Below are 53,387 nucleotides of genomic sequence, written 5' to 3'. Positions count from 1 at the left end.
GATGCGGTCACCCTCTCTCCCCTGGCGGGTCAGGACATCGCCGCTCCGTTTTTGCTGTATCGGGACAAGGCAGTCGTCATCACCTGCCGCAGCTCCAACCCGGCTGCCAAACGAATCCAGTACCACCCCAACGACAGCGATCCCCTATTCCTGCAGATCGTGCGGGAGAGCCAACTTTGGGGCACCCCTGACCAGGTCCTATTGGAGGTGGGAACCAGTGACCCCAAGGTCCTCTCTCGGGTCAGACAGGCCGCACCCGAGCGCGTGCTGATGCTGCGTTCGATCTGGAGCGAAGAAGAACGGGTCGATGGACTGCTGGAGGCCGGCCTGAGCAACTCAGCGGATGGCCTACTGATTCCCATGCCCCAAAACCTGCTGGTTGAAGACGACTTAGCGGAGCAGGCCGAAGCACTCAAAGGTCGCATCAACCGCAGGCGAACCAGCTGGATGGAGCAGCACCGCTCCGAACAAGCCGAGACCTGCGAGCTCTGGCTGGCCAATCAAGCGTCCGAGCAAACCAGCTCGGATCCCATGGCGGTGCTCATCGTTGAGCTCTTTGACATCGGCTGCCTGTTGTTTGGGGAATACGTCCAGGCCTCAGGAGCCGTCTTCAACTACTACATCGACCTGCGGCAGATCATCTCCGATCCGAACCTGTTCCATCGCGTCCTCCATGGCTACGCGCAACTGATGGAGGGCCTGGAGTTCGATCGCATCGCGGGCATTCCCTATGGAGCCTTACCCACGGCAACCGGGCTGGCTTTGCAGTTGCACAAGCCCCTGATCTACCCAAGAAAGGAAGTCAAGGCCCATGGGGCCAGGCGCCTGATCGAAGGGGATTTCCAGGAGGGAGACCGCGTGATCGTGATCGATGACATCTTGATCAGTGGCGGCAGTGTGCTCGAGGGCATTGCCAAGCTGGAGCGCTCCGGTTTGCAGGTCAACGACGTCGTGGTCTTTATCGATCACGGCGGTCAGCGCGATCAAAGTGCCCGCGAGCGACTGAAGGCCAAGGGCTATGACTTCCATGCTGTGCTGGACATCCAGCGCATCACCAAGGCCCTGCTGGATGCTGGTCGTCTCACGGCCGAGCAAGCCAAGGTGCTGGGATAGGGGGAGATGCGATGAGGCGGGTGACCAGGCTCCTGAGGACAACGGCCGGTCTGATCGCCCTGGGAGCTCTGTTGGTGAGTTGTGGCCCCGCAGCCCGTCAATCGCCACCAAAGAACCAACCTCAACCAGCGGCTTCGGACGAACAGCAGCGTCAACGCCAGGAGCAAGAGCTGCAGCTGCAGACGCTCACGGATGAGGCAGAGGATCTGTTCAACCGCGGCGAAAACGATCTGGCCTGTGAACGGGTGCGCCAGGCCCAGGAGCTCCAGTCGACGCTCGATGTCGAATTCATTGACCCCCTGGGGGAGCAGGCCAAGGCCTGCATCGAGCTCTGACGTTGCGCAGCTCCACCAACGCCATGGTCCTGGCGCGGGGCCTCAGCAAGACCTACCGGATTGCCGAGAAACAACCGGGACTGCAGGGCACCATTCGTCACCTGCTGCGACGCCGCTACCGGGACCTTGATGCCGTTAAGGCCATCAGCTTTGGGATCCAGGAAGGAGAGATGGTGGGGTTCCTTGGTCCGAATGGGGCGGGGAAAACAACGACCTTAAAAATGCTCAGCGGGCTGATTCACCCCAGTGCTGGTGAGCTGCGGGTCGCCGGAGCCATCCCGCAACGGCGGCAGCCTGGCTTCCTGCAGGACATCACCCTGGTGATGGGGAACAAGCAACAGCTGATCTGGGACCTGCCTCCTTGGGATTCGATCCGGGTCAATGCTGCGGTCTATGGCATCCCCGAACGGGAGATGAAGCGCCGGGTCAGTGAACTGGCGGATCTCTTGGAGTTGGGGGAGGAACTGCATCGCCCCGTGCGAAAGCTGTCGCTCGGTCAGCGCATGAAAGCCGAACTGCTGACGTCATTGCTGCACGAGCCCCGGGTGCTGTTTTTGGATGAACCCACCTTGGGTTTGGATGTCACGGCCCAGGGGAGGGTTCGCGACTTCCTCGCCACCTACAACCAGCGCACTGGGGCAACCATCCTGCTGACGAGCCATTACATGGGGGACATCACGGCCCTCTGCGAGCGAGTCCTGCTGATCCATGAGGGGGCGTTGTTCCATGACGGCCCCTTGGATGCCCTGACCAGCAAACTCAGCCCCCATCGCCAGGTCCGACTGGAGCTGCATCAGCCCCAGCCGCGCGAGGCCTTTGAAGCGTTCGGAACCGTCGAGTCCCATCAGGACCATCAGGTTCAACTGCTGGTGCCACGGGATCAGCTGACGGATTGCGTAGCCGCGCTTCTGAGTCGCTTTGAGGTCCTGGACCTTGAAGTGAATGATCCGCCGATCGAGGAGCTGATGCGCAGCCTCTTCCAACAGGCAGGACGGAACTAAGCGTGCGCTCGCCCCGTGCGTCACTACGGATCGCCCGGACGCTGCTGAGCACCCAATACGCCTACATGCTGGAGTACCGCGCCGAGATCGCTCTCTGGGCCCTCTCCGGTGTTCTGCCACTGATCATGCTTGGGGTCTGGCAAAACAGCGGTGCGGCCAGTCAGGCGGGCTGGAGTCCCGCACAACTGCGGCATTACTTCGTGGCGGCGTTCATCGTCCGCCAGTTCAGCGTGGTCTGGCTGATCCATGTCTTTGAAGAGGACGTGGTCAGCGGCAAGTTGTCGCCATTTCTGCTGCAACCGCTCCAACCCCTGTGGCGTTACTTCGCGGCACACCTTGCGGAACAGGCCACACGCATCCCCTTTGTGGCCCTCATGCTCCTGGCGTTGAGTGCGGTCGATCCAGGGTTGCTCTGGAGGCCGAGTCTTCAGGAACTGCTACTTGGCCTCATGGCCCTGTGGGGCGCGTTCGTCCTGCGGTTTTTGCTGCAAACCCTCAGCAGCATGCTCTGTTTTTGGAGTGAGCGCGCTGCGGCTTTGGATCGCCTCCTGGTGATTCCCTATCTCTTCCTCTCGGGACTGGTGGCACCACTCGACACCTTTCCGCCTGCCGTGCAGCGCTTCGCCCTCGCAACACCCTTTCCAGCGATGGTCGACTTCCCGGCACGGCTGCTTTCAGGGCTACCGGTGGACCTGGGCGCTGGGTACTTGAGCCTGCTGATCTGGTGTCTGATCCTCAGCCCCCTCTGTTACTGGGGCTGGCAGAGGGGGCTGAGGCGCTACGGAGCCATGGGCGCATGAGACGCTCCAAAACCCTGGCGATGCTGCTGCAGTTCTGGCGCAGCTCATTGGAGTCCGAGAGCGAGTACCAGCTCAACCTTGTTCTGGAGTGCCTCTCTGTTTTCGGAAATCTGGCCGGAAGCCTCTTTGTGCTGTCACTGCTGTTTTCTGGGCAGTCCACCCTTGGGGGCTGGACCTGGAATGAAGCGCTCATCGTCCTTGGGCTTTACACGCTGCTCGATGGCTTCACGAGCTGCCTGCTCCAGCCGAACCTCAGCAAGATCGTGAACCACGTTCAGCAGGGCACCCTGGATTTCGTGCTGCTGAAACCAGTGGACTCGCAGCTCTGGCTGTCCCTGCGCTGCTTCTCCCCCTGGGGCGCTCCAGGTTTGCTGGCTGGTTGCGTCCTGGTGGTCCTGGGCTTACCAGAAATCCACCCTCAGTCCTTGCTCCTGGGTGGACTCTTGCTGGCCAGTGGTGCTGCGATTCTCTACAGCCTCTGGTTCTCACTCGCAGCCCTCTCGATTTGGTTCGTGAAGGTCTGGAATGCCACTGAAGTTCTCCGCTACACGCTCGTGGCGGGGCGCTATCCGGTGAGTGCCTACCCACCGGCTCTGCGGCTGGTGTTTGTTTTTGTGTTGCCGGTGGCCTTCATGACCACCGTTCCCTCCCAGGCCCTTTTGGGTCAGGGGTCCTGGCACTGGGCCCTGGGATCAGTGCTGATGGCCGCGGGGAGCCTGATCGCCAGTCGCCGCTTCTGGCAATTCGCGCTGCGTCACTACACGTCAGCCAGCAGCTGAGTCCAGACCCAGCCTTGCGCTGGATACACAGTCTGTGTAGGATTGCCGGGAGGTCCAGGTCAGAGATTGGCCAGCGAACGCCACCAAGTCATCCTGAGCGAGGCCGCGGCGCACTGGGTTCGCGACTTCTCAAAGGAGCAGCGCCACTCGATCTCAAAGGCCATCGCCATCCTTGTCGATGAGGCGATCGAGCGTCGTGCAGGCCCCGGCCTCGATGAGACCCCAGACACGGACTTCCGCCAGTTCCTTCGCGAAAAGTTCTCGATGGACTTCGAGATTTGGTCCCATTCCAAGCGCGGGTAGGACGTACACAGATGCCCCCATCCATAACTCCCTTCTTCCAGTCTGGAATCAGCCTTGAAACCTCAATCCAGCTCAGCACCTGGCTGGATGCTCGCTTTGGGGCGACGACGGATGAGCAGACGGCGAGCGATCGCCTGGGACGACAGGCCGGGTTGCTTGTCGCCCATGACCTGGTCACGGCTCAATACGCAACCAATGGGATGGCCGATGTCTTTGCGGCGATGCATAGCTGTATCGACGACTGGCTGGAGACGTCTCCCGTTCCGCCAGGGGAACGCCGGCCGATCAAGCGCCGTGCGGTTCGCGCAGGGGTGATCCAGTGCTGGACATCACTGGCCGAGATGCGGCCGGATGAGCCCTGCTACCAGGAGCTGATGGAACAAACCTGTGCAGCGGTCATGGTGGCTGAATTGGCGGAGGATCAACCGAGCGCCTGAGACTTAGTCCACGAAGCGTTTGTAGAGCCAGCGCACAAAACCACCGATCAAGGGGACAGGGGCAAACGTTGGGCCGACAAAGTCGAAATAGTCGCGGTGATCAACGATCAGACCATGGTCATTGAGCCGCAGTCGCGTCGCGCCCGGATACACGAACTCAATGCCCTTGATCTTCAGCCCCATCGTCCATTCGACAAAAGCGGTTTGGCCGCTCAGGGCGACGGCGTGCGGAGCCAGGTAGACATCATCGCAACGGTTCACCAGGCCATCCTGGGCATCGAGGTAGGCCTGAAGTCCGTCGCGGGACTGGGTGGGATCCTCAAAATGCACATCCGGTGCATACACCGCTTTCCATTGCCCATGGCTGGGGGCCGGTGCGCCATAGGGCTTGGTGAACAGCTGACGCAGGGACTGCTCCGTCAGTGGGAGCTGGAATCCGGAGGAAGAAGCAGTCACAGCTCAAGGAGCGGGTGCGCTCATCCTGGCTTCCTGGGAGGAGCGCTGCGGGGATGCAACTGCAGGTAGCGATCAACAGGCAGGGGCTGGAGTTGTTCGTAGCCAACCGGAAGCCAAAGATCCCCCTGCTGGGCGTTGTAGTGAATCTCCCAGTGATACAGGCCCACCAATGCCTGGGGGTCCTCCTTAATCAAGGAGACATAGAGGAGAACAGCCTCGCCGTAGAGATCGCTGTTGTTGTAGCCCCAGAGACCACGGCGAATGTTCTTGAGACCGCCGCGGCGCACGAGATAACGGGCCGCTGCCTGAATCGCATCATGGGGATTACGAATGTCCCCTCGGCCGATGCCTGGCTCCGCCCAGGTGGTTGGCAAGAACTGCATCGGTCCCTGGGCATTGGCAATGGAGACGCCGTCAATGCGTCCCATCCCGGTCTCCACCAAGTTGACCGCCGCGAGCACCTCCCACTCGATCCCTGTCGCGGCTTCGGCCTTGCGGTAGTGGGCGAGCAACTGGGGCAAGGGTTCGGGGGGAATAATCCGCCAGGCCGGCACCTGGGTAGGGCGGCGTTTGCTCATCGCCAGAAACGCACGTCTCGCCGCCAGGTGCCGTTCGGCCACGGAACGCCAACGGGTTGGGAGTTGATCCAGGACCGCCTGACTGCGCTGTCGATCAAGCGAGAGAACCCGATAGATCACCTGCTGTTGATGGGCCAAATCCGGGAGTTGGTCCGCTGGCGTCTGCGGATCGCGCAACTGGCTCTCAAGCGCAGCCAGTCGACGCGCGGTCTCGCTTGCAGCACGCGGAACCGTTGGGTAACTGCGGGGTTGCCGCCGCGACGCGGCGGCGGGAGCAGCATTGCTTTGGGCCTCGTTGGGGGAGGCACAGGCCACCAGTCCTGCCAGGGCTGCAGCAAGAACCAAGCCAACGGATCGGGTCATGGATTCAGGGCCGCTGCGCCCATGCCTACAGCAGACTGCAGCGACCGATCAATCAGCCATGACCGTTCTGGTGCTGGAGGAGTCCCAGAGGCGCAAGTGGGACGGATCCGATGACGTCCTGTTTTATGCCGAGCCGCGGCTGGTGCATCACCTGGACCAGGCCTTCCGCACACGGCTCACCGCGCTCTACACAGAGCGGATTCCAAAGAACGCCGTAGTGCTGGATTTGATGTCCAGCTGGGTCTCACACCTTCCTGAGGACAAGCCCCTCGAGCGGGTGATCGGGCACGGCTTAAACGAGAAAGAACTCGCGGCCAACCCCCGCCTGGATAGCTACTGGCTGCAAAACCTCAACCAAAACCAGGAACTACCACTACCCAGCAGCAGCGTGGACGCCACCTTGATCGTCGCCGGCTGGCAGTACCTCCAATATCCCGAGGCCATCGCCAGTGAACTGCTGCGGGTGACGCGGCCTGGCGGTCAGGTGATCGTTGCCTTCTCCAACCGGATGTTCTTCACCAAAGCACCCCTGATCTGGACCGATAGCAGCGATCAGGACCATCTCGATTACGTCGCAGAGGTCCTGGAGGCCCAAGGCTGGCAGTCAACCGAGCGAATCGCAGAAACCACAAAGGCCGCTGGCGTGATGGGGCTGCTCGGTCAGCCGGGTGACCCGTTCCTTGCCGTGATCAGCCACAAACCAAACCAGCTGCCTTAAGCGGCCCAATCGCGGTCGCGCCCCAAGGGAGCTGGAGCGTTCGTTGGTTCGTCCGCGGAGTAGGCCAACTCGAGGATCAAGCGCTTGGCCTTCTGGCGCAGACGGCGCCGATGGCTCAGAAAGGCCCGCACCAGTTGAAGACCCACCACTCCGTAGAGCAGCAAGAGCGCGGCGTTGGCAACGGCAGCAAGCATGCGGCAGCCCCAAAGGTGGGTCCATGAGAGCCGCTTCATGGAGCGCGGGCAATCAATCGAGAGAAAGTTTTTTGATTTGGCTCTGCAACGCTGTCGCCCAGGGCACCCGGTCACTCGCGTAGGTTGAAGGCTGGTACAGGGCCTTCAGATGACAGCGAGTTCAGAAGGTCTAACGATTGGTGAGCTGGAGTCCAAATACTTCCTCTACCGCAAGGCCCTGAAACAGCTGCTGCTCGAAGGACGTTCGACCGCCGGCATCGAAAAAACCCTGGTCTGGAGCAGGCTCGAGACCCTGCACAACTGCCTTCCCCGTCAGTACAAGGCACCGGACCAGATCCGCTACCAGCTCCAGAGGGAGATTCAACGGGAGACCACGGCCAGCTAGGCCTGTCCTCTCGAACAGCTGACCCCGAGTCCTCAGGACAAGGCTGTTTCCGTGACAGCGTCATCCAATGGACGCCGCTCTCCTGGAGGCCGCTGAGGTCTTTCATCCCCCAGGGACCGTGTTGCAGGTCAGCCCCCTGGGCAGCGGCAATGTCAACGACACTTATCTCGTCGAGACCGCTCGCGGAGCGTATGTCTTGCAGCGGATCAACACCGCTGTTTTTGGCTCACCGGAGCAGGTGATGCGCAACCTGCTCACTCTGCAGGCGCACATCGCAGGGAAGGAGCAGCCACCGCAAAGCTCCCGCTGGGAGCACCCGCAGTTGCTGGCGCCAAGGGGCTCAGCCGATCCCTGGCATCGCTGCCAAGAGGGCAAGGTCTGGCGCTGCATGAGCTTCATCGGCCAGGCCCGCAGCGTTGATGCGATTGAGGATGAGCGGCAGGCCTACGAACTGGGCCGGGGGCTCGGTCGCTTTCATCAACTGATCCACGACCTCCCCACCGAGACTCTCCACGACACCCTCGAGGGGTTCCACATCACCCCTCGCTACCTCGATCAGTACCGGCAGGCGCTGGTGCGCACACAAGCCGAGCCCTGCGAGGACACCGACTTCTGCATTGCCTTTATTCGCGAGCGCGAAGGCTTCTGCTCCGTCCTCGAGCAGGCCAAGGAGCGCGGCGAACTGCAGGAGCGGCCGATTCACGGTGATCCCAAGATCAACAACGTGATGCTGGACACAGAGACGGGCGAGGCCGTCGCCCTGATCGATCTCGACACGGTGAAACCAGGACTGGTGCAGTACGACATCGGAGATTGCCTGCGCTCCTGCTGCAACCGGGCTGGCGAGGAGGCCAGCAGCCCCGATCAAGTCAGTTTTGATCTTGGATTAGCCGAAGCCATCCTGCGGGGCTACCTCGAGGCGGCCGGTTCGATGCTGACGGCATCGGATCGTCGCTTCATCCCCGAAGCCGCTCGACTGATCAGCTTCGAACTAGGTCTTCGCTTCTTCACGGATCACCTCAATGGCGATGCCTATTTCAAGGTGAAGACGCCCGGACAAAACCTCAAACGCGCCCGCGTGCAATTTGCACTGACCCAGAGCATCGAAGAGCAGTGGGAGTTGCTGCAAACGCTGCTGGTGGGCCTGAGCAACCAGGCCCCTGCTGCCCTGTAACCGTGCTTCGCCTGCAGCCCTTTCAACACGAAGCGTTCCTCCAGGACTGCAGTGTTGAAGCGAATCTCGTTCTGTGCGATTCCGAGCTGCAACTGCAGTTCAGGTTGCAGGGCCCAAGCGATCAACTGGTTTGCCCGGAAGCAACAGCCGAGCCCAAGCGTGTAGACGGTCTTTGGCAGAGCACCTGCCTCGAAGCTTTTTTTGGCGTTCCGGGCCAGCATCCCTACTGGGAGTTCAACCTCAGTCCCAGTGGTGATTGGAACCTCTACAGGCTGGAGGACTACAGGCAGGGGTTGGCCATCGAAACGGGAATCCAGGTCAAAGGAATCAACAGCCGCCGGCAGGAACTGGATTCGGCCTTGATCCTGGAGTCCGAGGTTTGCCTGGATTTGAAAAAACCCTTTGAGCAACTGGAATGCTCTCTGACGGCCGTTGTCGCGTTACACCAGCAGGGATGCAGCTTTTGGGCGTTGAAGCACTGCGCCAGTGAAGCCGATTTTCACCGGCGCGAAAGCTTCAGCATCACGGCAAAACAATCCGCTCAAGACTGATTACAAAACCGAAGAAATTCACACGCTTTGAAAGCGAAACGTTCTTTTCAGTAGCGTGCGCTACATCAACGCCTGTCCGGTTTGAATGTCACCCACTGCGGAGAAGAGCACCTGGTCAGCATGACCACGGCTGAAGCCTCCCAGCTGGTCGATGCCTGCGCCTTGCTTCTTCTGGCATCGAAAACGACCCCGGATTGCCAACTCAAGCCCGAGATGGCTGCGGTGTTGCAGACCGTCTTCGAGCACCTCAGCACCCACGTCGTCTAAGCGGCCGCTAGAAACGGCCCATGCACGCACTTTCCCTACCCACCTGGTGGATCCATGTGGCCTCAGTGTTGGAGTGGGGACTGGCCATGCTGGCCATTCAACGGTGGGGCCAACGGCGCGGAGAGCCGGAGTGGAACTGGCTAGCGCTGGCCATGGTTCCAGCGTTGATCAGTGCCATGGCCGCCTGCACCTGGCACCTCTTCGATAACGCCCAGGAGCTCTACGGACTGGTCGTCCTGCAGGCCGGCTGCACCGTCCTTGGCAACGCTGCCATGGCTCTGGCGGCCTGGAATCTCCAGCGCAAGCGGGCAACCCTGGGATGAACGGGCTGATCCAAGCTCTCAGCGCTGGTCTGAGCCAACTCGGGAGTGTTGATCCCTCGCCCCTGTTCGCGGCCTCACTGTTCCCTTACCTGGCCTTTCTCTGGTGGGCCTGGAAGTCCAAACGCGTTCCACCCCTGGCCCTCTGGGGCTTTGGCTTCACCTTGATCTTTGTCTTGATCACGATTGCAGCGGCCCTGCTGGCCGAAGGGCTCTACGGCCGTCAGTTGGCCGATGTGGATCCACTGCATGGGGGCGCAGAGCTGTTCTTGACCGTCAGCAACGTGATGATCCTGCTGGGATTCATGCCCAAGGGGGTGAACAAGTCTTAAGCGAAGGGGGCCATTGGCCTGCGCCGCTCGGAAGATGAGGTGTCACCCAAAGATTTCGATGCTCGCTCCTCTGCTGGCTATCGCCCCCGCCTCCGTGGCCTGGTCTCCCAAGGTGGGCCTGGTGATGATCATCGCCAACGTGATCGCCATCGGCATCGGCAAGGCCACCATCAAGTACCCCAACGAGGGTGCACAGCTTCCCAACGCAGCCATGTTTGGCGGCATGAGCCACGCCGCTCTGCTGGCCACGACCTCCTTCGGTCACATCCTCGGCATGGGCGCGATCCTCGGCCTGGCCGCCCGCGGCGTGGTCTGATCCACGCTCCTTCGTTCAGTCGTCTGAAGCCCCCCTCCTGCAGGGGGGCTTTTTTGTGGCCATGGATGCCCAGCCCAGCAGGTACGGCAGGGCCCGCACTCCATAGCGCTCGAAGCGGTAATCAAACAACAACCGCGAGAGTGCCTCGGCACTGGCCGTTGTCTGCAACCCCTCGAGTAGACGCTCCAAACGACGATCGGCCGGTTCACCGGAGAGGCCGAGCCAGGTGCGTTGGGCCAGACGGCCGCTCAGGGACCAGCGCCACCCCAGCTTTTGGCGCAAACGGTTGGGATAGCTCGCAAGGGGCCGGCCTCGCCCAGCCAGAGCCCCCAGCAGGAGGGGTGCAAGAACATCGGCACTGGTGAGGGCATGGCGAATGCCTTCGCCACCGAGCAGGTTTCCGGTGCTGACCGCGTCGCCCAATCCCACCAGAGCACCACGTTGATGCGCTTCACGGCGACGAATCGTGCTGCGGATGAGCCCCCCATGGCGATCCACCACGGTGTCGCCAGTCAGCCCCAGGCGATCGAGCAGCTGCAGCTGCAATTGATGGAGCGGCGGTTGCGAGCGCCCGCTGTCGTGCAGGCGGCAGACGCCCACCTTTAAGCGCCCGGGCTCCATGGGAAAGACCCAGCCATAGCCCTGGGGAACCCAACGACTGCCGAGCATGAAACTCAGGCGCCCGGCCCAGTCCTGCCAGCGCTCGACGGGAACCTGGAGCACCCACTCCACCCCTGAGCCACTGACCAGGGGGTGGTGGCGTGGTTCACCCATGAGCACACGTTTTTCTCCGGTGGCATCGACCACGAAACGGCTGGTGATCACTGCTTCACGGCCCCCCGGGCCCCGCAGCTGCGTCTGGGCGAGACCGGAGCTCAGGGTCTCGGTGGCGCAGACCCTCCAACCCAGCTGGAGTTGCGTACCGCTAGCCAGGGCCTGATCTGCCAACCAGCGCCGCAGGGCCGCAAAGTCCAAAACAACGCCGAGTGGTGCATCGGCCGCCCAGCAACGGCGACTCTCCCCCGGCCCAAAGAGCTGCCACTGGTCCCAGCGAGAGGCGATCACCGACTCGGACAGCTGCCAACGCTCGACGGCGCTGAGCGGCAGGGCGGCACTGCTGAAGGCGTTCTTCGAGAAGTCCTCCAGGGCCTCCACCAGCAGCACCGTGGCGCCAGCTGCACTCAACTGCTGTGCCAAGCGAGAGCCGGAAGGACCGGCGCCCGCAATCAGCACATCCCAGGTTCTCTGATCGCGAGGCGCTTCAGACACCCACAGCCTGGCGCTTCAAGGTGCCGAAGCGATCCAGGATGGACTCGGTCATCTGGACCGGGGTCAGGCCCAGGGCTTCCTTGCTTTGGGCCGGTGTGGCGTGGTCCACCAGCACATCCGGGATACCAATCCGGTGCACCGGCACCAGCACGTCCTTGTCGTTGAGGATCTCGACCACAGCGGCGCCGAAGCCACCGGCGAGGCAGCCCTCTTCCATGGTCACCACCTTGCCGATCCGGCGAGCCATCGGCAGGATCAACGCCTCATCCAGCGGGCGTAGGAAGCGGGCGTTGATCACCGCCGCGCGGACGCCCTGTTCCTGCAGCAGACCAGCTGTGGCCATGGCCGGAGCCACCATCGAGCCATAGGCCAGGATCAGCAGATCATCGCCATCGGTGAGCAGTTCACCGCGTCCGATCTCCAGGGGCTCCCATCCCTCTTCCATCAAGGGGGCTCCTTCCCCTTCACCCCGCGGAATGCGGAGGGCGGTCGGACCGCTGTGGTTCAAGCAGGTCACCATCATCCGTTGCAGCTCGGCCTCGTCCTTCGGCGCCATGACCGTGAAATTCGGAACACAGCGCAGGTAGCTGATGTCGTACTGGCCTTGGTGCGTGGGGCCATCGGCACCGACGATGCCGGCGCGATCCAAAACAAAAGTGACCGGCAGGTTCTGGATGCCGACGTCATGGATGAGTTGGTCGTAGGCGCGCTGCAGGAAGGTGCTGTAGATCGCACAAACGGGGCGCAGTCCTTCACAGGCCATGCCAGCCGCCATGGTCACGGCATGCTGCTCAGCGATGCCGACATCGAAATACTGCTGGGGGCGCGCCTTCTCAAGGAGATCCAGACCCGTGCCCGTGGCCATGGCGGCCGTGATGCCCACCACCCTGGGATCCTGCTCACAGAGTTTGACCAGGGTCTGGCCGAAGACCTTGCTGTAGCTAGGGGGCTTGGGCTTGCTGGAGGGGTAGGCCTTGCCGGTCGCCAGATCGAATGCACTCTGGGCGTGGTAGCCCACCTGATCCGCCTCAGCGAAGGCGTAGCCCTTGCCTTTGGTGGTGGCCACATGCACCAGCACCGGACCCTCATGGGCGTGGGCCTGCTCGAAGACGTCGATCAGACCTGCGATGTCATGGCCGTCGACCGGGCCCATATAGGTGAAGCCCAGTTCCTCAAAGACCGCGCCCAGCTTGGGGACGGCGAGCCGCTTCATGCTCTCTTTGAGGTTCTTGAGCTCCGGCGGCAGCTCACCGTGCATGAACGGCAAGTGCTTGATCGCCTCTTCCGCATTGTCCTGAAGGAACTGCAGCGGACGGCTATGCCGCATCCGGTTCAGGTGGGTCGAGAGCGCCCCGACGGGGGGGCTAATCGACATGTCGTTGTCGTTGAGGACAACCAAAAGGCGGGTCTTGGGGAGGTGGCCTGCGTGGTTGATGGCCTCCAGGGCCATGCCCCCGGTTAGAGAGCCGTCACCAATGACGGCAACACTCTTGAAATCCTCACCGCGTTGATCCCGGGCCAGGGCCATGCCCAGGGCGGCAGAAATCGAAGTGCTGGCGTGGCCTGCACCGAAATGGTCAAAGGAGCTTTCGCAGCGCTTGAGGTAGCCCGCAACCCCGTCTTTTTGACGCAGGGTGTGGAAATCCTTGTAGCGACCAGTGATCAGCTTGTGGGGATAGGCCTGGTGGCCCACATCCCAGACCACGCGGTCCTTGTCGAGGTCGAGGGTCTGATAGAGGGCGAGGGTCAGTTCCACAACGCCCAGCCCAGGACCGAGGTGTCCGCCGCTGGTGCTCACCACCTCCAGGTGGCGTTCTCGGATCTGACGGGCAATGCCCTCTAACTCAGTGACGCTCAGGCCATGCAGCTGATTCGGATGCGTCAGCTCGCTGAGATGCATGCCTGCGGCCAAGATTGGGGTTCAGCCTACGCGGAGCCGGACGTCCTCTGGGGTTGATTTGGCTACCCCTAGACCGATCCCAGGAGCTTGCGAGACTGGTGTGATCGTCCAGTCGCAATGACAGCCACCGGCCCCAACCAGAACTCCGGCTCCGGCATGGAGATGCTGCAACGAATCCTGCGGGCCAGGGTCTACGACGTGGCCATCGAGTCGCCCCTCGATGCAGCGCCGAACCTCTCCAGGCGGCTGAAGAACACCGTTCTGCTGAAGCGGGAAGACCTGCAGCCGGTCTTCAGTTTCAAGTTGCGCGGCGCCTACAACAAGATGGCGAGCCTCAGCCCATCGGAGCTGGAGCGGGGCGTGATCGCTGCGAGCGCCGGAAACCATGCCCAGGGCGTGGCCCTGGGCGCCCAGCGCTTGGGCTGTCGAGCGGTGATCGTCATGCCCGTGACTACCCCAGAGATGAAGGTCAGGGCCGTGGCGGCCCGGGGAGCTGAGGTGGTGCTGGAGGGCGACACCTATGACGCCGCCTGCGCGGAGGCCTACCGACTGGCCGATGAGCGAGGGCTGACCTTTATTCATCCCTTTGATGACCCTGAGGTGATCGCAGGCCAGGGGACCATTGGGCTGGAGATCCTCAGACAGTGCTCTGAGCCCCCCGATGCGATCTACATCGCCGTCGGCGGAGGTGGCCTGATCGCTGGCATTGGCGCCTACGTCAAAAGCCTCTGGCCCAGCGTTGAGGTCATCGGGGTGGAACCGGTTGATGCCGATGCCATGACCCGCTCCCTGGCCCTGGGGGAGAGGGTGAAGCTCGAGCAGGTCGGACTGTTCGCCGATGGTGTCGCCGTACGAGAGGTCGGTGTTCAGACCTTTGAGCTGGCAAAAACTGTCGTCGACGCCATGGTCACGGTCGACAACGACGCCATCTGCGCCGCCATCAAGGACGTCTTTGAAGACACCCGCTCGATTCTTGAGCCGGCCGGTGCCCTTGCGGTGGCGGGAATGAAGGCTGACATCAGCCGCCGTCAGCGCGAGGGACAGACCCTGGTGGCCGTGGCCTGCGGGGCCAACATGAACTTCGATCGCCTTCGCTTTGTGGCGGAGCGCACCGAGATCACCGAAGACCGCGAAGCGATGTTGGCGGTCGAGATCCCGGAGCAGGCCGGGAGCCTGCGACAGTTCTGCACCCTGCTGGGGCAGCGCAGCCTGACCGAATTCAGCTATCGACTGGCCGACCCCAGTCGCGCCCACATCTTTGTTGGGGTGCAAACCAGCGGCAGCTCCGATGAACAGGCCTTGATCCACAGCCTGAGGGAAGCCGGCTTCCCCTGCCTGGATCTCTCCAACGACGAGCTCTCCAAGCTGCATCTACGGCACATGGTCGGCGGTCGGCTACCGGCCAGCACGGGTGAGGCCGCAGGCCATGGTCGGGAACTGCTCTACCGCTTCGAATTCCCGGAGCGACCGGGCGCACTGATGCGCTTCCTCACCAGCCTGCATCCCAACTGGAACATCAGCATTTTTCACTACCGGAACCACGGGGCAGACGTCGGCCGCATCGTCGTCGGGGTCCAGGTGCCCGAGGCGGAGATGAACGAATGGCAGAGCTTCCTCGATGGACTGGGCTATCAGTACGCCGATGAGACCAGCAATCCGGCGTATCGCCTCTTCCTGGGTGAGCTGGCCGGCAGCTTGAGCGTGGGATAACTTTCGAGCAACGCACTGTTCAGCCGGGGGATATGGCAGGCGACACCCAAGAGCCCATCCCCGCTGAAGGCGACACGATTGCCCTGCAACGGGCCGGCAGCAATCTCTCGCTACCCGCACGCCTAGAGGCCATCCTTTATCTCAAGGGCAGGGCTCTGACCCAGGGCGAGCTAGCCGAGATCGCAGGCGCCAGTCGTGATGAGGTCGAGATGGGCCTGATCACCCTGATGGCCGACTACGCCCACAGGGACACCGCTCTCGAGATTCGCCAGGAGGGCAAGCGCTACAGCCTGCAACTGCGGGATGGCCTCGGGGATCTAGTGCAGAACCTGCTGCCGGTGGACCTCTCCACAGCGGCCCTGCGCACCTTGGCCACGATTGCCATCAAAAAGCGAATCCTGCAGTCCGATCTGGTGGACCTGCGGGGATCAGGGGCCTACGACCACATCAAGGAGCTGCTGGCCCAGAACTTCATCGAGCGCAAACGCCAAAGCGAGGGACGGTCCTTCTGGTTGAGCCTCAGTGAGAAGTTCCATCGAACCTTCTCGGTCAAGACCGATGAGCTGGTGGCCCAGCGCAAGGCGGTCAAGCCAGCTCCCGCCAGTCCCGCAGTCGAGGTCAGCGATGAAGAGTGGGAGCAGGCCGCCTAGGGCAATCCCAGCCTCCACACACACTCAATAGAGTGAATCCAACGCAGCTGCAGCCATGTCCATCCTCGGCGATCTGATCGGCGTCCTGATCCAAACGCTCTCGATCTACACGCTCGTGCTGTTCGTTCGGGTGCTGCTGAGCTGGTTCCCCAATCTCGACTGGAGCAATCCAGTGCTGTCCACCGTGAGTGCGATCACCGACCCCTACCTCGGGGTGTTTCGCGGTTTGATTCCCCCCCTGGGCGGCCTGGACCTCTCAGCAATCGTGGCTTTCCTGGCCCTGCAGTTACTCCAAAGCTTGCTGGAGCAGAGCCGGGGTTACTTCTATCCAGCCTTCTTCTAAGCCGGATCCACGTCGGCGACGGCCTGCTCCAACGGCAGCAGGTCATCAAACTCACCCGCACGGGTCCGAACAGGAGCGCTGAAGCCGCGCGCTTTCACGTTGGAGAAGCTGAACGGTCCTGGGGTGCCCGCTGGGACAGCCAGACGCAGGGCAAAGCTTGAGGTGCCCTGCTCGACATCGCCGATGGAACCGACTCGGGAACGGTTCTGAAGCACTGGTTCGCCGCTGGCGTCCAGGATTTGGGCAAAGACATCGGTGTCAAATACCGTCTTGCGACCAGGGTTATCGACACTGCCCCGCAGCACAAAACAACTGGCGCCACTGGGCCGCTTGAGCTGCGGTTGAGCTCCGATATCTTCAGCAGGACAGGGGTCCAAGCTCACGTCGTGAACGCTCAGACCAGCGGCCAAGGCGCCAGGGGCGGCGCCGAAGACTGTGCAGGCCACCACGAGCACGGCGCTGAGCGCTCGAGCGAGGGCCCGTGAGAGCGATCGGTGCATCTGCATCCAGCCTGACTCCAGCTGCTTAGCGGTGGTCGCCGCTTCCAGCGATCACGTTACGGGCGGCGCGACTGGCCAATTTGTCGAGGTTGGCCTGGGCGATCTCATCGAGACTGAAGCCCAACTCACTGGCGAGCTGAGCGACGTACCAAAGGACATCACCGAGCTCGAGCTTCAAGGACTCCCGGACCTCCGCGGAAAACTCGCCACCGCTATCGCGCAGCACTTTTTTGACCTTGTCCGCGACCTCTCCGGATTCGCCGCAGAGGCCCAGGGTTGGGTAGATGGGGTTGGAGCCCACATCGGGATAGCGGGCCGTTTGCCTCGCACCCTGCTGATAAGCATTCAGATCCATTGGTACGACAGCGCTGGAGGGCCTCGATGATAGTGTCGCTTCTCCCTTTGGCGCCCCCGAATGGCCCTGCCCGATCTCACGCGTCGCACCAAGATCGTGGCAACCATCGGTCCCGCCACCGAATCGCCTGAGCAGCTCAGGCGCCTCATTGAGGCCGGTGCCTCCACCTTTCGCCTGAATTTCTCCCACGGCGACCACAGCGAGCACGCAGCGCGGATCAGCACCATCCGCAAGGTTGCCGCGGAGATGGGTGTTCACATCGGGATCCTCCAGGACCTCCAGGGCCCCAAGATTCGCCTGGGCCGTTTCAAGGACGGTCCGATCACCGTTGCCCAAGGCGATCCCTTCACCCTGACGTCCAGGGACGTCGAGTGCTGCCAAACCATCGCAACCGTCACCTACGACAAGTTGGCGGATGAAGTGGTCCCCGGGAGCCGCATCCTGCTGGATGACGGCCGCGTCGAGATGGTCGTGGACCAAGTGGAGCAGTCCAGCCAGACCCTCCACTGCACCGTCACGGTTGGTGGCGTCCTCTCCAACAACAAGGGCGTCAACTTCCCGGACGTGCAGCTTTCCGTCCGTGCCCTGACCGACAAGGACCGGGAAGACCTCGAATTTGGTCTGAGCCAAGGCGTCGATTGGGTGGCCCTGAGCTTCGTGCGCAATCCCTCCGACATGGAGGAGATCAAGGCCCTGATTCGTTCCCACGGCCACAACACACCCGTGGTCGCGAAGATCGAAAAATTTGAAGCCATCGACCAGATGGATGCGCTGCTGCCGATGTGCGACGGCGTCATGGTGGCCCGCGGCGACCTCGGTGTGGAGATGCCCGCCGAGGAAGTTCCCCTGCTGCAGAAGGAACTGATCCGCAAGTGCAACACCCTGGGGATTCCGGTCATCACCGCCACCCAGATGCTCGACTCGATGGTGAGCTGCCCCAGGCCCACCCGCGCAGAAGTCAGCGACGTCGCCAACGCCATCCTCGATGGCACCGATGCGGTGATGCTCTCCAACGAAAGCGCCGTGGGTGATTACCCCGTCGAGGCCGTGGCCACCATGAGCCAAATCGCCCGGCGCATCGAGCGGGACTACCCCAGCCGCAGCAGCGATGGGCAGCTGGCCTCAACCGTTCCGAACGCCATCTCCCATGCCGTCAGCTCGATTGCGAGCCAGCTGGAGGCTGCGGCCATCCTTCCGCTGACCAAGAGTGGATCCACGGCGCGGAACGTCAGCAAATTCCGCCCAAGCACACCGATCCTGGCCATCACCAGCGACAGCAAGGTGGCCTCACAGCTTCAACTGGTCTGGGGCGTGACTCCTTTGTTGGTCTCGGACATGGACAACGCTGCGGCAACCTTTAACCGGGCCATGGAAGTGGCAGCGGAGGCAAACCTGCTTAAGGAAGGGGATCTGGTCATTCAGACCGCCGGAACCTTCGCTGATGTCAGCGGTTCGACCGACCTGGTCAAGGTCAGCGTCGTGGGCAAGGGCACCGTTCTCAACCCGAGCATCGTTTAAAACGGGGCTCTGCTGGCCATCCCGGCAATGCCCGCCAAGCTCCCTATGCGCGAGACCGTCGGGATGGCCCTGGCCACCCTGAGGGCCAATCGTCTTCGCTCTCTGCTCACGATGCTGGGCATCGTGATCGGAAATGCCTCAGTCATCACCCTGGTGGGTGTCGGCCGTGGTGCCCAGAACCTCGCCGAGGGTCAGCTCAACACGCTGGGGGCCAACGTCCTCTTTGTTGTCCCGGGCAACAACGACAGCCGTCGCCGCGGAATTGATTTTCCCAAGACCTTGGTTTTGGAAGATGCCGAAGCCATCGCCGAGCAGGTCCCGAGTGTTCGCAGGGTGGTGCCGCAGATCACCCTCAGCGCCGTACTGCAGGCGGGCGCGAAAAGTGCCAGCGCCACCGTTTCAGGCATCAGCCCAGAGTTTTTAACGGTGCGCCGATTTGAAGTGGCCCGGGGCCGCTTCATCGACCAGAGGGACATGGAAGGGGCTCGCAATGTCGTGGTCATTGGACCTGACCTCAAGCAAAAACTCTTGCCCTCTGGTTCCGCGATCGGACAGCGCATCCGCATTCGCAATCAGGGCTTTGAAGTGATTGGGGTGATGGCGCCGAAAGGTGCTGTCTTTGGCCAAAACCAAGACGAGGCCGCCTACATCCCCCTGACGACGATGGTCAGCAAGCTCTCAGGCCGGGATCCCACCTACGGGGTGAGCCTTAACTTCATCAGCGTGGAGGCCGTGGATGAGGCCAGCACCGGTGCGGCGAAATTCCAGATCACCAATCTGCTGCGCCAGCGGCACAACATCCTGCGGGAGGACGACTTCGCTGTCCGCTCGCAAAAAGATGCCCTCTCGATTGTGGGCACCATCACCGGCGGACTCACCTTGATGCTCGCCGCCATCGGTGCGATCTCGCTGTTGGTGGGCGGCATCGGGATCATGAACATCATGTTGGTCTCGGTCAGTGAGCGGACCTCAGAAATCGGACTGCGCAAGGCCATCGGTGCGCGCAGCAGTGATGTCCTGAGTCAATTCCTCGTTGAGGCCTTAGTGCTCTCCACCTTGGGTGGATTGATTGGAAGCAGCCTGGGCCTCTCCGCCATTGCAATCGTGGCGGCCGTCACACCCCTTCCCGCTGCCATTGGCAGCAGCAGTGTGTTGGTGACGATGGGACTCTCCGGCAGCATTGGGTTGGTCTTTGGCGTGCTGCCGGCCAGGCGTGCGGCTCGACTGGATCCAATCACCGCCCTACGCAGTCTCTAGGGATAAACCTGAAGGAAATCGAAAGAAGCCTGCGACCTTGAGGGCCGGTCTCATCGACGACAAATCAGGCCGATGAAACAGGCGTCAATGATAGTTCTGATTCCATTTGGTCTTGAACCAGCTCCAGTGTGGGTACCAAAACCGCAGCGATCGGATGGTGATCCTGCGCTGCATTGGACCCGATCAATTCTTCCTGGAGCGGGTGGTCTTCCCCGTTGAGATCCTGGGGTTTGAGGCACCACCGGCCTCTGAAGTCGAGATTTGGAGCCATTCCTTAGGGGGACCAGAACTGCTGGAACGGTTCCTGGCGGAGGAGCTCACCAGCGTGTCTGAGCTTGATTTGCCGCAATCGGCCTAATGATCAGCCTCGAATGAGAGGGAAAAAGCGCTGCCGCGCCTGAGATCTGCCCAGAACAGGCCGCGCTCGCTTTACACTTGTTAAACATTCAGATCTGCACCTCAGGCGGCCATGAATCAACGCTGGCGCACGATTGCTCTTTGGGTTCTGCCCATCAGCGTCGCTGTCTTCCTCGGCTGGCAAGTCCTGGGCGGCGGCTTCGGTGGAGTCAGCCGGTCCTCGGGAACAACCGTGGCACCGCGGAATGCCGCTGTCGCTCGGATGAGCTACGGCCGCTTCATCGATTACGTCGATGCCGGACGCGTCACCGCGGTTGACATCTTTGACGGTGGCCGCACCGCCGTTGTTGAAGCCGTTGACCCCGACCTGGACAACCGCGTGCAGCGCCTGCGCGTTGACCTCCCTGGTCTTGCCCCTGAGTTGGTCAACAACCTCAAAGAGCAGGGCATCAGCTTTGACATCCATCCCCCCCGCACCGCGCCTCCAGCGCTCGGCCTGCTGGGCAACCTGCTCTTCCCTCTGCTGCTGATCGGTGGCCTGGTGCTGCTCTCTCGCCGTGGCGGTGGCGGCATGCCCGGTGGCCCTGGTCAGGCCATGCAGTTCGGCAAGACCAAGGCCCGGTTCGCCATGGAGGCTCAAACCGGTGTGATGTTTGACGACGTCGCCGGCGTTGAAGAAGCCAAGCAGGACCTGCAGGAGGTCGTCACCTTCCTGAAGACTCCAGAGCGCTTCACCTCTGTCGGCGCAAAGATCCCCAAGGGTGTCCTCCTGGTGGGCCCTCCTGGTACGGGTAAAACCCTGCTTGCCAAGGCCATCGCTGGTGAGGCCGGCGTGCCCTTCTTCTCCCTCTCCGGCTCGGAATTTGTGGAGATGTTCGTCGGCGTTGGCGCCAGCCGCGTGCGCGACCTGTTCAAGCGGGCCAAGGAAAACAGCCCCTGTCTGATCTTCATCGACGAGATCGATGCCGTCGGCCGTCAGCGGGGCGCCGGTGTTGGCGGCGGCAATGACGAACGGGAGCAGACCCTCAACCAGCTGCTCACTGAGATGGACGGCTTCGAGGGCAATAGCGGCATCATCATCATTGCGGCCACCAACCGCGCTGACGTTCTCGACTCCGCCCTGCTGCGTCCGGGCCGTTTCGACCGCCAGGTTCAAGTCGACGTTCCCGACATCAAGGGTCGTCTGGCGGTGCTGAACGTGCACTGCCGTGACAAGAAGCTGGCCGATGACGTCAGCCTCGAGGCCATTGCTCGCCGGACTCCCGGTTTCTCTGGCGCTGACCTCGCCAACCTTCTCAACGAGGCCGCCATCCTCACGGCCCGTCGCCGCAAGGAAGCCACTGGCCTGGCCGAGATCGATGACGCGGTGGACCGCATCATCGCCGGCATGGAGGGCAAGCCCCTCACCGATGGCCGCAGCAAGCGACTGATCGCCTACCACGAAGTGGGCCATGCCCTGGTGGGCACCCTGGTCAAGGCCCATGACCCGGTCCAGAAGGTCACCTTGATCCCCCGCGGACAGGCCCAGGGCCTGACCTGGTTCTCCCCCGATGAAGAGCAGATGCTCGTGAGCCGTGCTCAGCTTCGGGCGCGAATCATGGGTGCCCTCGGCGGCCGGGCTGCAGAGGATGTGGTCTTTGGCTATGCCGAAGTCACCACCGGTGCCGGCGGCGACATTCAGCAGGTCGCCTCCATCGCCCGCCAGATGGTGACCCGTTTCGGCATGAGTGACCTGGGTCAGTGCTCGCTCGAGGCCGGCAACCAGGAGGTTTTCCTGGGCCGCGATCTGATGACCCGCAGCGATGGCTCCGACGCCACCGCAGCTCGCGTCGATGCATCCGTGCGCAAGATCGTTCAGAGCTGCTACGAGGAAACGGTCAGGCTCGTGTCCGAACACCGGGCTTGCATGGACCGTGTTGTGGAGCTCCTGATTGAGAAGGAGAGCCTCGATGGCGATGAGTTCCGCGCCATCGTCAGCGAATTCACCACCGTCCCCGAGAAGGAGCGCTTCTCTCCTCTGCTGAGCAGCACAGAAGCTGCCTCGGCCTGAAGCTGAAGGACAACAAAGCCCGCGGTCAACCCGCGGGCTTTTTGCTGTCTAGACGGCAGCGGTCGGAGCAATAAATCACCTGCTCCCAAACCGAAGCCCATTTCTTGCGCCATTGGAAAGGGCGCTGGCAGACAGGGCAGATTTTGCTGGGACGTTCACTCGGCGGGCGACCCCTGCCGCCCACCGCTCCGCTGCGTTGACCGCGCCCGCGGGCCATGGAGCCTTCGCTCGATCAGACAGGACGCACGGGGCGCTTGTCGATCACCTTGTCGATCAGGCCGTACTCGACTGCTTCGGCGGGGGACATGAAAAAGTCGCGATCGGTGTCGTCCTCGATGCGGTTCAGGGGCTGACCGGTGCGATCGGAGAGCTCCTGGTTGAGCTTCTTCTTGAGATAGAGGATTTCGTCGGCCTGAATGCGAATGTCGCTGGCCTGCCCCTGGGCCCCGCCAAGGGGCTGGTGGATCATGATCCGGGAGTGGGTCAGGCTGCTGCGCTTGCCCTTGGCACCGGCGCAGAGCAGGAAGGCGCCCATCGAGGCAGCCAGACCAACGCAGACGGTCTGCACATCAGGCTTGATGTGCTGCATCGTGTCGAAGATGCCAAGGCCGTCGTAGACGGAGCCGCCCGGGGAATTGATGTAGAGGAAGATGTCCTTCTCGGGATCCTCGGCTTCCAAGAAGAGCAGTTGGGCAACGATCCGATTGGCGGACTCTGAGGTCACCGGTTCGCCCAGGAAGACGATGCGCTCCCGCAACAGACGGGAGTAGATATCGAAAGCGCGCTCACCACGGCCCGACTCTTCGATCACGATCGGGATCATGGTCACGGGCGGCCTCTGCAGATGGGCGGATCCTACTGAGGTTCAGCCCTGTTCAGCGTTCTCAGCGAGCTAGGGTCGCCTGAACTTGATGGATGTTTGAGCGTGGGTGCGAGCCTGACCGTTGCCGATAGCAAGCGGGCCTTTCACCAGGCGTTCCCCTACGTCATCGCGCCGCTCTATCGCCGCCTGGTGGACGAACTCCTGGTGGAACTACACCTGCTGAGCCATCAGAAGGGGTTCCAAGCCGATGGCCTCTTTGCCGTTGGTCTGACCCAAGTGTTTGACAGCTTCTCCAACGGTTACAAGCCCGAGGCGCAGCGGGAGCCCCTGTTCCAGGCCCTCTGCAGCGCCAACGGCTTCGATGGGGCGGCCTTCCGTCAAATGGCATCCGACGCCGCTACCCAGGTGGGCCGCCACAGCCTCGATGAGGTCAAGGGCTGGTTGAGCAACCGCGGCGAAGGCGCACCTTCTCCAATCGCCGGATTGCTGCACGGCGTGCAGCGCGAAGACTTCCACTACTCCCGGCTGGTCGCCGTCGGACTCCTGAGCCTGCTGCAACGGGCCCAGGGCGCCGAAGCGATGGATCCTGAGGCCCTACGCAGCGCTGCCCACGAGATCGGTGAGGCCATGGGCCTGATCAAAGCCCGCGTCGACAAGGACCTCAGCCTCTATGCCGGGAACATCGAGAAGATGACCCAAGCGGTGGAACTGATGGAAGAGACCGTGGCCGCCGAGCGCCGTCGCCGCGAGCGTGCCGCATCCGAGCACGAGGCCAATCACTAAAGCTTGAGTTCGCCGCTCAGGGCCGTTTGCCCGTCAACGCCTCTGGGGTGTTCACCCGTGATCTCCAGCTGACCGGCGCGCCGGACCACCAGAGGCAGCAGTGAGGGAAGCAGCCCCTTGGCCTGCAACTGGCGAGGCCTGAGTTGCAAGGACCAGCTTGCGGGTCGTTCAGCGACCTCAGCCGCAACGGCAGCAGGCGGTGGGCCAAGGAAAAGCAGCAGCTGCTGCTTCGAAAGCCAGCGCCAGCCACCTTGGGCCACGCCATCGCGACTCCAGAGCCGTTGATCAGCGTCACCAGGGCTCAGAGCCAGACCTTGATCCTTTAGGGCTTGCTCCACGGCCGCCAGCCGCGCCGTCCAGAAGGAACGACCGTCCCGCAACCGCAGCTGAAGCTGAAGGCCCGCCAGAAACGGTCCCCGTTCAACGGCCGAGAGGCGCAGGGCAAAGGGGCTTTGTGACAAGCGCTTGAGGGCATCGTCCTTGAGGCCGTAGCGCTCGGCGAGCGCCTGCTTCAAGGCGCCACTACTCAACAGCCCGCGCAGCAGGAGCTCCAGCTTCGGGCCCTGAAGAGCCAGCAGCGTGGGAGGCGCCAGCGCACGCGTCTGAGCTCTGGGAACCGGGCGGGGGCCCGCCGCCAGGCTGCCGCGGGCGGCATCGGCCTCACCGCTCCAGAGCAGCCTGTTGCCCTCACTGCTGAGGGCCAAGCAACCCTGCTGCAGGCTGCTGGCCAGGGGTGCCAAGGGACCCAGGAGCGATGAGAGGCCAGCAGCACTCCAATAGACCGCATCACCCCGTTGTAGCTGCTGACCGCAACGCCGCTCGAGGCCGCGCAGGGACGGTCGATCGAGGCGCAATTGCGCCTGAAGTTCGTTTCGCACCAGGGGGTTAGGGGCCACCAGGGTCAGCTGCTCAAAGCGGAGCGCGTTCTCAGGCAGGGGCGTCTTGGGGGGGACCTCAAGCACCAGGACCGCACCGGCTGAGCTGTGGGTTCCCCAGAATTGCCACCAGAGCTGAGGTCGAGCCGACCAAAGCGGGGCCGCCTGGGGACCAAGGCGCTGGGTCCACAGGGCCGGTGGCGGGTCGGCTGGACGGGAACGGTGGGTCTGAAACAGCGAGGCCTCCAGAAGGAGCCGATTGAGACCGCGGGCTGAGCCGCGCGGAAAGAGCCATAGAGCAAGGGCTGGTAGCAGCACCAGCAAGGCCGTCACTGCCAAGCTGTTGCGCAGGCCCTTCATCAGCTGACCGCTCCATAGAGAGTCGTGCGCTCCCGCACGGGCCGGCCCAATGTCAGCGCCGCCGAGCGAAGAGCCTGAACCGATTGGCAGGTACCCCCCTGGGCGCCCGCCATGCTTGTGATGCTCTCCTCCATCAGCGTGCCACCGAGGTCATTGCAGCCCCAGCGCAGGGCCTCCGTGGCACCAGCGAGGGTGAGCTTCACCCAGCTGGGCTGATGGTTTCGGAACCATGGCCCGAGCAGCAGGCGCGCCTGGGCGGTGAGGCGCAACATCTCCAGGCGATCGGGTTGATCTCGTCCCACGCGATGACGCAAGGCTGCCGGAGCTTGAGCTCCAATGAACGGAAGCAGAACGAACTCCGAAAAGCCAGCCTGTCCGGCCCGAAGCGCCTCCTGCTGCAGGGCCACCAGGGTCAAGAGATGAAGGGCACGATCGCGGGCACTTTCAATGTGACCGGCCATCAGCGTGGCCGTGCTGGCGAGGCCCAGGTGATGGCACTGAAGGATCACCGCGCACCACTGCCGAGCGCTGATCTTCTCTGGACAAAGCTGGGCGCGAACCCCATCGCTCAAGACCTCAGCAGCGGTACCGGGGATCGAAGCCAGGCCGGCTGATCGCAGTTGCTCGAGCACAGCCTGCAAAGCGATCCCGTCCTGCTCAGCAATGAACAGCAGCTCCTGGGGGGAGAAGGCATGCAGGTGCAGTCCAGGGGCCGCATCCCGCAGAGCCTCCAGTAAATCGACGTAGTAGCGGAGTGCCGAACCGTTGGTACGGGCCGATGGATTCAATCCCCCCTGGATGCAGAGTTCTGTCGCTCCAAGGGCTGCGGCCTCAGCGGCCTTGCTGCGAAGCAGGTCCAGGTCATGCCAATAGGCGCCTGGAGCGCCGGCATCACGGCGAAAGGCGCAAAAGCTGCAGTGTTGAACGCAGTGGTTGGTGAAGTTGAGATTCCGGTTCACCACGTAGGTGACCGTCTCTCCAACCAGCTCTTGCCGCAGGGCATCGGCCTGCTGCTGAAGGCTGACGGAGTCGCCACAGCTCAGTAATGCCTCGGCCGCAGCAATCGAAGCAGGGCTGGCAGGGTGATCTGCGAGTGCGTCCTGGAGCAGCTGCTGCGACTGCAGGGTCCAAGGTTCTGGCGGCAGAGAAGCGGAGCGATCTGGAGCTGTCACCAACAGCTCGACGGAACGGTCCCAGGCCCAAGGTTCAAAAACCCCCGGCTCGAGCGTCACTTGCGGGCGCGAACTGAGGGCTGAACCGGTTGCTGGCGGCGACGCCTGTCGCGCCACTCAATGGTGGAGAGATAGAGAACTCCACCGCTGACAAACACCAACAGTGCCGCGGTGGTCACCGCAAGAAGACTGTTGATGTTGAGCGACTCAATCACGGATGAGTAACCCGGCGCTCAGGCTTCAGAAATTCAGGGTGCCGTCGCCGTTGCGACCCCAGACGACCATGGCGATCGAGAAGGTGAAGACGGCGGCAAGAGCAGCCCAACCCACAGTGATCAGCATGGTGCGCAGAAAGCGTTTGAACGAGTGTAACCAGGGCTGTGACCCAAACTGAGATCAGATCTGCTGGCTGTATCGAGATGCAACCCATCCGCTCCATCAGCTCCTCCCCAGGCGGGCAGGCCGTCATGGAGCGGCAGCGGGTCAGAGCGCCGTACCCCACGGGTAGGGTGATCGTTCTCGACGATGACCACAACACGTTCCAACACGTGGTTGAGGTGCTGGTGAAACACATCCCAGCCATGGTCAGCGATCGCGCCTGGGAGCTGGCCCATCAGATCGACTCGCAGGGCTCAGCGGTGGTTTGGAGCGGTCCGCTCGAGCAGGCTGAGCTCTACCACCAACTCTTGGCCGGAGAGGGCCTGACCATGGCCCCCGTGGAGCGGGGCTAAGGATCTCGGCTAAGCGAAGCGCCGTTGCAGCAGCTCAAACATCGGCAGGGTGCGCAGACGCTCCTGTTCGGCATCCAGAACGAAGCTGAGGATGCGACCTGAGCAGACCGCCACACCCTTGACGCTCTGGTCACCACTGCGCTCAAGGCTGACCAACTGGGCGGCACCACCGAGCTCGTCACTGAGCCGTTGCCTCAGCTGCTCGCGCAGCTCTTGAGCGTGCTGGCCTGCCATCCGGCAAAAGAGAGGACAGCATCTCTAGCAGGGGTCAGGCAATCCCGCCACCAGGGCGCTGGTTTCTAGGGTGCGCAGCATGGGACGGCTGGTCATCACCCACAGCACTTACCTCGAGGGCCTGATTCCCTGCCTGAAACGGCTGGTCCGCGAGCCCGAGATCGACACGATCACCCCGGCGGTCATCTCAAGGGTCAAGGGCCGGGCACCAGAACTGCGCCTGAAGGTCTCCATTCCCATTCGCGGTGGCTGGAAGCTGGTCGCACGGCGCGGAAGCAGCGCCCAGGAAGTGTTTGTGGTGACGGGGCTGAGCGCCATGGAACTGGAGCAGCGAATCCAGGGCGCGCTGGCGCGCTGATCTAGACCTCGACGTCCTGACCCCACTGGGGCGCCACCGGGGTCCAGCCACGGCTCAGAAGAGCCCGCCAAAGCTCAACTGCCTGGTCTCGATGGAGGTGGTCACGGGACTGGAGCAGAGGAGGTTGTGCTGGAAGAGGTCGCCCTGAATCGACGAAGACCATCGGGTCTTGCTCCCAACTTTTTTCGTCGCGATGGAAGCGCTTGGTCGCGAGCGTGGCGGGATCCTGGAGCCAACCGTGTCCTGACATGGGGGCGAGGCGGCAGAAGCAGCGGACGCAGCGGGCCAGACCCAATCCGAGGCGCGAAAGGTGGCGTACGGGGAAGCAACAGGAGCCATCAGCCCGATGCAAGTACACCTGTACTAGCCGGCTTCAATTGTGCTGTCAACAGGCCCTAGTCGGAATGCTCAGCAAGAGCCTTCATGACCTGCCGGCGCACGCGCTGCATCTGGGTGCGTTGGATTTCGTAGCGGGTCGAGCGGGTGAATCCGTAGAAGAGAACAACCCAGGTCGCGCTCAGCCCGAGGGCAATCAGGGCGACGGAAAGAGCATTGATCTCGCCCACACCGCACGCTTCGAGGTGGTCTTAACGGTACGAGCGGCTGCAGAGGCCCAATCGCCAATCGCTGATGCAGCGCCTGGCCTGCTCACGTTTGCGTTGCTGGCGGGCCAGCTCACGGCGCTGCCAATCACTGAGCTGCTCTTGGCCCCCTGCGGACGGCGTGGAACTGCTTTGCGCGAACGCTGGGGCCAGAAACAAGCCAAGACTGAAGCCAACAGCAACCAGCAACCGGGACATCACGTGGTCACGCCAACATCGGATGCACTCAAGTCTGGAAACTGCAAACGCCGGCGTCAGTGAGCAGAAACGCTGCTCTTGTCGAATCGGAAAGAGCTGGCAGGCTTTGGCTGTCGCTGGGAGGCATCAATGGCCCCAGATCAACACAACGACAACAACAAATCGACTGATCAAGCTGCGATCAGCGAATTGAAGAAACCGACCAACCGCAAGCGAAGTGCCAAGGGTGCCCGCTGCACGCATGCTCCGGGCTGGTGCAGAACAACTCACCCACTCGCCAGCTAGCGGTAGAGCGTTAAAAACCAATGAGCCGGTAGCCCAGCTCCGAGTGAATCACCTGCGGTGACCATCCATGCAGGATCAAATGCTGACTAAAGCGACGGGCTTCAAGCAGGCTCTGGAGTTCCCGTTGTTCCACCACGCGCATGGGCTCACCGTGAGCCAGCAGTTCGTGGCAGGCGGAATAGGCACCGAGGTGATTCGCGTCATAAAAAACCCAGATGCCGCGGTAATCCGCCTTGGGATCAGAAAAGCGAAGCAAGCATGGATTACTAAATGAGGTGGGCACGATGGTCTCTGTTCAACCCAGTTTTGAAACTGCAGGTGCGAGGCGACCTCAATCAGTGACCAATCGCACAAAGACACCGTTCTTATTGATAACGGCGTAGCGATCGACACACCAGTTCGGGCTATCCCGCGGGACAACACAACGAGAGCATCAGTCCTGCGTGAAGCCCCTGGGTTTGCTGGCGATGATCAGCCTGCGAGTGGCGATGAATGACGGTGTCTTCATCGAACAAAGACGAATGCCCACCAGGCAACCCTCCAAGGAACTACGAGCAGCGATTGTTCGGCCCTGGAAGCGCGGGAGCAGACCTGATCCGCAGATCCGTGCGACGCCTCAGGCCACCTCCTGGGAGCGAATTTGAGCGATGAGCTTTGGACCGATCCCACGAATCGACTGCAGCTCGGCGTCTTCAGCCGCCTGAACCATGGCCGGAGTCCTCAGGCCGGCATTCCAGAGCAGTTGTGCCTTTTGAAGGCCGATACCGCGCAGTGTGGTCAGTTCAGCAATGAAGACTTCATCGGGAAAGCTCTCACCCTTGAGGCTGGTGGCCACCGATCGAAATGTCTCCTGATCGACCAGGGCATAGATCTGCATCAACTTCTGATCGACATGGAGCACCTTGCTCTCAAAAATCTCGCGAAACCGAATGAGCAGCCTGAGCTTCTGCTCACGCTCAACGCCAGAGTCCGCCATCCATGAGTCGATCTGAACTTGACTGAGTTCAGCCAAGGCCACAAAACCATCAGGGCGATAAGGAATCCATTCGCCACATCCTTTTCCAGTGCGCTGAATCGGCTGAAGATCAGGAGGATTTTGCGTACGCTGCTGGCCATCCCGCTTCAGATAAGCCAGCGGGGTGTGAAAGCTCAGCCTGGCGTGATAGCGCCAGAAGGCGATGGTTTGAAGTTCAGAAGCTGCGCTGACCTCAGCCGGCGTCGGCTGGGCAGCAGGCTCCGCAACGGTGGCCACTGAGGCCCCAGAGGAGGAGAAAAGGGATCGAAGCCGCTGCCAGATCATCCGCGGAAGCTAGAGACACTTCCCCCTTCCGGCTGTATCGACGTGAGCAACTGAAGAAAAAGCCAGAGCTGGCGGAAGCCCCGCTGAAGCCTTGAGGGACTGGTCCTGTCTATTGTTTGTGGGTGAGGGGGAGACCCTGTCTTGCGTGGTTGCTTGATGGGGTGGGTGGGGTCACGCTCACTGCCTCTCTCACACCTCATTTGAGCGCAAGGGCATCAGCCGCCATCGACCTGGCAACCCACCAAGGCGCCTGCTGCTGCACCCACCGGAACACCGATCCAGCGTCCGTTGCCGCGGGAGAGAGCAGCTCCAGCACCCGCGCCGATAAGACCACCGATGACGGAGCCTTCGATGCAGCTGTTGTCGTCGACCTTCTCTGAGGCCGTCGGCTTTGGAGGCGTCGTGCAGGGGATCTCGACCTTTTCGCTCCACTTCTTGACGTAGCCCGGTTTCTCTTTCGTTCCGGGGACGTACTCCTCTCGGTATTCGTCTTTAAAGCAGGTGCTGGTCTTGGAGTAACCAGGCTGGGAGTCCTGCTGAGCCCAGGCGGAGCTCGCCTGGACCGTGCTGAACGCAAGCGTGAGCCCGGCCAGAACAGACAGGGACTTCATTCGGTTCCAAGAAAGCAGGAAGCCCATGATCACGCGCGATCTGGATCTGACCAGAGGAAACGTCAACTGCGCTGCAAAGGGGGTGAACGCACAGGTTCAGGAGGTTCAGTATCAATTGGATAAGGCCAGGGAGAACCTGAACAGGATCCGGAAACCGCGGGAACATGTTGGGGCATTAGTTTATGGAGAAAAACACTCCATATCGAGGCCAGATATTTCGGCGATGCTACTTTCGATAGAGAATGGTTTAGTCAATGCTGAAGAAGTCAACTCTGCTAGCTATTGCAATTGGCTCAACGGCACTTTTTACCCCTTGGGTCAAGGCTGAACTCAGCCAAGACATTGTCGACGGATGCGTGAAAGCCTCTAACTTCGAAGACTGCATCAGAGTCTCCAAAGGCAAGAAGCCCGAAGACAAAAAGATGACTATTGATATCGAGAAGGCACAAACTAGTGGCAACGCTTGTCCCAGTGGCTTCGCATACCTTGGCGCTGGGAAGTGTCAACAATGGACATGCCTAACTGGCCGACCTAATGACCCTCGCCTGGCCGGTAAAGGATGGTGGTGCCAGAAGAATATCTTCGGCGGTCGTGGCGGCCTGGCATTCAGCGGAAAAATAGTTGATGCCATAACTGCTGAATTCCTTCCACTGGAAGAGCCACAAGTTGGCGTCAACCATTCCGGCTGGAACGGCATGACTGAGGATGAACTCAAGAATGGGATCATCAGAATGCGCCGACCACCCCATACACAGATCAATGACGGGACATTAGCAAAGTGCATCAGTGGAACAACAGAAGCGCTAGTTACTGACGTTATCCCTAATTCTCCTGGCGACAAAGCCGGAATCAAGAGAGGTGATCTCATCTTAAGCATAGATGGAGTAGGTTGCCCTGATCAGTTTCAACTCACCCATAAACTCGGTCAGACCAGAAAACTGATAGTTAAGAAAACCAATGGAGCAGAGGAGACCGTAATCATTACTTACGGAGAGGTCACTTATCCAGAGGCAATAGCAAAGTTCAATCTAAAGACAAACAAGCCAGTAGAGGACTAAGGACTTCAAAAAAGCTCCTCACATCAAAGTTGCACCGGGAGTCAACCTCACTATTGGGCTAGAACTTTCCCAGGCTCTAGCTGAACCTGTCAGAAGTTTTTTTTTCGTGCTGGGAAACGAGAGTGTCGGAAGATCCCGCCACAAGCTTCCGCCACCTCTTCAGGTGACAACCAGGACTCCAGAGAGCTATCGACAAGTGAAAGGATGCATCAATCGCACTCACGAGTCGGCATAAGTAGCGAGAGATAAAAACAAGCTCATACGCTTAAACGCAGACACCAAAGGTGAATCACACAGGCTCATCCAGATATTGAGCAGGGTTTCTGTCGGAGAGCTTGCTGAATCAGCGAAGGTCAGCAATCCGCCAGGGGTTTGTCGTCGCCTTACCGGATGCACACGTGGCAAGACGGTTCTGGTTTCTTCAAAGACCCTTTCTTGATGACCGCGACCGCTGCCCAAAGGAACAGCGCCATGAGGATGCCGTCAGTGAGTGGTTCCATCAACCTCTCCTTGCCTACATCTGGTCTAGCCCTGGCTGCTTCCTTGTGAAAGGGGCGGCCGAGCGTGGGGATTGGGAGGGCACGTGGGTGTCCAACCCCTATGGGCTTGTAATCCCATCACAAATTTCGGAAGCTCCCTCTTGATCTCACAAGGACTCCGGCAGCGTTCATGCTCCCTTCAGTGCTGAGATCTATGGGGAACACTGAAGGGGCTAATCGAAGCCTCGCCAGAAGCTCGGGACAACGCTCAGCTGTCAGTCAATGTGGCAGACAGCTCCTCAGTCAATCGGGTTGAGCAAAACCCGAGATTGACTGCGCTGCAATGGGGTGAACCGCTGTGCCGTTCTGCCCCAGATTCCGACCTGGATAAACCAGAAGGGGAGTCAAAGCGCAGATTCGTTTCCGGCTACGAGGCCGGTCTACGGCACTGTCGCGACAGACGCCCCAAGTCGAAAAGGGAGTCAGATCAGAAAACTGTAAAAGGCAGTGACCAACACAGCAGTCCTCTGAAATCCTAGGCCCATCAAGCGGCGCCTGGATCGCCGGGCAGTGGCCAAATCTCACGGACCTGCTGCAGGCGTTGCATCGCTTCCTCGCGGCGCTGCTCCGGTTCGCTGGTGCGCAGCAAGACCGTCAGATGTCCCAACTTCCGGCCAAGGGAGGAGCCCCGTTTGCCGTACCAATGGAGATGGGCCTCCGGAAGGGCGCTTAGGGCCTGACGCTGCTCGCTGTAGTCCGCAGCTGGATCCTCAGCGGAGCGCTGCTCAAACCCCAGCAGATTCACCATCAAGGCGCCTGGCACCAGAAGCGACGGTTCCTCAAGACGCTCGCCGCTGACACTCAGCAGTTGCAGATCGAACTGACTGGAACTGCTGGCCTCGATCGAGTAATGACCGGAGTTATGGGTGCGGGGAGCCAACTCGTTGATCAGTAAGCCGCTGCGCCCATAGAAAAACTCCAGCGACAACACCCCTACGTAGTCCAGGGACGTGAGCAGCGATGCGGCGATGTTGCGGGCGGCCTGCTGCAGGGCATGGCTGGCTTCCACCGGGGCCAGGACCCAATCACAGACCTGCTGATGCTGGTGGGTCTGCACCAACGGCAGACAGACCACCTCACCAAAGCGATCGCGGGCTGCAACCAGGGCCAATTCCTGCTCAAACGCGACGAACTCCTCGACGATCCAATTGGCCGGATCAACGCGAGCGATCAAGGCCGCCAGGTCATCAAGACCCTGAAGAACCGCCGTGCCTTTGCCGTCGTAGCCACCTGTGGCGGCCTTGGCCATCAGCGGAAAGCTGAAACCCTCCGGACAAACCGCCGCAGGAGCGGGACGCCCTGCTGAGGCTGCATTCGCCTTCGGCGGGATGGCCGCCGTCAGGGGGAACCAGCGCGGGGACGGGAGGTTTAAACGCTGCAGCAGCTCCCGCTGGTTGCGCTTGCAGACCAGGGGCTGGAGCGCCTGCAGGCTTGGAACGAACTGGACCCCTTGGGCCGCCAAGGGCGCCAGACCCTCCAGATCAATCCACTCGTTCTCAAAGCTGATGGCGGAGCAACGGGTCGCCAGCTCCGCCGTAGCCGCGACATCGCGCACGGGAGCCTGGACCACCCCTGCAGCCAGCGAGACCGCAGGGTCCTCACTTGAAGGGGTTTGGACCTGCAGAGCGATTTGCCGGCGTTGGGCAGCCTCGGCGAGCATCCAGGCCAACTGGCCGCCGCCGACGATGCCAATCGCAGGGCCCATGCGCTTTGAGCTCCAATCGTTCAATTTCGCATGCAAGGCCTAACTCGGTCGAGGCTCCAGATAGGGCGGTTTGCGAGACCACGCCCACCACGCCAGCACGGCCAGCAGCACCAGATACAGCAGCGGACCCGAACTCCAGTGCGCCGCATTGACCATCCAGCCCACGACGAGAGGAGCGGATCCGCCAAAGAGGGCTACCGACAGGCTGTAGGAGAACGAGAAGGCACCGCAACGGGCTCCCCCGGGGAAGAACGAGGCGTGCAGGTAAGGGGTAATGCCGGAATAGAAGAAGGTCGGCAAGAGCAACAGCGCCTGGCCCCAAACAAACCCAGCGATGGAGCCAGAGGCGAGCAAGAGAAAACCGGGCACCAGCGCCAGCATCAGCACGGCCAGGGAACGGCGCAGGAGTGGCAAAGGCGCCCAGCGATCGGCCAGGTAGCCCCCCAACAGCGCGAGCAGCAGGCTGAACACCTGAACGAGAGAGGTGAAGCCGTTTAAGAGAGCCGCCTGCTCGGGATGGGCCGCCACCATCACATCGACGTAATAGACCGCCGCCAGATAGAAAATCGCGGTCACCAGAGCGACGCTGCCCACCAGGCGAACCATGGCTGGCCACTGCTGAAACAGCAGTTGGAACTGAGCACGCCATCCGCTCGCCGCATCGCCAGGCCGGCTGTCCTCCAGGCTCCGGCGCAGCAGAAGGACAACGAACGACAGCAGAGCCCCAAAGGCAAAGGGCCAGCGCCAGGCTCCAGCCTCAATCGCCTCCGCTGAGAAAGCCAGGCTGACCAGAGCCGCGGCTGCGGAACCAGCAATGAAGCCAACCGTGGCGCCGCTGGCGGTGATGCTGGAGAAGAAGGCCCGCCGGTGACCGGGCGCCGTTTCAACGCTCCAGGAAATCGCTCCGGAGTATTCCGCCCCAACCGAGAGGCCCTGAAGCATCCGTAACAGCACCAACAGCAGAGCAGCACTGGGTCCGATCTGGGCCGTGGTGGGCAACAGGGCGATGGCCAAGCTGCAGCAGCCCATCACAAACACGCTGATCAACAACAGGACGCGGCGTCCCCATTGATCGCCAATGGGCCCGAGGAGTAGGCCACCGACCGGGCGCATCAAGTAGCCGACTGCAAACACCCCGAAGGCGCTCACCATTTGCAACGAGGGCCGATCAGAAGGGAAGAACGCCGCGCCAATGGCATGGGCGAAGTAGCCATACACAGCAAAGTCAAACCACTCGACCGTGTTCCCGAGCGCCGCAGCGATCGGGAGAGCTGGGCGTTGCATCAGGCCAAGCCTCCGACCAACGGCCACCAACAACAGCTGCTGATCTGCTCCTCCACAGGGAGCTGCTGCACCCTCTGAATTTCAGCGGCCAGGCTGTCCAACAGGGATCCATGCAGCAATGGGCCCATGGCGGCCTCCAGCACCTGATCAGCCGCCAAGGCGTCACGGGCCTCGAGCAGGCTCGACGGCAAACGTCGAGCCGAGAATCCCGGGGCAGCCGCCGGGTCACCGATCTGCGCTGGCGGCAGAACTCGCGGACGCGCAAGCGCCTCCTTCACTTGGGCTTGCAAAGCCCCTAGCAGGAGATAGGGATTCGTCGTTGGATCGACCGCCTTGATCTCGAGATGCGCGGCAGAACCATCGGCAGCACTCGGGACAAGACGGAGGGCAGCTTCTCGATTTTCCACACCCCAGACCTGAAAGGGAGCCGACCAACTGCTCGGGACCAAGCGCAGATAGGACACAGGGGAAGGACTGGCCAGGGCCATCAGAGAGGGCAACTGCTCAAGCAAGCCCGCGATTAACGCTTCCCCCTCCGGTTTCAGGCCATGGGAGCCCTCTCCCCCTTGAAGGATGGGGCCCTGGTCATGGAGAACGCTGAGGTGCAGATGACCGCCATTACCCACCCAATCCAGGCGGGGTTTGGCACTGAAACTGCTGTACCAACCAAATCGCCTGGTCACCCGTTGGATCACCAAGCGAGCGCGAATCAGATGGTCGGCAATGGTCAGGGATCGATCAGGCGCAAACGACAACTCGAATTGGGACGGTCCGTATTCGGGATGGAACTGCAGCCAAGGAACCTCGGCGTCATCCAGGGCCTTGAGCAGGGCCGAGGCGTAATCCAAGCCCTCGATCAACCGATCCGCGCCATAGGGCCCACCAGGAAGAACGGACTGCGGCGTTCCATCTGCCCCAGGAACAACGACGACCCACTCCAGTTCAAAGCCGGCGCGAAGCCGCCAGCCGGAGTCCTCGAGCTCCGATTCCATCCGTCGGCAGAAGTGACGTTGATCCGCGGCATAGGGGCCGGTCTGGCGATCCCAGCGCTCTCCCGCGGCCCAAGCCCAGCCGAGCTGTGGTTCCAGCATCGCCATGGACTCTAGATCAGCCCGAAGCCTGAGATCGCCATCGGGGCGTGCCAGGCGATGCGCCCCATCAATCACGCCATCGGAGCGAAAGGCATCCGACACCGGTGAGAAGCCGACACCCTTAGCGATGGCATCGGGCAGGTGGCGCAAGGGCACCACTTTCACCAGGGTCTCCCCGGCATGGTTGTCCCAGGTCACGGCGACCTGCCGCACACCTGCCGCGCTCAGACGTTCCAGAACCGAGTCGATCGCAGCAACCATGACCCATTTCGAACGCTCTCCAAGGATGCGTGCGATTGCTGCATTCGTCTGCGCCGCTACTAGGTCAAGCCGCCGTCGCCGGCGAAGGCAAAGCGAACAAGCGAGAGCAACAGGACAATGACGAACAGGGCCAGGCCGACCGTGCAGGCATAGCTGATCTCGAGCTCCGCAAAAGCCTGGTCGTAGACGTAATAGACCAGGGTCTTGGTGCTGTTGGCGGGTCCCCCCTGGGTCATCAAATAGACCTCCTCAAAGACCTTGGTGGCCGCAATCGCTGAGATCACCGCCACCAAGGTGACGTAGGGACGCAGCAGGGGCAGGGTGATGTCGAGGTGCTTGCGCCAACCCTCACTGCCGTCGAGCTCCGCCGCTTCGTAGAGGTCAGCAGGGATCCCCTGGAGACCGGCCAGAAAAATCACCATGTAGTAGCCCAGGCCCTTCCAGAGGGTCACGAGCATCACCGCCGGAAGCGCCAGGAGTGGATTGGTCAGGAAACCAATCGGCTCAAAGCCAGGACCCAGGAGGCTGCCGAGCCAGCCATTGATCAGACCGTTCTCGGCGTAGAGCCAGCGGAAAGCGATGGCCGCCACCACGATCGAGACCAGAACCGGGGTGTAGAAGGCCGCGCGAAACCAATGGATGCCTGGGAGCTGACGGTTCACCAGCACCGCCAGGGCCAGGGCACCGAGCACCACCGGCGGGACCACACCAAACAGGTAGGCCAGGGTTGTCCCAAGGACCTTGAAGAACATCGGGTCCGCCAGCAGGCGGCGCACGTTGGCCAGCCCGACAAAACGCAGCGGTTCACTGACATCGAGACCGGTCTGGGTGAAGCTCATCACCAGGGCCATCACCGCTGGGATGAGTACCGACAGGGAGATCAGCAGCAACGCCGGCGCCAGGAAAGCCCAGGCGGTTGAGGAGGAGGCACCGGTGCGGAGGGAACGCTCAGCCATATCGCGCCATTGTGGTGGATCTTTTCCGATCAGCCAGGCGCCCCATGCCCAGTCCAAGCAGCCGCGATCCGCTGGAGGTGCTGCAACGGGTGTTTGGCTACGCCAGCTTCCGCGGCCCACAGGAAGCCATCGTGCGCCACGTGATCGGCGGCGGATCGGGTCTGGTGCTGATGCCCACCGGCGGTGGCAAATCTCTCTGTTATCAGGTCCCCGCGCTCTGCAGCCCTGGGCTGGCGGTGGTGATTTCGCCACTGATCGCCCTGATGCAGGACCAGGTGGAGGCGCTGCAGCAGCTCGGGATTGCAGCCGCCGCCCTGCACTCCGGCCTCGAGGCCGGCGAGAGCCAACGGGTCTGGCGTCAGCTCAGCGAGGGCCAACTGGATCTGCTGTATGTCTCACCGGAGCGGCTGGTCAGCGGTGATCTGCTGGAGCGACTGGGGTCCATGCCGCTGGCCCTCTTTGCCATCGATGAGGCCCATTGCGTCTCGCAGTGGGGGCATGACTTCCGGCCCGAGTACCGCCAACTCGATCAGCTCGCGCAGCGCTTTCCCCAGGTGCCGCGGCTGGCCCTGACCGCGACCGCCGACCCGCGCACCCAGCTCGACATCCGCGAGCGCCTGCAGCTGCAGGAGGGCGAGGTGTTTCTGGCCAGCTTCGATCGCCCCAACATTCGCTACCTCCTGCGCCACAAACAGAGCGGTAACGCGCAGTTGCTGCAGTTCCTGGCGGAGCACCGCGGCGAATCGGGGATTGTCTACGCCCGCTCCCGCAGCCGGGTGGACCGCATCGCCGCAGAACTCAAGGCCGCTGGATTTGATGCCATCGGCTACCACGCCGGCATGGATGCCGAGGCACGGCGCAAGGCCTTGCAGCGTTTCCGTCTGGGGAGTGGTGTGGTCGTCGTGGCCACGATCGCCTTCGGGATGGGAATCGATAAACCCGACGTGCGCTTTGTGGCCCACGTGGACCTGCCCAAAAGTCTCGAGGCCTATTACCAAGAAACCGGCCGGGCTGGTCGCGATGGCCTAGCGGCGGTGGCCTGGATGGCCCACGGCGGAGGCGACATCCCGCAGCTGCGCCGCTTCATCGACGACTCCGGCGCCAGTGAGGAGCAGAAACGCATCGAGCGCGGCAAGCTCGATGCCCTGATCGCCTACAGCGAAGCCAGCGGCTGCCGGCGTCAGGTGCTGCTGCGCCATTTCGGTGAAGAGCTTCTCGAGCCCTGCAACAACTGTGATGGCTGCCTGGAGCCCCAGCAGCGCAGCGACTGCCGCGTCGTGGCGCAGAAGGCGCTCTCAGCGGTCTATCGGACAGGGCAGCGCTTTGGCGCGGGCCATGTCGTGGACGTGTTGCTTGGCGGTAACACCGAGCGCATCCGCTCGCTCGGGCACGACCAGTTGAGCGTGTACGGGATCGGCAAGGAGCTGGACCGGGGCCAGTGGCAGGCCCTGCTGCGGCAGCTGGTGAGTCTTGGGGCCCTGCATTCCCCGGAGGACGCCAAGGGGGGGCTGTGTTTTGGTCCGCCCGAGCTGGTGCAGCCACTGCTCAGAGGCGAGCAGGAGCTGGAGCTGGTCCTGCCGCCGCCAGCGAAGGAGCAACGGCGCCGCAGCATCCCGAGCGATGCGGCCGTGGCAGCGGATGACCCGCTGCTGGCGGCCCTGAAGAGCTGGCGACGCGAGCAGGCGCGTGAGCAAGGCGTACCGCCCTATTTGGTGTTCCACGACCGCACCCTGGTGGAGCTGGCGGCGCAGCGGCCCGCCTCCCTCAGCGAACTCGCCGGCGTCAGCGGCATTGGCAACGCCAAGCGTGAGCGCTATGGCACGGCCCTGCTGGAGGTGCTCACGGCAGCAGGCGACCGATAGCCTCAAGCGACAGCAGCGTTGTTCCATGAGCGCCACGGCCGCCGCGATCCGCACCATCGAGGTGGCGCTGAGCGCCAATCCCTATCCCGTGGTCATCGGCCGGGGAGCGCTCTCGGCCCTCGGTGAACAGATCCTGGGCCAAGGCATCAAGGCGGGCACCAAGGTGCTGATCGTGACCAACCCCGTGGTCCATCAGCACTACGGGGCGCAAGCCCTGGCCAGCCTGGAGGCCGCAGGGTTTAACGCCAGCCAGCTGGTGATCGAAGCCGGGGAAGACCAAAAAACGCCAGCCACCGTGGGGCTGATCCACGACGCCGCCTTTGCCCGCAAGCTCGAGCGCGGCTCACTGATCGTGGCCCTTGGCGGTGGTGTGGTGGGGGACATGGCCGGCTTTGCGGCGGCCAGTTGGCTGCGGGGAATCGCGGTCGTGCAGGTGCCCACCACCCTGCTCGCCATGGTGGATGCCTCCATCGGCGGAAAAACCGGGGTCAACCATCCCGGCGGTAAGAACCTGATCGGCGCCTTCCACCAACCGCGCTTGGTGCTGATCGATCCCGAGACCCTGGCCACCCTGCCGGAGCGTGAGTTCCGCGCCGGCATGGCAGAAGTGATCAAGTACGGCGTCATCGGCGACCCCGACCTGTTCAACGAACTGGAGGCAGCCGGGGACCGCCTGGCCTCGATGGACACCCTTCCAAGCGCGTTGCTCCAGAGCGTGCTCGAGCGCTCCGCTGCCGCCAAGGCCAAGGTGGTGGCCGCCGATGAGCGCGAAGGCGGACTGCGGGCGATCCTCAACTACGGCCACACCCTTGGCCATGTGGTCGAGGCCCTCTGCGGCTATGGCACCTATCTCCATGGCGAGGCCGTCGGGATCGGGATGGTCGCCGCCGGGGAACTCAGCCTGGAATTGGGGCTCTGGAGCGAGGAGGATCAGCGCCGTCAGCGAGCCGTGATCAAAGCGGCGGGTCTGCCCATGGTCTGGCCCGAGCTTGATGCCGAGGCGGTCCTGCAGTGCCTCCAAGGGGACAAAAAAGTGCGCGAGGGCCGCGTGCGCTTTGTCCTGCCGACGGGCCTAGGCCACGTGGAGATTCGTGATGACGTGAGCCCCGAGCAGGTGCTCGCGGCCCTGAAGCGCTGCCGCTAACTCAAGGGCGGGTCCTGCAGAAAGTACGGCTGCTGGCTTGAGCCTGGCGAACGCGCAAAGGCCATCCAGCGGAAGTCGCCCAAGGCCGCAGGATCCACGAAACGCAGCAGTGCTTCACGCCGACTGAGCAGTTCAGCCAACTCCGATGGTGCGCCCTGCTGCAGCGCATGCAGGCGCTGGGCCAAGCCCAACGCCAACAGGGCTTCGCCCTGACGGCGTTGACCGAGGGGGGTCCAACCGGCCGCCAACGCTGAGCGCTCCAAGGTCTCTAAGCAAAGGTGGGCCGTGAGGTCCCACTGGCCCGGCTCCAGCAGCGGGTCATCACTGGCCCGCTGGTTGCGGTAGGCCATCAATGTGCCCCGGCTGCGCTGCGCTGCGTAATAACGCCAGGCCTCATGGGCGTAGTCGATCACGAGCAACTGACCGCTGCTGAGGGACTGGGCGGCCTGCTCAAGCCAGGGGCGCAAACCGACATGCAACTCCGTGCACCAACCGTCCGGACGCTGGGGCCCAGGGGTCAGGGCCTCCAGCTCCTGACGCAGTGGGTCCTCGAGTGCTGGACCAGCCGCAAGCCGCAGGACAGCAGCGCCATCGGCGCCGGTCTCCAGCGATACCCCCTGCAGGCACCAGCGCTCGTTGTGCCAGATGACCCGCTCCACCGCCAGGGCATCCAGCACCTCATGGGCAAGCATCACGCCAGAGCGGGGGCTGGCTTGGAGCTCGTCAAAGGATTGCCAGCGGCATCGCAGCGGTGCATCGGCCAACAAGCCCCGTTGACGCTCTGCCATCCCAGGGTTCGGCTCCACCAGGACCAACTCCATTCGGACCACCAGCTCCGGCGCCTCCCGGGCAATCCCCTGCGCGAGCTGAAGGGCCAAGTGGCCTTCCCCAGGCCCGGTCTCGATCAGGGCTAAGGGGGCTTCGGCCGGCTGCTGCTGGAACCACTGCAACAGCTGCGGCAAGAGCAGCTCTGCAAAATCAGGACCAAGGGACGGGGAGGTGGCGAAATCCCCTGCTGGGCCAACGCGCAGCCGCCCAGCCCCATAGGCGCCATGGACGGGGTCATGGAGAGCCCAGTCCATGTAGGTCCTGAACGGAACCCAGCCCCCGGCTGCCGCCAGTCGCTCTGCCAGCCAGACCGGAGCTGAATGCAGAGAGGAAGGTGCAGAACTCACGGCGCTGAGGAGGACTCAGGGAGAATGCTCGCCACTGAAGCAGGTGCCATGTTCGAGCCGCGTGCAGCCCAAGCCCTTCGCGGTTGGCTGGTGGGCCTGGCCCTCGGCCTGGTGCTGCTGCTGGGCTGGGGGGCCGCTCCAGCCTGGGCCTACGACAATCCGGACCTGCTGCCCGATCACCCCACACCGGTGATCGACCTGGCCAAGATCCTCACCGACAACCAGCGGGCGGCACTCGAAGCCGAAATCGACGATTTCGAAGCCGTCAGCGGCTGGAAGCTGCGGGTCCTGACGCAATACGACCGCACCCCAGGCCTGGCGGTCAAGGATTTCTGGGGCCTCGATGAGCGCTCCCTGCTGCTGATTGCTGATGAGCGCGGCGGCAACCTGCTCAACTTCAACGTGGGTGATGCGCTGTTTGCCCTGATGCCCCGCACCTACTGGGTGGAGCTGCAAACCCGCTTTGGCAACCAGTACTACGTCCGCGACCACGGCCAGGATGCGGCGATCCTCGATTCACTCCACACGGTGAAGGGCTGCCTTGAAATTGGCGGCTGCCAGGTGGTGCCCGGCCTGCCGCAGGAGCAATGGCTGCTGACGCTGGCCACCTCGATCCTTGGGGGCTTGATCGTTGGTTTTGCGGCCTACCCCCGCAAACCTGAGCACAGCGTGGAATGGGCCTGGGTGCTGCTGCTCTCCCCCCTCTGGGTGATCCTGTTCGGGGTGTTCGGCGTCGCACCGATCATCACCCGCACCTCTGATCTGCTTCCACTGGTGCGCAACGCCCTGGGCTTTGTCGGGGCGATTGCGGTGGCTTACCTGATCGCCCAAAACACGATCGGTAAAACCCGCCTGAAGGAAGGCGACCAGGGCTGAGGAGCCCTGGCTTAGATCCCCAGGCTCTTGGGCTTGGGACCGATGCGATCGAGGGCCTGAAGACGGCAGCGCAGGGACTGCACAGGCTCACAGGTGGGGAGCTCAACCACAGGCTCCTGAGCAGGTTCTGCCAGGGTTTTCAGCTGGGCGAGGCTCTGCTCGTAAAAGGCCTTAAGGGCGGTGTAGCGCTTCACCGGTTGGCCGTAATAGCTGTATCCGGCCAGGGTCGGAAACGAGGCCCATTCCGGCGCCAACTTCGCCGCCAACTGGGGGGTGAACTCGCCACGATCGGCTAAGGCCAGGGCCCCGCGGCGCTGGATCAAAAACAGGGCCGCCTGATCCTGCACGTGGGGACCAAAGCCGGCAAGACGAAGCTTCTGACTGGCCATCGTCCAGGTGAAGGGCATGAACTGGTAGGCACCCGCAGCGGCGCTGGCGTAGCGACCGGAATAGATCACGCGGTTGGGATGGCGCTCCAGTCCGCCCATCAGACCGCCACCAAACATCACGCGGTAACCGAGATCTTCACCACGGGCCCAGGTGCCCTCGGCGAAACGGATCGTGTTCAGCAGGGCACGGCGCTCGGGCGTGATGACGTAACGGAAGGGACCGCCAGGGCTGATCATGCCGTCATTGCCATCCAGCATGGCCAGCCTTGAGCGGGGCATGGCAGGAGCCCGAGGCACCGGAGGGAGGGCCGGCAACAGGCTGACGTCGCTGGTCTCGCTGACCTGGGGCTTGAGCTTGCCGGCATCGGCAAGGGCAGGCAGCGGAGCCAGAGCCAGGGCAACGCCGGCCAGGGAAAAGAGAGGAAGGGCGAGGGTTGAGCAGACAGAGCTCGAAGGAGCAATCGACTTCGAGGGGATCTGAGTGGTCAAACCAACAAAGGCAAAGAGCAGCGCACGGAAAAGGGACACCCGGGAGGGTGCACGACCTGCGCACCGAACCAACAAGCTGTCTACGTGGGGCGGGAAAGCTATTTCCTGCCGAGGTATGGCAACTAATTAATTGGATGCGTAGAGTTTGCCTATCAAACCGTCAAACAGGCAAGTCATCCATACCAGTGCAATAACCGTCCACCAGCATCAAGAACTGCGCGACCGTGTTCGCATCACTCTCAATCACAGTTTGTGGTGACAAAAAGAACAAAAGGCTGAGAGTTTCAGCAGATCAGCACCTCAAGTCCGAAGCCAAGGCGATCAGGATCCGAGCCGCCTGATCGGCCCCATCGGGAGGCAAGCCGGATCCGCTGGCCGGGATCAACGGCTGATCGAGCTGCCACTCCCCTTTCTCCAACTGCGCCCGGCTCAACAGGCGATGGGGAGCATGCCGTTGCAGGGCCTCTTCCAGGACCTGGGCCTCCGCAAAGCCCTCGCGATGGACCAGGTGAATGCCAAGCCCCAGGGCCATTGCCTCACAAAAAGTGCTGTAGCCGGGCTTCGTGATCACGCGCGAGCAGAGGGGCATCACCTCCAGGGGGCGGAGATCCTGCGGGAGAACGCTGACGTTCTTGGCCTCGCAGTGCAGCCCGGGATCACTCACTAGAAAGTGGTGGTCTGGCCAACGGGCAAACAGCCCAGGGTTGAGCTGGAGGCCCAATCCACCGAATCCCATCAGCACGGTCCGATCTGGGGCTGCGCGCAGATTCAGTCGATCGCGCACCGCTGCTGAATCCAGGCGCGGACGACCGGCGGTGAGACCGACGTCATGGGAGGGGAGCCCCCAGTCCATCTCCATGGCCAGGGGGCAGCGAATCAAAGCCGTTCCCTGGCGGTAGAGCCCCAGGGCCCGCTCTGCCAGGGCCGTAAAGGAACCACCCATGGGCCTGTAGATGGCATCCCAGCCGAAATTGCCCATCCAGATCAACGGGGCGGCGAGGGCCCTCGCCAAACGGGCCGCATCGGGGGGGACATCCGCGAGCAACACAACCGGTTCAGCCTGCTCTCTTAGCCAGGCCAGCTCCTGCTGAATCTGTTGGGGCAAGCGCTCGTCCAGGGCCTCCAGCGCCGCCAGGGTCGCGTCTGGATCAGCCCCGAGGGCATCGGCCTGGATCACTCCGACATCCCAGCGCAAGGGGCGGTGTTCAAAGGGAATCTCCTCGAAGGCCAGGTTGAGGAAACGAGCCGGCAGGGGCGTCGAGAGCACGATCCGCCAGGACGGCTGCAACCGGTGCAGGGCGCTCAAGACAGAGGCGACGCGGGAGCCATGGCCAAAGCCATGGCCGCTGATACAGACGTAAATCAGCACCGTCTAAACGTCCTCCGCGCGATAGAGCGTCTGGCGGTAAAGCAGGGCGCCGGCATGGCTGAACCAGCGATGGGAGACCTCCTGCAGCACGCCGCCCTGGAACTCCACCCAACTGAAATGCCGCAGGGCACGACCCTGGGCGTCCTCGCTGTGGCGGGGGACAAACGCGGTATTGAGATAGGCCGTCCCGGATCGATCCCGGCAGAAGCTCTGACGCTCCCCCTGACCGCGTTTCAGCCGGTGATGCATGTGGCCAAACACCACCAACGGCAGAGGACGACTGCGGCGAATGCGATCGATCGCCAGGGCTAAATCCTGATCGCCCCAATCACAGGCCGGGGCCTTCCAATCGCGGCCGCAGGGATCGGAGGCCTCGCTACCCAGACCCGTCGGACCGGAATGGGCCAAAACCACCAGAGGGATCGAGGGATCAGCCCGCAATGCCGCTGCAGTGATGCGCTCGGCAGACTCCTCGACGCCCACCGGACCAAAGACCGCCTCGGCGGCGCGGTTGAGGTAATGCCCCCCTCCGGCACTGGCCGGACGGGCTCCCACGACAGCCAGCCCCGGGGGCTGCAACTCCCGCAGGCCCCAGCCGCAGTGCAGATCCCCCAGAAGCGTCAACTGCGCCTGAAGGGTGCGGCCACTGGCATCGCGGCCGGTGTCGTGGTTGCCCAGGATGCAGGCCAAGGGCAAGGCCAGGCGCGAGAGACGCTTGGGGATGGCCTGCTGGCCGTCGCTGAGGTCGCCCACGACCAGTAGGGCGTCCGGTTTGACCTGGGACAGAACCTCCTCATCCAGGCCGTCCCATTGGCCATGCAAATCTCCGGCGATGGCAATGCGGAGGGGGGCCAAGCGGTGCCTAGGCTTCCGCCATCCTGCACCACTTAGGGCCAGATCCTTGGTTTTCGCGGCAGCCCAGAACACCGCCTCCGGTTGCCCTGCTCACCGGGATCTACCGGAGGCCATTGCCGCATTGAAACGGCAACGCAATGCCGTAATCCTGGCCCACTACTACCAAGAGCCAGAGATTCAGGACATCGCCGACTTCATTGGCGATTCGCTTGAGCTCTCCCGCAAGGCAGCGGCCACCGACGCCGAGGTGATCGTCTTCTGCGGGGTGCACTTCATGGCCGAAGTCGCCAAGATCCTCAGCCCCCAGAAGACCGTGCTGCTGCCGGATCTGGAGGCGGGCTGCACCCTGGCGGATGCCTGCCCAGCCGATGGCTTCGCCCAGTTTCGGGCCGAGCATCCCGACCACCTGGTGGTCAGCTACATCAACTGTTCGGCTGCAGTCAAAGCCCAGAGCGACCTGATCTGCACCAGCAGCAATGCCGTCGATCTGGTGAATCAGCTCCCCACTGATCGACCGATCCTGTTTGCGCCGGACCAAAACCTGGGGCGCTGGGTCCAGAGCCAGAGCGGCCGGGAACTCACCCTCTGGCCGGGTAGCTGCATCGTTCACGAAACCTTCAGCGAGCAGGGCCTGCTGCAACTGAAACTGGATCACCCCAAGGCAGAGGTGCTGGCCCATCCGGAGTGCCAGCAGCACCTCCTGGACCACGCCGACTTCATCGGCTCCACCAGCGCCCTGCTGCGGCGTTCCGAAGCCAGTGCAGCCCAGGAGTTCATTGTTCTGACGGAACCAGGAATCCTGCACCAAATGCGCAAGGCCGTTCCAGGCAAGGCGTTCTTTGAGGTGCCCGGCGCCGATGGCTGCAGCTGCAACGCCTGCCCCTACATGCGTCTGAACACGCTTGAGAAGCTCTGGCAATGCCTGGAGTCGATGGAGCCGCGCATCGAGATGGATGAAGCGATGCGCCTGCGGGCCCTCGCACCGATTCAAAAAATGCTCGAGATGAGCCGCTAATAGCTGTAGTTCGCCACAAAGAGGCTGCTGTCATCCGAGGGTTCGGATCCAGCGACATAACTGCCCAGGCTGGCGGCGCCGTTGGCACGGGCCCTGGCCATCAGGGCTGCTTGCCCCGCCTTGAGATCCGATCCTGCCCAGTGCTTGATGCAGGAATGCTGGAGAGCCCGGCCATAGGAGAAGCCCAGGTGCCAAGGGGCTCCAGAGGCCGCCTGGTTCACGGCGTTGAGACAGAGGCTCGCGTCCTCTTCGCTGAGGCCCCCGCTGAGGAACAGGATCGCGGGTACGGCCGAGGGAACCGTGCGCATCAAGGTGCGGGCCGTGAATTCACCCACCTCTTCGGCCGTGGGTTGCTGGGGGCAGGACGCCCCTGCGCAGGTCATCGACGGCTTCAGCAAGCTGCCCTCAAGAAAGACCCCATTGACCGCCAGGGCTTCGTAGGTGGTGCGCAACACCCATTCCTGGACCGCGGCGGTCGTGGTGATGTCGTGCTCACCGTCCATCAGGATCTCCGGCTCCACGATCGGCACCAGGCCCTGCTCCTGAACGGTGCGGGCATAGCGGGCCAATCCCCAGGCGTTCTCCTTAACGGAGAGCTCCGATGGTGAGCCATGGGAGCTGATCTGCAGCACCGCCCGCCACTTCGCAAAGCGCGCACCGCGTTCGTAGTAGCGCGCTGCCCGCTCCGCCAAGCCCTTCAGGCCGGTGCACCAGGATTCGCCCTCTAAGCCGCCGGCCAAGGGCTCCACCCCCTGATCGACCTTGATCCCGGGAACGATGCCCTGGGCCTTGAACAACTCGACAATCGGTCCCCCACCGGCCTCAGTCGTGCTGTCTTGAAAGAGGGTTTCTTCGAACAGAATCACGCCAGAGATGTGCTCGCTGAGGCCCTCGGTGGTGGCCAGAAGACTGCGGTAGGCGCGCCGGTTCTCCTCGCTGTTCTCCAGGCCAATCGAATCAAAACGCTTGCCGATGGTTCCGGTGGATTCATCCGCCGCCAAGAGTCCTGTTCCCGGGGCTGCCAGGGCAACAGCAGTGCTGGCCAGCTCATCACGAAACGCTTGCAGGGCCATGCCAGGGCAGCAGGGGGACCCCCTAGCTAGCGAGAAAACGCGGTGCTGGGAGCTGGGTGGTCATGATTCAGGCCGATGACGCCCGCCAGCGCCCATGCCCCTCGCCCCAGGCGGCCTGCTGCAGCTCACCCGAGAAGGGCTGTACTGCGCGGCAGCTGGTGCCTGGATTGATCCCTGGCGGCCAGTCCCCAGGGCCCTGATCACCCATGCCCATGCCGACCACGCCCGGCCGGGATGTGGGGAGTACTGGGCCGTGGCCTCCAGTGAGGGGATCCTGCGGGAGCGGCTGGGGGCCGAGATCAATCTGTTGCCGGTGGGCTACGGGGACCTGAACCGCATTGGCGACGCCCGGGTCTCCTTTCACTCGGCAGGACACGTGCTCGGCAGCGCCCAGATCCGACTGGAGGCCGGCGGAGAGAGCTGGCTGGTCAGCGGCGACTACAAGCGCTGCGCTGACCCCAGCTGCGAACCCTTTGAGCCCGTTCAGGCCGACGTCTTCATCAGCGAAGCCACCTTTGGCCTTCCCATCTACCGCTGGCAAAGCGGGGCGGAAGTGGCCCGTGAAATCGTCAACTGGTGGCGCGGCGCGCCGGACAGGCCTTCGGTGCTCTTTTGCTACGCCTTTGGGAAGGCACAGCGAGTGCTCGCCGAGCTGCAGCGACTCGGCATCGAGGAGACAGTGCTGCTCCATGGCGCCGTCGATCGACTGATGGCGCCCTACCGCGAGGCGGGGGTTGCCATGCCACCGACGATGGCTCTCTCCCAGTTGCCCAAGGATGAATCCCTCGCGGGACGCCTGGTGATTGCGCCGCCGGCGGCCCACCGCAGCCGGGGGCTCAGTCGCTTGGTGAAGGCCCAGAACGGCTTTGTGAGCGGCTGGATGGCCGTACGGGGAGCACGGCGCCGGCGGGGCTATGGCCGCGGTTTCGTGATGAGCGATCACGCTGACTGGTCCGGACTGGTGCGAACCATTCAGGACAGCCAAGCCCAGCAGGTTTATGTGACCCATGGCCAGAGCGCCGTGCTCTCGCGCTACCTCAAGGAGGTGGAGGGCATCAGCGCTGAACCCCTCGAGGGGGCCTTTGAAGCCGAACGCTTCGATGAGGAGGAGACGCCATGAAGGCCTTCTCCGCACTCTTCGCTGAACTCGATGGCACCAGCAGCACCACAGCCAAGCTGGAGGCCCTGGAGACCTATTTCCGCTCGGCTCCTCCGGCTGATGGTGCCTGGGCCCTGGCCCTGCTCTTGGGCAAGCGCCGCAAGCGCTTGATCGCCGGCCGGCGCCTGCGCGAAATCTGCGTGAAGGCCCTGGCGCTGCCGGATTGGCTGTTCGAAGCCTGCAGCAACCAGGTGGGGGATTCGGCCGAAACGGTCTCCCTGCTGTGGGGCCAACACCAAACGGATCCACCAAGGCAGGGCCCAGAGAGAAGCCTGGGGGACTGGATGGAGCAGGTCCTCCCGAAACTGGCTGCAGCGGAGGGGGAGGAGCAGGAGGCCGCGGTGATTCGCTGCTGGCAAACCCTGCCCAACAGCGAGCTCCTGTTGATCAACAAGTTGCTCAGTGGTGGTTTCCGCGTCGGGGTATCGACCGGGCTGGTGACCCGCGGCGTCGCCCGCAGCGCCGATCTCGATGAAGCCCTCATCGCCCATCGCCTAATGGGCGGGTTCACACCCTCGGCTGAGAGCTTCACCGCGCTGACCGCAGCCGCGAGTGATGGCGATGCCCTGGCGGCGAGGCCCTATCCGTTTTTCCTCGCCAGCCCAATCGAACTCGAGCAGATCCAGCAGACCCCTGCGGACCAGTGGCAACTGGAGTGGAAGTGGGACGGCATCCGCGGTCAGCTGATCCACCGCAGTGGCGGTTGCAGTCTCTGGAGCCGCGGCGAGGACCTGATCAATGAGGCCTTTCCGGAGCTCATCAGCCTCGCTGAGACCTTGCCGCAGGGAACGGTGCTCGATGGGGAGGTCTTGATCTGGCAGGCCGAGGCCCCAGCCCCAGAACCCTTTGCCACCCTGCAGCGGCGCCTCGGACGCAAGGCCCCGAGCCGGACCCTACAAAAGCAGTGCCCAGCGGCCTTCATGGCCTACGACCTGCTGGAGCTGGAGGGATGTGATCTACGGCAAGCGCCGCTGCAGGAGCGCCGTGAGCAGTTGGAAACGCTGGTTCAACGCTGGAGCGACGCCCGAGCGCACGGCGAGGAGCGATCACGCTTACGCCTCTCCGAGACCCCTGCCCTCAAGGGCTGGAGCGAGCTCGAGCCCCTGCGGGAGCAAGCGCGGGAGAAAGGGGCCGAAGGGCTGATGCTCAAGGCGAAACCCTCCCCCTACCTCGTGGGTCGCAAGCGCGGGCACTGGTGGAAACACAAGCTCGAACCCTTCCACCTCGATGCCGTCCTGCTCTACGCCCAATCCGGGAGTGGTCGGCGAGCGAACCTCTACACCGATTACAGCTTTGGGCTGTGGAATGACGAGGGCGAGTTGGTGACTTTCGCCAAGGCCTACTCGGGCCTCGACGATGGCGAGATTCGGCAAGTGGATCGCTGGATCCGGGCCCACACCACCGAGCGCTTTGGTCCGGTTCGAGCGGTCGAACCGACCCTGGTCTTTGAGCTGGCCTTCGAAGGTCTGCAACCCTCCAAACGTCACAAGTGCGGCCTGGCGGTCCGCTTCCCGCGCATCAGTCGCTGGCGCCAAGACAAACCCGCCTCTGAGGCCGACAGCGTCGCCACTGCCCTGGCCTTGATGGAGGGGCGATGACCAGCGCGCTTCAGCCGATCGAAGCCTGGTTCCAGCAGCAAGGCTGGTCACCCATGGCCTTTCAACAGGAGGTCTGGAAGGCCTACCTCCAGGGCCAGAGCGGACTGCTGCAGGTTCCGACCGGCTCAGGCAAGACCTACGCCGCCGTGATGGGGCCCATCGCCGAGATGCTCCAGGAGCCAGGCCAAGGCAAGGGCCTGCGCCTGCTGGTGATCACGCCCCTGCGGGCCCTCTCGCGGGATCTGGCGCTAGCGATTGAGCAACCGATTGAGGCCATGGGCTGGCCGATTCGTGTCGGAATCCGCAATGGCGACACGGCGACCTATGAGCGCAGCAAACAGCTGCGCACCCCACCGCAAATCCTGATCACCACGCCGGAATCGCTGAGTGTGCTGTTGGCCAACCCCAAGGCACCGGCATTATTCGAGGGGCTTCAGGCCGTCGTCATTGACGAGTGGCATGAGCTGATGGGCAGTAAACGGGGCAGCCAGTGTGAGCTCTGCCTGAGTTGGCTGCGGCAGCAACGGCCCAAACTGCGCACCTGGGCGATCAGCGCGACGATCGGCAACCTGGAGGAGGCAGCTCAGGCAGCCCTTGGGGCAACAGGCAGCAAGCCCCTGATCGTCTCGGCGCAACTGCAGCGGGAGACCGCCATCCGCAGCCTCTTGCCCGAGCAGATCGACGGATTCCCCTGGGGGGGCCACCTCGGACTGCGGATGTACGAGGAGTTAATAGCTGGACTGGATCCCGCCATCAGCACGCTGCTCTTCACCAACACCCGCAACCAGGCCGAGCGCTGGCACCAGTGCCTGCGCTTCGCCTGCCCGGAGATGGAGGACGCCCTGGCCCTGCACCACAGCGCGATTGATCGCACGGAACGGGAAGCCATCGAAGCGGCCGTCAAGGCGGGGGATCTGCGCTGGGTGGTCTGCACCAGCTCCCTTGACCTGGGGGTGGACTTCCAGCCGGTGGAGCGGGTGGTGCAGATCGGCAGTGCCAAAAATCTGGCGCGGCTGCTGCAGCGGGCCGGGCGCAGCGCCCACTGCCCCGGTGGGACGTCGCAGGTGCTGTTCATGCCCACCAACGCCTTGGAGCTGCTGGAGGTCAGTGCCATGCGCAGGGGCCTGGCCAGTGGCTTGGTGGAACACCGCAAACCACCGGAACTCCCCCTCGATGTCCTGCTTCAGCATCTGGTCAGCCGGGCCTGCGGCCCGGGGTTTGAGCCCGAGCAAGAACTCGCGACCGTTCGCAGCAGCTGGAGTTTCCGCAACCTCAGTGACGCTCAGTGGCAGTGGTGCCTGGACTTTCTCGAGCACGGGGGCCAATGCCTTGGGGCCTACCCCCGCTACCGCAAGTTGGTGCGCTGCAGGCCAGACAGCGATGAGCCGGCAGAAGCGGGCCAGCCCTATCGCTACCGGGTGCTCGACAAGACCATCGCCCGCCATCACCGCTTCAACATCGGCACGATCACCGCGGATCGCTCCGTCACAGTGCGGTTTGTACGGGGCGCTGTCATCGGCCATGTGGAAGAGGCCTTCATAGGACGGCTGAAACCGGGCGATGTCTTCTTCTTTGCCGGGCGGCAACTCGAGTTCGTGCGCCTGCGGGAGATGACTGCTCAGGTCAAGGCCACCAGCCGCAAGAGCTCCACGGTTCCAGCCTGGGCCGGAGGACAGATGGCCCTCTCTGATCTGCTGAGCGAACACCTGCGGGAGGAGGTCGATCGTTGTGCCCAGGGCCTGAGCGATGAAGTGGAGCTCGACACACCGGAATTACGGGCGCTTGAACCACTGCTGCGGCGCCAGGCTGATCTGTCACGGATCCCCAGGCGGGAGCAGATCCTGCTGGAGGTGTGCTCGAGCCGTGAGGGCAGCCATCTCTTCGTCTTCCCCTTCGAAGGGCGCTTTGTCCATGAAGGCATTGGTTTTCTCTGGGCCTGGCGTCTGGCCCGTTATCGCCCCAGCACGGTCACGGTCTCGATCAACGACTACGGCTTTGAGCTACTGGCCCCCAAGCGCTACCCCTTTGACGAGCTGATTGAGCTCCATGGCGATGAGCTGCTCGACGTCGCCAACCTGGACGCCGACCTGGAGCAGGCCCTGAACTTCTCAGAGCTCTGCCGCCGCCGCTTTCGCTCCATTGCCCAGGTCAGCGGCCTGGTCACCCAGGCCATGCCCGGACAGAACAAAACAGGAGGACAACTGCAGATCAGTGCCGCCCTGCTCTTTGACGTCTTTCAAAAACACGAGCCGGATCACCTGCTGCTGGAGCAGGCCCGCCGTGAGGTGCTGGAGGAGCAACTCGAGACGCAACGCTTGCGCGCGGCACTGGAGCGAATGGCCTCCAGTGAATGGCTGATGGAGCGCACCCAACGCCCGGGGCCACTGGCCTTTCCCCTCCTGGTCGAGCGCCTGAATAATCGACTCAGCAACGAGTCCGTGCTGGATCGGGTTCAGCGCTTGATCGCAGAGGCCACCAAAGCGGAGCGCTGAGATATCCGATGCACGACCATCGAAGACTCCATCAATTCAGGAGTGTTATCCACGAGTAATTGATTCAATGCAATCAGCAGACAAGAAAAAAGCTCGCAAGCTCGGGCAATCAACCAGCGCCATCAGCAAGGGAAACAAGTAATTGAGACGCCCCAAAGGGCGTCCATGGAGGAAAACGGAAGAAACCAACGGCACAGCAACCCTTGCATATGTATCCGCGAATACAGATCCTCGGACGGGTTCATACCCGTCCCCTTGTGTGAGGACCAATGAAACTGTTCCAGAAGCTTCTTCTGGCGCCTGCAGCTCTGGGCCTTCTGGCTCCCGTTGCTGC

64 protein-coding genes and 1 other RNA gene (1 of these 65 running past the window's edge) are annotated in these 53,387 nt (G+C 62.8%); 34 read left to right on the top strand and 31 right to left on the bottom strand.

The annotated features are described in order from the left end of the window. The 7 genes from ACXIQ9_RS00325 to ACXIQ9_RS00295 all read left to right on the top strand — a co-directional run. Window positions 1–1,113, top strand: the 3' portion of a protein-coding gene (locus ACXIQ9_RS00325) for a bifunctional orotidine-5'-phosphate decarboxylase/orotate phosphoribosyltransferase (protein ID WP_459014887.1). The gene continues 363 nt to the left of window position 1, outside the view; only the last 1,113 of its 1,476 coding nucleotides appear in the window; its start codon lies off the left edge, out of view; the stop codon is at window positions 1,111–1,113. Window positions 1,114–1,133: 20 nt separating this feature from the next. Beyond that, window positions 1,134–1,448, top strand: coding sequence for a hypothetical protein (locus ACXIQ9_RS00320; RefSeq protein WP_247478621.1), 315 nt, complete (start codon window positions 1,134–1,136; stop codon window positions 1,446–1,448). A gap of 23 nt (window positions 1,449–1,471) precedes the next feature. After that, a complete protein-coding gene (locus ACXIQ9_RS00315) occupies window positions 1,472–2,449 on the top strand; it encodes an ABC transporter ATP-binding protein (RefSeq protein ID WP_459015764.1) in 978 nt (325 codons plus the stop codon). 65 nt (window positions 2,450–2,514) lie between these two features. Further along, on the top strand, window positions 2,515–3,249 hold the full coding sequence (locus ACXIQ9_RS00310) for an ABC transporter permease (protein ID WP_296417815.1): 735 nt from the start codon (window positions 2,515–2,517) through the stop codon (window positions 3,247–3,249). Next, on the top strand, window positions 3,246–4,028 hold the full coding sequence (locus tag ACXIQ9_RS00305; RefSeq protein WP_459014885.1) for an ABC transporter permease: 783 nt from the start codon (window positions 3,246–3,248) through the stop codon (window positions 4,026–4,028). The genes ACXIQ9_RS00310 and ACXIQ9_RS00305 overlap by 4 nt, the downstream gene beginning before the upstream one ends. A gap of 66 nt (window positions 4,029–4,094) precedes the next feature. Further along, a complete protein-coding gene (locus ACXIQ9_RS00300) occupies window positions 4,095–4,331 on the top strand; it encodes a hypothetical protein (protein ID WP_247478622.1) in 237 nt (78 codons plus the stop codon). 11 nt (window positions 4,332–4,342) lie between these two features. Beyond that, window positions 4,343–4,768, top strand: coding sequence for a hypothetical protein (locus ACXIQ9_RS00295; RefSeq protein WP_459014883.1), 426 nt, complete (start codon window positions 4,343–4,345; stop codon window positions 4,766–4,768). A gap of 3 nt (window positions 4,769–4,771) precedes the next feature. Here the strand turns inward: ACXIQ9_RS00295 and ACXIQ9_RS00290 are convergent, their stop codons facing one another. Both ACXIQ9_RS00290 and ACXIQ9_RS00285 read right to left on the bottom strand, forming a co-directional pair. Continuing rightward, window positions 4,772–5,224, bottom strand: a complete 453-nt coding sequence (locus tag ACXIQ9_RS00290; protein ID WP_459014881.1) for a nuclear transport factor 2 family protein — start codon at window positions 5,222–5,224, stop codon at window positions 4,772–4,774. 20 nt (window positions 5,225–5,244) lie between these two features. Further along, complete coding sequence (locus tag ACXIQ9_RS00285; RefSeq protein WP_459014879.1) at window positions 5,245–6,165, bottom strand: lytic transglycosylase domain-containing protein; 921 nt, start codon at window positions 6,163–6,165, stop codon at window positions 5,245–5,247. A gap of 58 nt (window positions 6,166–6,223) precedes the next feature. Between ACXIQ9_RS00285 and ACXIQ9_RS00280 the strand changes: the two genes are divergently transcribed. After that, on the top strand, window positions 6,224–6,883 hold the full coding sequence (locus ACXIQ9_RS00280) for a class I SAM-dependent methyltransferase (protein WP_459014877.1): 660 nt from the start codon (window positions 6,224–6,226) through the stop codon (window positions 6,881–6,883). Here the strand turns inward: ACXIQ9_RS00280 and ACXIQ9_RS00275 are convergent. Beyond that, complete coding sequence (locus tag ACXIQ9_RS00275; RefSeq protein ID WP_247478627.1) at window positions 6,880–7,077, bottom strand: hypothetical protein; 198 nt, start codon at window positions 7,075–7,077, stop codon at window positions 6,880–6,882. The genes ACXIQ9_RS00280 and ACXIQ9_RS00275 overlap by 4 nt on opposite strands. 148 nt (window positions 7,078–7,225) lie before the next feature. Here ACXIQ9_RS00275 and ACXIQ9_RS00270 point away from each other — a divergent pair, with 148 nt between their 5' ends. The 7 genes from ACXIQ9_RS00270 (at window position 7,226) to psaK (ending at window position 10,422) form a co-directional block, all read left to right on the top strand. Beyond that, window positions 7,226–7,462, top strand: a complete 237-nt coding sequence (locus ACXIQ9_RS00270) for a DUF3136 domain-containing protein (protein WP_296417805.1) — start codon at window positions 7,226–7,228, stop codon at window positions 7,460–7,462. A gap of 67 nt (window positions 7,463–7,529) precedes the next feature. Beyond that, on the top strand, window positions 7,530–8,636 hold the full coding sequence (locus ACXIQ9_RS00265; protein ID WP_247478629.1) for a phosphotransferase enzyme family protein: 1,107 nt from the start codon (window positions 7,530–7,532) through the stop codon (window positions 8,634–8,636). 2 nt (window positions 8,637–8,638) lie between these two features. Then, entirely contained in the window at window positions 8,639–9,187 is a 549-nt protein-coding gene (locus tag ACXIQ9_RS00260) for a DOMON-like domain-containing protein (protein ID WP_459014875.1), read from the top strand. Window positions 9,188–9,307: 120 nt separating this feature from the next. Continuing rightward, on the top strand, window positions 9,308–9,454 hold the full coding sequence (locus tag ACXIQ9_RS00255; protein WP_232197302.1) for a hypothetical protein: 147 nt from the start codon (window positions 9,308–9,310) through the stop codon (window positions 9,452–9,454). Window positions 9,455–9,474: 20 nt separating this feature from the next. Continuing rightward, complete coding sequence (locus ACXIQ9_RS00250; RefSeq protein ID WP_029626326.1) at window positions 9,475–9,777, top strand: DUF2499 domain-containing protein; 303 nt, start codon at window positions 9,475–9,477, stop codon at window positions 9,775–9,777. Continuing rightward, the gene (locus ACXIQ9_RS00245; RefSeq protein WP_247478636.1) at window positions 9,774–10,106 is read left to right on the top strand and encodes a DUF3593 domain-containing protein; all 333 of its coding nucleotides are present in this window, start codon (window positions 9,774–9,776) and stop codon (window positions 10,104–10,106) included. Before ACXIQ9_RS00250 ends, ACXIQ9_RS00245 begins: the two co-directional genes overlap by 4 nt. Before the next feature lie 58 nt (window positions 10,107–10,164). Beyond that, complete coding sequence (gene psaK, locus ACXIQ9_RS00240) at window positions 10,165–10,422, top strand: photosystem I reaction center subunit PsaK (RefSeq protein ID WP_010317232.1); 258 nt, start codon at window positions 10,165–10,167, stop codon at window positions 10,420–10,422. 15 nt (window positions 10,423–10,437) lie between these two features. Here psaK and ACXIQ9_RS00235 read toward each other — a convergent pair whose 3' ends face one another. Further along, complete coding sequence (locus tag ACXIQ9_RS00235; RefSeq protein WP_459014872.1) at window positions 10,438–11,691, bottom strand: NAD(P)/FAD-dependent oxidoreductase; 1,254 nt, start codon at window positions 11,689–11,691, stop codon at window positions 10,438–10,440. After that, window positions 11,684–13,591, bottom strand: coding sequence for a 1-deoxy-D-xylulose-5-phosphate synthase (dxs, locus tag ACXIQ9_RS00230; RefSeq protein WP_459014870.1), 1,908 nt, complete (start codon window positions 13,589–13,591; stop codon window positions 11,684–11,686). Before dxs ends, ACXIQ9_RS00235 begins: the two co-directional genes overlap by 8 nt. A 117-nt stretch (window positions 13,592–13,708) precedes the next feature. Between dxs and ilvA the strand changes: the two genes are divergently transcribed. The 3 genes from ilvA to ACXIQ9_RS00215 are packed head-to-tail and all read left to right on the top strand — an operon-like array spanning window position 13,709 to window position 16,294. Beyond that, window positions 13,709–15,301, top strand: a complete 1,593-nt coding sequence (ilvA, locus tag ACXIQ9_RS00225) for a threonine ammonia-lyase, biosynthetic (RefSeq protein ID WP_459014868.1) — start codon at window positions 13,709–13,711, stop codon at window positions 15,299–15,301. Window positions 15,302–15,333: 32 nt separating this feature from the next. Continuing rightward, complete coding sequence (gene scpB, locus ACXIQ9_RS00220) at window positions 15,334–15,951, top strand: SMC-Scp complex subunit ScpB (RefSeq protein ID WP_247478641.1); 618 nt, start codon at window positions 15,334–15,336, stop codon at window positions 15,949–15,951. Window positions 15,952–16,006: 55 nt separating this feature from the next. After that, complete coding sequence (locus tag ACXIQ9_RS00215; protein WP_010317238.1) at window positions 16,007–16,294, top strand: YggT family protein; 288 nt, start codon at window positions 16,007–16,009, stop codon at window positions 16,292–16,294. Here the strand turns inward: ACXIQ9_RS00215 and ACXIQ9_RS00210 are convergent. Together ACXIQ9_RS00210 and ACXIQ9_RS00205 are read right to left on the bottom strand one after the other, a co-directional pair. Then, complete coding sequence (locus ACXIQ9_RS00210; RefSeq protein WP_296421178.1) at window positions 16,291–16,800, bottom strand: hypothetical protein; 510 nt, start codon at window positions 16,798–16,800, stop codon at window positions 16,291–16,293. The two genes, ACXIQ9_RS00215 and ACXIQ9_RS00210, sit on opposite strands and share 4 nt — an antisense overlap. Before the next feature lie 19 nt (window positions 16,801–16,819). After that, on the bottom strand, window positions 16,820–17,149 hold the full coding sequence (locus tag ACXIQ9_RS00205; protein WP_247478644.1) for a nucleoside triphosphate pyrophosphohydrolase family protein: 330 nt from the start codon (window positions 17,147–17,149) through the stop codon (window positions 16,820–16,822). A gap of 60 nt (window positions 17,150–17,209) precedes the next feature. On the opposite strand from ACXIQ9_RS00205, the gene pyk reads away from it, so the two are divergent. The 4 genes from pyk to ftsH all read left to right on the top strand — a co-directional run bounded on the left by pyk (window position 17,210) and on the right by ftsH (window position 22,331). Further along, window positions 17,210–18,667, top strand: coding sequence for a pyruvate kinase (gene pyk, locus ACXIQ9_RS00200; RefSeq protein ID WP_010317241.1), 1,458 nt, complete (start codon window positions 17,210–17,212; stop codon window positions 18,665–18,667). Between the two features lie 27 nt (window positions 18,668–18,694). Continuing rightward, on the top strand, window positions 18,695–19,924 hold the full coding sequence (locus ACXIQ9_RS00195) for an ABC transporter permease (protein WP_010317242.1): 1,230 nt from the start codon (window positions 18,695–18,697) through the stop codon (window positions 19,922–19,924). Between the two features lie 106 nt (window positions 19,925–20,030). Then, entirely contained in the window at window positions 20,031–20,282 is a 252-nt protein-coding gene (locus ACXIQ9_RS00190) for a DUF1830 domain-containing protein (RefSeq protein ID WP_459014864.1), read from the top strand. Between the two features lie 111 nt (window positions 20,283–20,393). Beyond that, on the top strand, window positions 20,394–22,331 hold the full coding sequence (gene ftsH / locus ACXIQ9_RS00185) for an ATP-dependent zinc metalloprotease FtsH (protein WP_459014862.1): 1,938 nt from the start codon (window positions 20,394–20,396) through the stop codon (window positions 22,329–22,331). A gap of 25 nt (window positions 22,332–22,356) precedes the next feature. On the opposite strand, the gene ACXIQ9_RS00180 is transcribed toward ftsH, so the two are convergent. Both ACXIQ9_RS00180 and clpP read right to left on the bottom strand, forming a co-directional pair. Beyond that, complete coding sequence (locus tag ACXIQ9_RS00180) at window positions 22,357–22,548, bottom strand: DUF2256 domain-containing protein (protein WP_247478651.1); 192 nt, start codon at window positions 22,546–22,548, stop codon at window positions 22,357–22,359. A 15-nt stretch (window positions 22,549–22,563) separates the two neighbouring features. After that, window positions 22,564–23,154 carry an ATP-dependent Clp endopeptidase proteolytic subunit ClpP gene (clpP, locus tag ACXIQ9_RS00175; protein WP_010317246.1) on the bottom strand — a complete coding sequence of 197 codons (591 nt, stop codon included), beginning with the start codon at window positions 23,152–23,154 and terminating at the stop codon, window positions 22,564–22,566. 102 nt (window positions 23,155–23,256) lie between these two features. Between clpP and psb29 the strand changes: the two genes are divergently transcribed. Next, window positions 23,257–23,937: a photosystem II biogenesis protein Psp29 gene (gene psb29 / locus ACXIQ9_RS00170; protein ID WP_459014859.1), complete on the top strand. Its 681-nt coding sequence runs from the start codon at window positions 23,257–23,259 to the stop codon at window positions 23,935–23,937. On the opposite strand, the gene ACXIQ9_RS00165 is transcribed toward psb29, so the two are convergent. From ACXIQ9_RS00165 to petN, 4 genes are all read right to left on the bottom strand, one after another. Then, window positions 23,934–25,172, bottom strand: a complete 1,239-nt coding sequence (locus tag ACXIQ9_RS00165) for a hypothetical protein (protein WP_459014857.1) — start codon at window positions 25,170–25,172, stop codon at window positions 23,934–23,936. The genes psb29 and ACXIQ9_RS00165 overlap by 4 nt on opposite strands. Then, on the bottom strand, window positions 25,172–26,296 hold the full coding sequence (gene cofH, locus ACXIQ9_RS00160) for a 7,8-didemethyl-8-hydroxy-5-deazariboflavin synthase subunit CofH (protein WP_459015761.1): 1,125 nt from the start codon (window positions 26,294–26,296) through the stop codon (window positions 25,172–25,174). The genes ACXIQ9_RS00165 and cofH overlap by 1 nt, the downstream gene beginning before the upstream one ends. 104 nt (window positions 26,297–26,400) lie before the next feature. After that, window positions 26,401–26,559 (bottom strand): hypothetical protein, encoded by a 159-nt coding sequence (locus ACXIQ9_RS00155; protein ID WP_459014855.1) that lies wholly within the window; start codon window positions 26,557–26,559, stop codon window positions 26,401–26,403. Window positions 26,560–26,584: 25 nt separating this feature from the next. Next, entirely contained in the window at window positions 26,585–26,686 is a 102-nt protein-coding gene (gene petN / locus ACXIQ9_RS00150; protein WP_010317256.1) for a cytochrome b6-f complex subunit PetN, read from the bottom strand. A gap of 77 nt (window positions 26,687–26,763) precedes the next feature. Between petN and clpS the strand changes: the two genes are divergently transcribed. After that, window positions 26,764–27,075 carry an ATP-dependent Clp protease adapter ClpS gene (gene clpS, locus ACXIQ9_RS00145; protein WP_010317258.1) on the top strand — a complete coding sequence of 104 codons (312 nt, stop codon included), beginning with the start codon at window positions 26,764–26,766 and terminating at the stop codon, window positions 27,073–27,075. Window positions 27,076–27,084: 9 nt separating this feature from the next. Here the strand turns inward: clpS and ACXIQ9_RS00140 are convergent, their stop codons facing one another. Then, the gene (locus tag ACXIQ9_RS00140) at window positions 27,085–27,309 is read right to left on the bottom strand and encodes a hypothetical protein (protein WP_459014852.1); all 225 of its coding nucleotides are present in this window, start codon (window positions 27,307–27,309) and stop codon (window positions 27,085–27,087) included. A 79-nt stretch (window positions 27,310–27,388) separates the two neighbouring features. Between ACXIQ9_RS00140 and ACXIQ9_RS00135 the strand changes: the two genes are divergently transcribed. Then, the gene (locus ACXIQ9_RS00135) at window positions 27,389–27,667 is read left to right on the top strand and encodes a DUF2103 domain-containing protein (RefSeq protein ID WP_459014850.1); all 279 of its coding nucleotides are present in this window, start codon (window positions 27,389–27,391) and stop codon (window positions 27,665–27,667) included. Between the two features lies 1 nt (window position 27,668). Here the strand turns inward: ACXIQ9_RS00135 and ACXIQ9_RS00130 are convergent, their stop codons facing one another. From ACXIQ9_RS00130 to ACXIQ9_RS00105, 6 genes are all read right to left on the bottom strand, one after another. Next, window positions 27,669–27,917 (bottom strand): DUF1651 domain-containing protein, encoded by a 249-nt coding sequence (locus ACXIQ9_RS00130; protein WP_459015759.1) that lies wholly within the window; start codon window positions 27,915–27,917, stop codon window positions 27,669–27,671. Between the two features lie 145 nt (window positions 27,918–28,062). Continuing rightward, complete coding sequence (locus tag ACXIQ9_RS00125) at window positions 28,063–28,233, bottom strand: hypothetical protein (RefSeq protein WP_459014848.1); 171 nt, start codon at window positions 28,231–28,233, stop codon at window positions 28,063–28,065. A 21-nt stretch (window positions 28,234–28,254) separates the two neighbouring features. Further along, the gene (locus ACXIQ9_RS00120) at window positions 28,255–28,467 is read right to left on the bottom strand and encodes a hypothetical protein (protein WP_459014846.1); all 213 of its coding nucleotides are present in this window, start codon (window positions 28,465–28,467) and stop codon (window positions 28,255–28,257) included. 295 nt (window positions 28,468–28,762) lie between these two features. Next, complete coding sequence (locus ACXIQ9_RS00115; RefSeq protein WP_459014844.1) at window positions 28,763–29,008, bottom strand: hypothetical protein; 246 nt, start codon at window positions 29,006–29,008, stop codon at window positions 28,763–28,765. 360 nt (window positions 29,009–29,368) lie between these two features. Beyond that, the gene (locus ACXIQ9_RS00110) at window positions 29,369–30,052 is read right to left on the bottom strand and encodes a helix-hairpin-helix domain-containing protein (RefSeq protein ID WP_459014842.1); all 684 of its coding nucleotides are present in this window, start codon (window positions 30,050–30,052) and stop codon (window positions 29,369–29,371) included. A gap of 215 nt (window positions 30,053–30,267) precedes the next feature. Further along, window positions 30,268–30,663: a glycine zipper 2TM domain-containing protein gene (locus tag ACXIQ9_RS00105; RefSeq protein WP_459014840.1), complete on the bottom strand. Its 396-nt coding sequence runs from the start codon at window positions 30,661–30,663 to the stop codon at window positions 30,268–30,270. Window positions 30,664–30,688: 25 nt separating this feature from the next. Between ACXIQ9_RS00105 and ACXIQ9_RS00100 the strand changes: the two genes are divergently transcribed. Beyond that, complete coding sequence (locus tag ACXIQ9_RS00100; protein WP_459014838.1) at window positions 30,689–30,991, top strand: hypothetical protein; 303 nt, start codon at window positions 30,689–30,691, stop codon at window positions 30,989–30,991. 28 nt (window positions 30,992–31,019) lie between these two features. Further along, window positions 31,020–31,721, top strand: a complete 702-nt coding sequence (locus tag ACXIQ9_RS00095) for a PDZ domain-containing protein (RefSeq protein ID WP_459014836.1) — start codon at window positions 31,020–31,022, stop codon at window positions 31,719–31,721. 825 nt (window positions 31,722–32,546) lie between these two features. Here ACXIQ9_RS00095 and ssrS read toward each other — a convergent pair. From ssrS to ACXIQ9_RS00070, 5 genes are all read right to left on the bottom strand, one after another. Beyond that, a non-coding RNA gene (ssrS, locus tag ACXIQ9_RS00090) (6S RNA) lies at window positions 32,547–32,729 on the bottom strand. A 15-nt stretch (window positions 32,730–32,744) separates the two neighbouring features. Then, window positions 32,745–33,965, bottom strand: coding sequence for a 5-(carboxyamino)imidazole ribonucleotide synthase (locus ACXIQ9_RS00085; protein ID WP_459014834.1), 1,221 nt, complete (start codon window positions 33,963–33,965; stop codon window positions 32,745–32,747). A 39-nt stretch (window positions 33,966–34,004) separates the two neighbouring features. After that, window positions 34,005–35,249, bottom strand: a complete 1,245-nt coding sequence (locus tag ACXIQ9_RS00080) for an MFS transporter (RefSeq protein WP_459014832.1) — start codon at window positions 35,247–35,249, stop codon at window positions 34,005–34,007. Then, a complete protein-coding gene (locus ACXIQ9_RS00075; protein WP_459014830.1) occupies window positions 35,249–36,601 on the bottom strand; it encodes a type I glutamate--ammonia ligase in 1,353 nt (450 codons plus the stop codon). Before ACXIQ9_RS00075 ends, ACXIQ9_RS00080 begins: the two co-directional genes overlap by 1 nt. Window positions 36,602–36,660: 59 nt before the next feature. Continuing rightward, entirely contained in the window at window positions 36,661–37,557 is an 897-nt protein-coding gene (locus ACXIQ9_RS00070; protein ID WP_459014828.1) for a carbohydrate ABC transporter permease, read from the bottom strand. Between the two features lie 44 nt (window positions 37,558–37,601). On the opposite strand from ACXIQ9_RS00070, the gene recQ reads away from it, so the two are divergent. Further along, on the top strand, window positions 37,602–39,419 hold the full coding sequence (gene recQ, locus ACXIQ9_RS00065; RefSeq protein ID WP_459014826.1) for a DNA helicase RecQ: 1,818 nt from the start codon (window positions 37,602–37,604) through the stop codon (window positions 39,417–39,419). A 25-nt stretch (window positions 39,420–39,444) separates the two neighbouring features. Beyond that, window positions 39,445–40,563 carry a 3-dehydroquinate synthase gene (aroB, locus tag ACXIQ9_RS00060; RefSeq protein WP_424162832.1) on the top strand — a complete coding sequence of 373 codons (1,119 nt, stop codon included), beginning with the start codon at window positions 39,445–39,447 and terminating at the stop codon, window positions 40,561–40,563. Here aroB and ACXIQ9_RS00055 read toward each other — a convergent pair. Continuing rightward, the gene (locus tag ACXIQ9_RS00055) at window positions 40,560–41,645 is read right to left on the bottom strand and encodes a class I SAM-dependent methyltransferase (protein ID WP_459015757.1); all 1,086 of its coding nucleotides are present in this window, start codon (window positions 41,643–41,645) and stop codon (window positions 40,560–40,562) included. The two genes, aroB and ACXIQ9_RS00055, sit on opposite strands and share 4 nt — an antisense overlap. Before the next feature lie 141 nt (window positions 41,646–41,786). Here ACXIQ9_RS00055 and ACXIQ9_RS00050 point away from each other — a divergent pair, with 141 nt between their 5' ends. Further along, a complete protein-coding gene (locus ACXIQ9_RS00050; protein ID WP_247478675.1) occupies window positions 41,787–42,614 on the top strand; it encodes a TPM domain-containing protein in 828 nt (275 codons plus the stop codon). A gap of 11 nt (window positions 42,615–42,625) precedes the next feature. Here ACXIQ9_RS00050 and ACXIQ9_RS00045 read toward each other — a convergent pair whose 3' ends face one another. From ACXIQ9_RS00045 to ACXIQ9_RS00035, 3 genes are all read right to left on the bottom strand, one after another. Next, window positions 42,626–43,531, bottom strand: a complete 906-nt coding sequence (locus ACXIQ9_RS00045; RefSeq protein WP_459014824.1) for a glycoside hydrolase family 24 protein — start codon at window positions 43,529–43,531, stop codon at window positions 42,626–42,628. A gap of 253 nt (window positions 43,532–43,784) precedes the next feature. Then, window positions 43,785–44,861: a hypothetical protein gene (locus ACXIQ9_RS00040; RefSeq protein WP_459014822.1), complete on the bottom strand. Its 1,077-nt coding sequence runs from the start codon at window positions 44,859–44,861 to the stop codon at window positions 43,785–43,787. A 3-nt stretch (window positions 44,862–44,864) separates the two neighbouring features. Continuing rightward, window positions 44,865–45,716, bottom strand: a complete 852-nt coding sequence (locus ACXIQ9_RS00035) for a TIGR04168 family protein (RefSeq protein ID WP_296416691.1) — start codon at window positions 45,714–45,716, stop codon at window positions 44,865–44,867. A 46-nt stretch (window positions 45,717–45,762) separates the two neighbouring features. Here ACXIQ9_RS00035 and nadA point away from each other — a divergent pair, with 46 nt between their 5' ends. After that, window positions 45,763–46,731 (top strand): quinolinate synthase NadA, encoded by a 969-nt coding sequence (nadA, locus tag ACXIQ9_RS00030; protein WP_459014819.1) that lies wholly within the window; start codon window positions 45,763–45,765, stop codon window positions 46,729–46,731. On the opposite strand, the gene ACXIQ9_RS00025 is transcribed toward nadA, so the two are convergent. Further along, window positions 46,728–47,804 carry a class I fructose-bisphosphate aldolase gene (locus ACXIQ9_RS00025; RefSeq protein ID WP_459014817.1) on the bottom strand — a complete coding sequence of 359 codons (1,077 nt, stop codon included), beginning with the start codon at window positions 47,802–47,804 and terminating at the stop codon, window positions 46,728–46,730. The two genes, nadA and ACXIQ9_RS00025, sit on opposite strands and share 4 nt — an antisense overlap. Before the next feature lie 94 nt (window positions 47,805–47,898). Between ACXIQ9_RS00025 and ACXIQ9_RS00020 the strand changes: the two genes are divergently transcribed. From ACXIQ9_RS00020 to ACXIQ9_RS00010, 3 genes are read left to right on the top strand one after another with little or no spacing between them, the layout of a single operon-like run. Continuing rightward, on the top strand, window positions 47,899–48,924 hold the full coding sequence (locus ACXIQ9_RS00020; protein WP_459014815.1) for a ligase-associated DNA damage response exonuclease: 1,026 nt from the start codon (window positions 47,899–47,901) through the stop codon (window positions 48,922–48,924). Then, window positions 48,921–50,561 (top strand): ATP-dependent DNA ligase, encoded by a 1,641-nt coding sequence (locus ACXIQ9_RS00015; protein ID WP_459014813.1) that lies wholly within the window; start codon window positions 48,921–48,923, stop codon window positions 50,559–50,561. The genes ACXIQ9_RS00020 and ACXIQ9_RS00015 overlap by 4 nt, the downstream gene beginning before the upstream one ends. After that, the gene (locus ACXIQ9_RS00010; RefSeq protein ID WP_459014811.1) at window positions 50,558–53,053 is read left to right on the top strand and encodes a ligase-associated DNA damage response DEXH box helicase; all 2,496 of its coding nucleotides are present in this window, start codon (window positions 50,558–50,560) and stop codon (window positions 53,051–53,053) included. The genes ACXIQ9_RS00015 and ACXIQ9_RS00010 overlap by 4 nt, the downstream gene beginning before the upstream one ends. A 45-nt stretch (window positions 53,054–53,098) precedes the next feature. Here ACXIQ9_RS00010 and ACXIQ9_RS00005 read toward each other — a convergent pair. Continuing rightward, window positions 53,099–53,387: hypothetical protein (locus ACXIQ9_RS00005; RefSeq protein WP_459014809.1), on the bottom strand; the 289-nt coding region annotated here is incomplete at its 5' end.

This window comes from Synechococcus sp. LTW-G (assembly GCF_054459035.1).
The sequence above is the reverse complement of the archived record's forward strand: the minus strand, read 5'-3'. Positions and strand labels throughout refer to the sequence as shown.

Coding starts and splice junctions, on each gene's coding strand:
- ACXIQ9_RS00315 (WP_459015764.1), top strand. CDS start 1,472: ATGGTCCTGGCGCGGGGCCTCAGCAAGACCTACCGGATTGCCGAGAAA.
- ACXIQ9_RS00310 (WP_296417815.1), top strand. CDS start 2,515: ATGCTGGAGTACCGCGCCGAGATCGCTCTCTGGGCCCTCTCCGGTGTT.
- ACXIQ9_RS00305 (WP_459014885.1), top strand. CDS start 3,246: ATGAGACGCTCCAAAACCCTGGCGATGCTGCTGCAGTTCTGGCGCAGC.
- ACXIQ9_RS00295 (WP_459014883.1), top strand. CDS start 4,343: ATGCCCCCATCCATAACTCCCTTCTTCCAGTCTGGAATCAGCCTTGAA.
- ACXIQ9_RS00285 (WP_459014879.1), bottom strand. CDS start 6,165: ATGACCCGATCCGTTGGCTTGGTTCTTGCTGCAGCCCTGGCAGGACTG.
- ACXIQ9_RS00280 (WP_459014877.1), top strand. CDS start 6,224: ATGACCGTTCTGGTGCTGGAGGAGTCCCAGAGGCGCAAGTGGGACGGA.
- ACXIQ9_RS00275 (WP_247478627.1), bottom strand. CDS start 7,077: ATGCTTGCTGCCGTTGCCAACGCCGCGCTCTTGCTGCTCTACGGAGTG.
- ACXIQ9_RS00270 (WP_296417805.1), top strand. CDS start 7,226: ATGACAGCGAGTTCAGAAGGTCTAACGATTGGTGAGCTGGAGTCCAAA.
- ACXIQ9_RS00265 (WP_247478629.1), top strand. CDS start 7,530: ATGGACGCCGCTCTCCTGGAGGCCGCTGAGGTCTTTCATCCCCCAGGG.
- ACXIQ9_RS00255 (WP_232197302.1), top strand. CDS start 9,308: ATGACCACGGCTGAAGCCTCCCAGCTGGTCGATGCCTGCGCCTTGCTT.
- ACXIQ9_RS00250 (WP_029626326.1), top strand. CDS start 9,475: ATGCACGCACTTTCCCTACCCACCTGGTGGATCCATGTGGCCTCAGTG.
- ACXIQ9_RS00245 (WP_247478636.1), top strand. CDS start 9,774: ATGAACGGGCTGATCCAAGCTCTCAGCGCTGGTCTGAGCCAACTCGGG.
- psaK (WP_010317232.1), top strand. CDS start 10,165: ATGCTCGCTCCTCTGCTGGCTATCGCCCCCGCCTCCGTGGCCTGGTCT.
- dxs (WP_459014870.1), bottom strand. CDS start 13,591: ATGCATCTCAGCGAGCTGACGCATCCGAATCAGCTGCATGGCCTGAGC.
- ilvA (WP_459014868.1), top strand. CDS start 13,709: ATGACAGCCACCGGCCCCAACCAGAACTCCGGCTCCGGCATGGAGATG.
- scpB (WP_247478641.1), top strand. CDS start 15,334: ATGGCAGGCGACACCCAAGAGCCCATCCCCGCTGAAGGCGACACGATT.
- ACXIQ9_RS00215 (WP_010317238.1), top strand. CDS start 16,007: ATGTCCATCCTCGGCGATCTGATCGGCGTCCTGATCCAAACGCTCTCG.
- ACXIQ9_RS00210 (WP_296421178.1), bottom strand. CDS start 16,800: ATGCAGATGCACCGATCGCTCTCACGGGCCCTCGCTCGAGCGCTCAGC.
- ACXIQ9_RS00205 (WP_247478644.1), bottom strand. CDS start 17,149: ATGGATCTGAATGCTTATCAGCAGGGTGCGAGGCAAACGGCCCGCTAT.
- pyk (WP_010317241.1), top strand. CDS start 17,210: ATGGCCCTGCCCGATCTCACGCGTCGCACCAAGATCGTGGCAACCATC.
- ACXIQ9_RS00195 (WP_010317242.1), top strand. CDS start 18,695: ATGCCCGCCAAGCTCCCTATGCGCGAGACCGTCGGGATGGCCCTGGCC.
- ftsH (WP_459014862.1), top strand. CDS start 20,394: ATGAATCAACGCTGGCGCACGATTGCTCTTTGGGTTCTGCCCATCAGC.
- ACXIQ9_RS00180 (WP_247478651.1), bottom strand. CDS start 22,548: ATGGCCCGCGGGCGCGGTCAACGCAGCGGAGCGGTGGGCGGCAGGGGT.
- clpP (WP_010317246.1), bottom strand. CDS start 23,154: ATGATCCCGATCGTGATCGAAGAGTCGGGCCGTGGTGAGCGCGCTTTC.
- ACXIQ9_RS00165 (WP_459014857.1), bottom strand. CDS start 25,172: ATGAAGGGCCTGCGCAACAGCTTGGCAGTGACGGCCTTGCTGGTGCTG.
- petN (WP_010317256.1), bottom strand. CDS start 26,686: ATGCTGATCACTGTGGGTTGGGCTGCTCTTGCCGCCGTCTTCACCTTC.
- clpS (WP_010317258.1), top strand. CDS start 26,764: ATGCAACCCATCCGCTCCATCAGCTCCTCCCCAGGCGGGCAGGCCGTC.
- ACXIQ9_RS00140 (WP_459014852.1), bottom strand. CDS start 27,309: ATGGCAGGCCAGCACGCTCAAGAGCTGCGCGAGCAGCTGAGGCAACGG.
- ACXIQ9_RS00135 (WP_459014850.1), top strand. CDS start 27,389: ATGGGACGGCTGGTCATCACCCACAGCACTTACCTCGAGGGCCTGATT.
- ACXIQ9_RS00130 (WP_459015759.1), bottom strand. CDS start 27,917: ATGTCAGGACACGGTTGGCTCCAGGATCCCGCCACGCTCGCGACCAAG.
- ACXIQ9_RS00120 (WP_459014846.1), bottom strand. CDS start 28,467: ATGTCCCGGTTGCTGGTTGCTGTTGGCTTCAGTCTTGGCTTGTTTCTG.
- ACXIQ9_RS00110 (WP_459014842.1), bottom strand. CDS start 30,052: ATGATCTGGCAGCGGCTTCGATCCCTTTTCTCCTCCTCTGGGGCCTCA.
- ACXIQ9_RS00105 (WP_459014840.1), bottom strand. CDS start 30,663: ATGAAGTCCCTGTCTGTTCTGGCCGGGCTCACGCTTGCGTTCAGCACG.
- ACXIQ9_RS00100 (WP_459014838.1), top strand. CDS start 30,689: ATGATCACGCGCGATCTGGATCTGACCAGAGGAAACGTCAACTGCGCT.
- ACXIQ9_RS00085 (WP_459014834.1), bottom strand. CDS start 33,965: ATGGGCCCTGCGATTGGCATCGTCGGCGGCGGCCAGTTGGCCTGGATG.
- ACXIQ9_RS00080 (WP_459014832.1), bottom strand. CDS start 35,249: ATGCAACGCCCAGCTCTCCCGATCGCTGCGGCGCTCGGGAACACGGTC.
- ACXIQ9_RS00075 (WP_459014830.1), bottom strand. CDS start 36,601: ATGGTTGCTGCGATCGACTCGGTTCTGGAACGTCTGAGCGCGGCAGGT.
- ACXIQ9_RS00070 (WP_459014828.1), bottom strand. CDS start 37,557: ATGGCTGAGCGTTCCCTCCGCACCGGTGCCTCCTCCTCAACCGCCTGG.
- recQ (WP_459014826.1), top strand. CDS start 37,602: ATGCCCAGTCCAAGCAGCCGCGATCCGCTGGAGGTGCTGCAACGGGTG.
- aroB (WP_424162832.1), top strand. CDS start 39,445: ATGAGCGCCACGGCCGCCGCGATCCGCACCATCGAGGTGGCGCTGAGC.
- ACXIQ9_RS00055 (WP_459015757.1), bottom strand. CDS start 41,645: ATGGACTGGGCTCTCCATGACCCCGTCCATGGCGCCTATGGGGCTGGG.
- ACXIQ9_RS00050 (WP_247478675.1), top strand. CDS start 41,787: ATGTTCGAGCCGCGTGCAGCCCAAGCCCTTCGCGGTTGGCTGGTGGGC.
- ACXIQ9_RS00025 (WP_459014817.1), bottom strand. CDS start 47,804: ATGGCCCTGCAAGCGTTTCGTGATGAGCTGGCCAGCACTGCTGTTGCC.
- ACXIQ9_RS00020 (WP_459014815.1), top strand. CDS start 47,899: ATGCCCCTCGCCCCAGGCGGCCTGCTGCAGCTCACCCGAGAAGGGCTG.
- ACXIQ9_RS00015 (WP_459014813.1), top strand. CDS start 48,921: ATGAAGGCCTTCTCCGCACTCTTCGCTGAACTCGATGGCACCAGCAGC.
- ACXIQ9_RS00010 (WP_459014811.1), top strand. CDS start 50,558: ATGACCAGCGCGCTTCAGCCGATCGAAGCCTGGTTCCAGCAGCAAGGC.